Annotated in this window: 51 protein-coding genes, 1 tRNA gene, 1 pseudogene and 1 riboswitch (2 of these 54 running past the window's edge); of the genes and pseudogenes, 27 read left to right on the plus strand and 26 right to left on the minus strand. The window is 65.7% G+C overall.

The window, feature by feature from the left end:
• From E1N52_RS10985 to glyA, 3 genes are all read right to left on the minus strand, one after another.
• On the minus strand, positions 1–174 hold the beginning of the coding sequence (locus E1N52_RS10985; RefSeq protein ID WP_133182721.1) for a GspH/FimT family pseudopilin. The gene continues 357 nt to the left of window position 1, outside the view; the window shows 174 of its 531 coding nt (coding positions 1–174); the start codon lies at positions 172–174; its stop codon lies beyond the left edge, outside the window.
• Between the two features lie 157 nt (positions 175–331).
• Positions 332–811: a transcriptional regulator NrdR gene (gene nrdR / locus E1N52_RS10990; RefSeq protein ID WP_133182723.1), complete on the minus strand. Its 480-nt coding sequence runs from the start codon at positions 809–811 to the stop codon at positions 332–334.
• A gap of 15 nt (positions 812–826) precedes the next feature.
• Entirely contained in the window at positions 827–2,074 is a 1,248-nt protein-coding gene (glyA, locus tag E1N52_RS10995) for a serine hydroxymethyltransferase (protein ID WP_069262807.1), read from the minus strand.
• Positions 2,075–2,234: 160 nt separating this feature from the next.
• A riboswitch (ZMP/ZTP riboswitch) is annotated at positions 2,235–2,372 on the minus strand.
• Positions 2,373–2,569: 197 nt separating this feature from the next.
• Between glyA and ydfG the strand changes: the two genes are divergently transcribed.
• From ydfG to E1N52_RS11050, 10 genes are all read left to right on the plus strand, one after another.
• On the plus strand, positions 2,570–3,316 hold the full coding sequence (ydfG, locus tag E1N52_RS11005) for a bifunctional NADP-dependent 3-hydroxy acid dehydrogenase/3-hydroxypropionate dehydrogenase YdfG (RefSeq protein WP_133183011.1): 747 nt from the start codon (positions 2,570–2,572) through the stop codon (positions 3,314–3,316).
• A 68-nt stretch (positions 3,317–3,384) separates the two neighbouring features.
• Positions 3,385–3,879, plus strand: a complete 495-nt coding sequence (gene ybgC / locus E1N52_RS11010) for a tol-pal system-associated acyl-CoA thioesterase (RefSeq protein WP_133182725.1) — start codon at positions 3,385–3,387, stop codon at positions 3,877–3,879.
• A gap of 154 nt (positions 3,880–4,033) precedes the next feature.
• Entirely contained in the window at positions 4,034–4,711 is a 678-nt protein-coding gene (gene tolQ / locus E1N52_RS11015) for a protein TolQ (RefSeq protein ID WP_028205324.1), read from the plus strand.
• A 24-nt stretch (positions 4,712–4,735) separates the two neighbouring features.
• Positions 4,736–5,182, plus strand: a complete 447-nt coding sequence (tolR, locus tag E1N52_RS11020) for a protein TolR (protein WP_035513412.1) — start codon at positions 4,736–4,738, stop codon at positions 5,180–5,182.
• Entirely contained in the window at positions 5,179–6,186 is a 1,008-nt protein-coding gene (gene tolA, locus E1N52_RS11025; protein ID WP_133182727.1) for a cell envelope integrity protein TolA, read from the plus strand. The genes tolR and tolA overlap by 4 nt, the downstream gene beginning before the upstream one ends.
• Positions 6,187–6,323: 137 nt before the next feature.
• Positions 6,324–7,616: a Tol-Pal system beta propeller repeat protein TolB gene (gene tolB / locus E1N52_RS11030; protein ID WP_110384286.1), complete on the plus strand. Its 1,293-nt coding sequence runs from the start codon at positions 6,324–6,326 to the stop codon at positions 7,614–7,616.
• An 18-nt stretch (positions 7,617–7,634) separates the two neighbouring features.
• On the plus strand, positions 7,635–8,141 hold the full coding sequence (pal, locus tag E1N52_RS11035) for a peptidoglycan-associated lipoprotein Pal (protein WP_042266217.1): 507 nt from the start codon (positions 7,635–7,637) through the stop codon (positions 8,139–8,141).
• 23 nt (positions 8,142–8,164) lie between these two features.
• Entirely contained in the window at positions 8,165–8,914 is a 750-nt protein-coding gene (gene ybgF, locus E1N52_RS11040) for a tol-pal system protein YbgF (RefSeq protein WP_069262812.1), read from the plus strand.
• A gap of 176 nt (positions 8,915–9,090) precedes the next feature.
• Positions 9,091–9,166: transfer RNA gene (locus E1N52_RS11045), tRNA-Lys, on the plus strand.
• Positions 9,167–9,327: 161 nt separating this feature from the next.
• The gene (locus E1N52_RS11050; protein ID WP_133182729.1) at positions 9,328–9,774 is read left to right on the plus strand and encodes a BspC domain-containing protein; all 447 of its coding nucleotides are present in this window, start codon (positions 9,328–9,330) and stop codon (positions 9,772–9,774) included.
• A 104-nt stretch (positions 9,775–9,878) separates the two neighbouring features.
• Here the strand turns inward: E1N52_RS11050 and E1N52_RS11055 are convergent, their stop codons facing one another.
• The 3 genes from E1N52_RS11055 to E1N52_RS11065 form a co-directional block, all read right to left on the minus strand.
• Positions 9,879–10,469: a YceI family protein gene (locus E1N52_RS11055; RefSeq protein WP_133182731.1), complete on the minus strand. Its 591-nt coding sequence runs from the start codon at positions 10,467–10,469 to the stop codon at positions 9,879–9,881.
• 54 nt (positions 10,470–10,523) lie between these two features.
• Positions 10,524–11,111, minus strand: a complete 588-nt coding sequence (locus E1N52_RS11060) for a YceI family protein (RefSeq protein ID WP_133183012.1) — start codon at positions 11,109–11,111, stop codon at positions 10,524–10,526.
• 61 nt (positions 11,112–11,172) lie between these two features.
• Positions 11,173–11,736 (minus strand): cytochrome b, encoded by a 564-nt coding sequence (locus tag E1N52_RS11065; protein WP_069262959.1) that lies wholly within the window; start codon positions 11,734–11,736, stop codon positions 11,173–11,175.
• A 118-nt stretch (positions 11,737–11,854) separates the two neighbouring features.
• Here E1N52_RS11065 and E1N52_RS11070 point away from each other — a divergent pair, with 118 nt between their 5' ends.
• Entirely contained in the window at positions 11,855–12,784 is a 930-nt protein-coding gene (locus tag E1N52_RS11070) for a LysR family transcriptional regulator (RefSeq protein WP_133182734.1), read from the plus strand.
• A 224-nt stretch (positions 12,785–13,008) separates the two neighbouring features.
• Here the strand turns inward: E1N52_RS11070 and E1N52_RS11075 are convergent.
• Positions 13,009–13,629: pseudogene (locus tag E1N52_RS11075) on the minus strand (ParB-like protein); the annotation flags it as partial.
• 297 nt (positions 13,630–13,926) lie between these two features.
• On the opposite strand from E1N52_RS11075, the gene E1N52_RS11080 reads away from it, so the two are divergent.
• The gene (locus E1N52_RS11080) at positions 13,927–14,742 is read left to right on the plus strand and encodes a mechanosensitive ion channel family protein (RefSeq protein ID WP_133182738.1); all 816 of its coding nucleotides are present in this window, start codon (positions 13,927–13,929) and stop codon (positions 14,740–14,742) included.
• Between the two features lie 95 nt (positions 14,743–14,837).
• On the opposite strand, the gene E1N52_RS11085 is transcribed toward E1N52_RS11080, so the two are convergent.
• Positions 14,838–15,524, minus strand: coding sequence for a DedA family protein (locus E1N52_RS11085; RefSeq protein WP_133182740.1), 687 nt, complete (start codon positions 15,522–15,524; stop codon positions 14,838–14,840).
• A 223-nt stretch (positions 15,525–15,747) separates the two neighbouring features.
• Between E1N52_RS11085 and mutL the strand changes: the two genes are divergently transcribed.
• The 5 genes from mutL (at position 15,748) to E1N52_RS11110 (ending at position 23,113) form a co-directional block, all read left to right on the plus strand.
• Positions 15,748–17,898: a DNA mismatch repair endonuclease MutL gene (mutL, locus tag E1N52_RS11090; RefSeq protein ID WP_133182742.1), complete on the plus strand. Its 2,151-nt coding sequence runs from the start codon at positions 15,748–15,750 to the stop codon at positions 17,896–17,898.
• Entirely contained in the window at positions 17,895–18,875 is a 981-nt protein-coding gene (gene miaA / locus E1N52_RS11095; RefSeq protein WP_133182744.1) for a tRNA (adenosine(37)-N6)-dimethylallyltransferase MiaA, read from the plus strand. The genes mutL and miaA overlap by 4 nt, the downstream gene beginning before the upstream one ends.
• Positions 18,876–19,111: 236 nt before the next feature.
• Positions 19,112–20,518 carry a D-arabinitol 4-dehydrogenase gene (gene dalD, locus E1N52_RS11100; protein ID WP_133182746.1) on the plus strand — a complete coding sequence of 469 codons (1,407 nt, stop codon included), beginning with the start codon at positions 19,112–19,114 and terminating at the stop codon, positions 20,516–20,518.
• Between the two features lie 122 nt (positions 20,519–20,640).
• The gene (gene xylB, locus E1N52_RS11105; RefSeq protein WP_133182748.1) at positions 20,641–22,122 is read left to right on the plus strand and encodes a xylulokinase; all 1,482 of its coding nucleotides are present in this window, start codon (positions 20,641–20,643) and stop codon (positions 22,120–22,122) included.
• A 43-nt stretch (positions 22,123–22,165) separates the two neighbouring features.
• Positions 22,166–23,113: a sugar-binding transcriptional regulator gene (locus tag E1N52_RS11110; protein WP_133182750.1), complete on the plus strand. Its 948-nt coding sequence runs from the start codon at positions 22,166–22,168 to the stop codon at positions 23,111–23,113.
• A gap of 113 nt (positions 23,114–23,226) precedes the next feature.
• Here E1N52_RS11110 and E1N52_RS11115 read toward each other — a convergent pair whose 3' ends face one another.
• The 6 genes from E1N52_RS11115 to E1N52_RS11140 all read right to left on the minus strand — a co-directional run bounded on the left by E1N52_RS11115 (position 23,227) and on the right by E1N52_RS11140 (position 29,252).
• Complete coding sequence (locus E1N52_RS11115; RefSeq protein WP_133182752.1) at positions 23,227–24,336, minus strand: ABC transporter ATP-binding protein; 1,110 nt, start codon at positions 24,334–24,336, stop codon at positions 23,227–23,229.
• A gap of 49 nt (positions 24,337–24,385) precedes the next feature.
• Positions 24,386–25,072, minus strand: a complete 687-nt coding sequence (locus E1N52_RS11120; protein ID WP_246089027.1) for an HAD family hydrolase — start codon at positions 25,070–25,072, stop codon at positions 24,386–24,388.
• A gap of 11 nt (positions 25,073–25,083) precedes the next feature.
• A complete protein-coding gene (locus E1N52_RS11125) occupies positions 25,084–25,893 on the minus strand; it encodes a carbohydrate ABC transporter permease (RefSeq protein WP_425468043.1) in 810 nt (269 codons plus the stop codon).
• 56 nt (positions 25,894–25,949) lie between these two features.
• Entirely contained in the window at positions 25,950–26,894 is a 945-nt protein-coding gene (locus E1N52_RS11130; protein WP_205965601.1) for a carbohydrate ABC transporter permease, read from the minus strand.
• Between the two features lie 146 nt (positions 26,895–27,040).
• Complete coding sequence (locus E1N52_RS11135; RefSeq protein ID WP_133182760.1) at positions 27,041–28,375, minus strand: ABC transporter substrate-binding protein; 1,335 nt, start codon at positions 28,373–28,375, stop codon at positions 27,041–27,043.
• A gap of 73 nt (positions 28,376–28,448) precedes the next feature.
• The gene (locus E1N52_RS11140; protein WP_133182761.1) at positions 28,449–29,252 is read right to left on the minus strand and encodes an L-iditol 2-dehydrogenase; all 804 of its coding nucleotides are present in this window, start codon (positions 29,250–29,252) and stop codon (positions 28,449–28,451) included.
• A 328-nt stretch (positions 29,253–29,580) separates the two neighbouring features.
• On the opposite strand from E1N52_RS11140, the gene E1N52_RS11145 reads away from it, so the two are divergent.
• From E1N52_RS11145 to E1N52_RS11155, 3 genes are read left to right on the plus strand one after another with little or no spacing between them, the layout of a single operon-like run.
• Complete coding sequence (locus tag E1N52_RS11145; protein ID WP_133182763.1) at positions 29,581–30,564, plus strand: metal ABC transporter solute-binding protein; 984 nt, start codon at positions 29,581–29,583, stop codon at positions 30,562–30,564.
• Positions 30,565–30,588: 24 nt separating this feature from the next.
• Positions 30,589–31,560, plus strand: coding sequence for an ABC transporter ATP-binding protein (locus E1N52_RS11150; RefSeq protein WP_133182765.1), 972 nt, complete (start codon positions 30,589–30,591; stop codon positions 31,558–31,560).
• Entirely contained in the window at positions 31,553–32,335 is a 783-nt protein-coding gene (locus E1N52_RS11155) for a metal ABC transporter permease (RefSeq protein ID WP_133182767.1), read from the plus strand. Before E1N52_RS11150 ends, E1N52_RS11155 begins: the two co-directional genes overlap by 8 nt.
• Positions 32,336–32,338: 3 nt before the next feature.
• On the opposite strand, the gene E1N52_RS11160 is transcribed toward E1N52_RS11155, so the two are convergent.
• Positions 32,339–33,817: a xylulokinase gene (locus E1N52_RS11160; RefSeq protein ID WP_133182769.1), complete on the minus strand. Its 1,479-nt coding sequence runs from the start codon at positions 33,815–33,817 to the stop codon at positions 32,339–32,341.
• A gap of 586 nt (positions 33,818–34,403) precedes the next feature.
• Between E1N52_RS11160 and E1N52_RS11165 the strand changes: the two genes are divergently transcribed.
• Complete coding sequence (locus tag E1N52_RS11165) at positions 34,404–35,858, plus strand: nucleobase:cation symporter-2 family protein (RefSeq protein WP_133182771.1); 1,455 nt, start codon at positions 34,404–34,406, stop codon at positions 35,856–35,858.
• Positions 35,859–36,165: 307 nt separating this feature from the next.
• Entirely contained in the window at positions 36,166–36,624 is a 459-nt protein-coding gene (yiaA, locus tag E1N52_RS11170; protein ID WP_133182773.1) for an inner membrane protein YiaA, read from the plus strand.
• 72 nt (positions 36,625–36,696) lie between these two features.
• Here the strand turns inward: yiaA and E1N52_RS11175 are convergent, their stop codons facing one another.
• Genes E1N52_RS11175 through E1N52_RS11185 form a run of 3 tightly spaced genes read right to left on the minus strand, consistent with a single transcriptional unit; the run spans position 36,697 to position 42,775 of the window.
• Positions 36,697–38,232 carry an efflux transporter outer membrane subunit gene (locus E1N52_RS11175; RefSeq protein WP_133182775.1) on the minus strand — a complete coding sequence of 512 codons (1,536 nt, stop codon included), beginning with the start codon at positions 38,230–38,232 and terminating at the stop codon, positions 36,697–36,699.
• 1 nt (position 38,233) lies between these two features.
• A complete protein-coding gene (locus E1N52_RS11180; protein ID WP_133182777.1) occupies positions 38,234–41,497 on the minus strand; it encodes an efflux RND transporter permease subunit in 3,264 nt (1,087 codons plus the stop codon).
• Positions 41,498–41,512: 15 nt separating this feature from the next.
• A complete protein-coding gene (locus E1N52_RS11185) occupies positions 41,513–42,775 on the minus strand; it encodes an efflux RND transporter periplasmic adaptor subunit (protein ID WP_133182778.1) in 1,263 nt (420 codons plus the stop codon).
• Positions 42,776–43,210: 435 nt separating this feature from the next.
• Between E1N52_RS11185 and E1N52_RS11190 the strand changes: the two genes are divergently transcribed.
• Positions 43,211–43,864, plus strand: coding sequence for a TetR family transcriptional regulator (locus E1N52_RS11190; protein ID WP_133182780.1), 654 nt, complete (start codon positions 43,211–43,213; stop codon positions 43,862–43,864).
• A 68-nt stretch (positions 43,865–43,932) separates the two neighbouring features.
• On the opposite strand, the gene E1N52_RS11195 is transcribed toward E1N52_RS11190, so the two are convergent.
• A complete protein-coding gene (locus tag E1N52_RS11195; RefSeq protein WP_425468041.1) occupies positions 43,933–44,568 on the minus strand; it encodes a cysteine hydrolase family protein in 636 nt (211 codons plus the stop codon).
• Between the two features lie 145 nt (positions 44,569–44,713).
• Between E1N52_RS11195 and E1N52_RS11200 the strand changes: the two genes are divergently transcribed.
• Positions 44,714–45,700 carry a helix-turn-helix domain-containing protein gene (locus E1N52_RS11200; RefSeq protein WP_133182783.1) on the plus strand — a complete coding sequence of 329 codons (987 nt, stop codon included), beginning with the start codon at positions 44,714–44,716 and terminating at the stop codon, positions 45,698–45,700.
• Between the two features lie 58 nt (positions 45,701–45,758).
• Here the strand turns inward: E1N52_RS11200 and E1N52_RS11205 are convergent, their stop codons facing one another.
• The 6 genes from E1N52_RS11205 to E1N52_RS11230 form a co-directional block, all read right to left on the minus strand.
• Positions 45,759–46,508: an SRPBCC family protein gene (locus E1N52_RS11205; RefSeq protein WP_133182785.1), complete on the minus strand. Its 750-nt coding sequence runs from the start codon at positions 46,506–46,508 to the stop codon at positions 45,759–45,761.
• A 32-nt stretch (positions 46,509–46,540) separates the two neighbouring features.
• Complete coding sequence (locus E1N52_RS11210; RefSeq protein WP_133182787.1) at positions 46,541–46,906, minus strand: DUF427 domain-containing protein; 366 nt, start codon at positions 46,904–46,906, stop codon at positions 46,541–46,543.
• A gap of 261 nt (positions 46,907–47,167) precedes the next feature.
• Positions 47,168–47,674, minus strand: a complete 507-nt coding sequence (locus E1N52_RS11215; protein WP_133182789.1) for a carboxypeptidase regulatory-like domain-containing protein — start codon at positions 47,672–47,674, stop codon at positions 47,168–47,170.
• Positions 47,675–47,872: 198 nt separating this feature from the next.
• A complete protein-coding gene (locus E1N52_RS11220; protein WP_133182791.1) occupies positions 47,873–49,378 on the minus strand; it encodes a DegQ family serine endoprotease in 1,506 nt (501 codons plus the stop codon).
• A gap of 136 nt (positions 49,379–49,514) precedes the next feature.
• Positions 49,515–50,816 carry an ATP-binding protein gene (locus E1N52_RS11225; RefSeq protein WP_133182793.1) on the minus strand — a complete coding sequence of 434 codons (1,302 nt, stop codon included), beginning with the start codon at positions 50,814–50,816 and terminating at the stop codon, positions 49,515–49,517.
• Positions 50,817–50,883: 67 nt separating this feature from the next.
• Positions 50,884–51,546 carry a response regulator gene (locus tag E1N52_RS11230; RefSeq protein WP_028205939.1) on the minus strand — a complete coding sequence of 221 codons (663 nt, stop codon included), beginning with the start codon at positions 51,544–51,546 and terminating at the stop codon, positions 50,884–50,886.
• A gap of 419 nt (positions 51,547–51,965) precedes the next feature.
• On the opposite strand from E1N52_RS11230, the gene dacB reads away from it, so the two are divergent.
• From dacB to E1N52_RS11245, 3 genes are all read left to right on the plus strand, one after another.
• On the plus strand, positions 51,966–53,648 hold the full coding sequence (dacB, locus tag E1N52_RS11235) for a D-alanyl-D-alanine carboxypeptidase/D-alanyl-D-alanine endopeptidase (protein WP_133182795.1): 1,683 nt from the start codon (positions 51,966–51,968) through the stop codon (positions 53,646–53,648).
• Positions 53,649–53,977: 329 nt separating this feature from the next.
• Positions 53,978–54,952, plus strand: a complete 975-nt coding sequence (locus tag E1N52_RS11240) for a sterol desaturase family protein (protein WP_133182797.1) — start codon at positions 53,978–53,980, stop codon at positions 54,950–54,952.
• A 182-nt stretch (positions 54,953–55,134) separates the two neighbouring features.
• Positions 55,135–56,379, plus strand: coding sequence for an SGNH/GDSL hydrolase family protein (locus tag E1N52_RS11245; RefSeq protein WP_133182799.1), 1,245 nt, complete (start codon positions 55,135–55,137; stop codon positions 56,377–56,379).
• 94 nt (positions 56,380–56,473) lie between these two features.
• Here the strand turns inward: E1N52_RS11245 and E1N52_RS11250 are convergent, their stop codons facing one another.
• Positions 56,474–56,619: the end of an L-threonylcarbamoyladenylate synthase gene (locus tag E1N52_RS11250; protein WP_133182801.1), read on the minus strand. The gene runs 901 nt beyond the window's last position; the window shows 146 of its 1,047 coding nt (coding positions 902–1,047); the start codon falls outside the window, past its right edge; it ends in the stop codon at positions 56,474–56,476.

Here is a 56,619-nt window from a genome sequence, read left to right on the forward strand (position 1 = left end):
CCGTATTGCCTCGTTGCGTGCGTAGGCGAGCGTGCCGAGCATGGCGTTGGCGCGCGCGTCGACCTGGTCGCGCACGCGCCAGGCGGTGAAAACGGGCGTGGAAACCGTTGCGCAGATCGCCAACAGGACGATGACGACCATCGTCTCAATGAGCGTGAATCCTCCGTGCTTCATCAGCAATCCTTAGTGTGAGCGGATTGCCATCAATCTACGGACGAAAGCGAAACGGAACAATTAGCCGAACGGCTAGCTGGTGCGCGCAGCGTCGGCTCGCGAGAATGCGAGCGTTACGACAGCGGCCTGGCAGGAGGGAAGAGAAATGCGAATGCGCTCAGCGCTTTTTCGCGGGGTTGTTGGCGCCCGCGCGGCGGAATTCCTCGATCACATCTTCGAATTCGGAAACGTCCTCGAAGCGTCGGTACACCGAAGCAAACCGTACGAACGCGACCTTGTCGAGTTCGCGCAATTCGCCCATGACGAGCTCGCCAAGGCGCTCGCTGCGCACTTCGCGCTCGCCGCTGCCAAGCAGTTGATACTCGATACGGGCAACCGCCGCGTCGATCGCATCGGCCGCAACCGGGCGCTTGCGCAGCGCCAGTTGCATGCTCGCCATGATCTTGCGGCGGTCGAATTCCGTGCGGCTGCCATCCTTCTTGACGATCGAAGGCATCGCCAGCTCGACCCGCTCGTACGTCGTGAAACGCTTGTCGCAGGCCGGGCAGCGGCGGCGGCGCCGGATCGCGGCGCCGTCTTCGGACACGCGCGAGTCGACGACCTGCGTGTCTTCGTGCCGGCAAAAGGGGCAGCGCATGGGTTATCGCGTGGCTTAGCGGTAAACCGGGAAACGCTTCGTCAGCTCGGCGACCTGCGCCTTCACGCGCTCGATCGTCGCAGCGTCTTCCGGATTGTCGAGCACGTCGGCAATCAGGTTGCCCACCTGCTCGGCTTCCTTCACACCAAAGCCGCGCGTCGTCATGGCCGGCGAACCGAGACGGATGCCGCTCGTCACAAACGGCTTTTCCGGGTCGTTCGGGATCGCGTTCTTGTTGACCGTGATGTGCGCGGTGCCCAGCACGGCTTCCGCCGCCTTGCCGGTGATGTTCTTCGCGCGCAGGTCCACCAGCATCACGTGGCTTTCCGTGCGGCCCGAAACGATGCGCAGACCGCGCTTGACCAGCGTTTCCGCCAGCACGCGTGCGTTGTCGACCACTTGCTGTTGATAGGTCTTGAATTCCGGCGAGAGCGCTTCCTTGAACGCCACGGCCTTGCCGGCAATGACGTGCATGAGCGGACCGCCCTGGATGCCCGGGAAGATGGCCGAGTTGATCTGCTTCTCGAACTCCGCCTTCATCAGGATTACGCCGCCGCGCGGGCCGCGCAGGCTCTTGTGCGTGGTCGTGGTCACGAAGTCGGCGTGCGGCACCGGGTTCGGGTAGACGCCCGCGGCGATGAGGCCGGCGTAGTGCGCCATGTCGACCATGAAGTACGCGCCCACCGCCTTGGCAACCTTGGCGATGCGCTCGAAATCGATACGCAGCGCGAATGCCGACGCACCGGCGATGATCAGCTTCGGCCTGGTTTCGTGCGCACGCTTTTCGAGCGCGTCGTAATCGATGTCTTCCTTGGCGTCGAGGCCGTAGCTCACGACGTTGAACCACTTGCCGCTCATGTTCAGCGCCATGCCGTGCGTGAGGTGACCGCCTTCGGCGAGGCTCATGCCCATGATGGTGTCGCCCGGCTTGAGCACGGCGAAGAACACGCCCTGGTTCGCCTGCGAACCCGAGTTCGGCTGAACGTTCGCGGCTTCGGCGCCGAACAGCTGCTTCACGCGGTCGATCGCGAGCTGCTCGACGATATCCACGTTTTCGCAGCCGCCGTAATAGCGCTTACCGGGGTAGCCTTCGGCGTACTTGTTGGTGAGCTGCGAACCCTGCGCGGCCATGACCGCGGGCGAGGTGTAGTTTTCCGACGCGATGAGCTCGATGTGCTCTTCCTGGCGGCGGTTCTCGAGTTCGATCGCCTTGAAGAGTTCGGGATCGACGTTGGCGATGGTGCTTTCGGCTCTGTCAAACATACGGATTCCGTTAAGTGTGTTCAGGTTGACCGGGTCTCGCGCGGAACGCGTAGCGGGTACGCGGCGCTGCTGGCGAAGAGGCCAGCCTTGACGTGGCGGAAGGAGGTGCCGCACACGCGAGGCAGGACAGCCCCCGCAGCGCAAACGAAAGCGCGCGAAATCAGGCTGCCCAGGCGAACGGCAAAACGGCACCCTGCGCTTCACGGTGGGTCGTTCCACCTTGGGTCCCCAATAACGAGCGCATTGCTACCGCCAATGCCGCCATTTCGGAACCCTATCGCCAGTCACGCAGGGATTGAGCGCGTTAGTTTATTGGAACGGCAGGGAATAGGCAACCGCCCGCCCCCAGTGCGCTCGGGCGTCCCGCCGCCTGCGGCGCGCCGGGCGGCGGCGCCGGCCATGCGGCCCGCGCGCGTACTGACCCTTTCTTGCCGCAATGCGGCATTGCAAGTAGGCTCTCCCCTTTTCTCGCCTTCTACCGACCAGAGAGCCACCATGATCGTTTTCGTCACCGGCGCGTCCGCAGGATTCGGCGCCGCCATCGCTCGCGCCTTCGTGAAGGGCGGACATCGCGTCGTCGCCACGGCTCGCCGCAAGGACCGCCTCGACGCCCTCGCCGCCGAACTCGGCGACGCCCTCCTGCCCATCGAGCTCGACGTGCGCGACCGCGCGGCGGTCGAAGCCGCGCCCGGCGCGCTGCCGCCCGGGTTCGCCGGCGTCGACGTGCTGGTCAACAACGCCGGCCTCGCGCTCGGTGTAGAGCCGGCACAGAGGGCCGACCTCGACGAGTGGGAAACCATGATCGACACCAACTGCACGGGCCTCGTGCAGGTGACTCACGCGTTTTTGCCCGGCATGGTCGAGCGCAACCGCGGCCACATTTTCAATATCGGTTCGGTAGCGGGCCGCTGGCCGTATGCGGGCGGCAACGTCTATGGCGCAACCAAGGCGTTCGTGCGTCAGTTCAGCCTGAACCTGCGCGCCGACCTCGCGGGCACGGCACTGCGCGTGACCGACATCGAGCCGGGCCTGTGCGGCGGCACCGAGTTCTCGAACGTGCGCTTTCGCGGCGACGACACCAGGGCTGCCAACGTCTACAAGGACGTTCAGCCGCTCACGGCCGAGGACATCGCCGAGTCGATCTACTGGATCGCGACGCGCCCCGCGCACGTCAACGTCAACACGATCGAACTGATGCCTGTCGCCCAGACTTTCGCCGGTACCAGCATCCACCGCGGCTAAAAATACCTTACAAATTTAATACTTACGTCAGTCGTACGAAAGACGTAGGGGCCTCGCGTTCCGGTAGAATGCGCGGCATGGAAAATTCCACCAGCAAGCCAGACGCGGCGTCGTCACCGGCCGGGCGCGGTTTCACGTGGCCGGTGCGCGTCTACTACGAGGACACCGACGCCGGTGGCATCGTGTTTTACGCGAATTACCTGAAGTTCTTCGAACGCGCGCGCACCGAATGGCTGCGCGCGTGCGGCGTCGATCAGCGTCGGCTCGCCGAGGAAACGGGCGTGCTCTTCGTCGTGCGCAGCACTGCGCTCGACTATCGCTCGCCCGCGCGCCTCGACGACGTCGTCACCACGGTGAGCCGCGTCGAGAAGCTTGGCCGCGCGTCAGTCGACTTCATGCAGGAAGCGTGGCGCGAGAACACGCTGCTCGCCACGGGCAGCATTCGTGTCGCCTGCGTCGACAGCACGGCCATGCGGCCCGCACCCATTCCGGCCCCCGTTCATGAAGCATTGCAACGTGGACCCCAGAAAGACCTGTACGCCGTGTCAACGGCAGTGCAGTAATTACCGTTGATACGACGCCAGTGAACTCGCGCCGGTCAATGCAGGACCAAGCAGGGTTCGGCCGCGACGGCGCGAAAGCTTCCCAACCGCCTACAGGAAGCCTTGCGTTGTCTTGCAGCCGCTCGCCCCTTTCGGGACGTCACAACGAACCTATATGAACACTACACAAGATCTGTCGATCATTTCTCTCGTTCTTAATGCGAGCATACTGGCACAGGCGGTGATGGGGCTTCTTCTGCTCATGTCGCTGATTTCCTGGACTTTCATCTTCCGCAAGTGGTTTGCCATCCGCCGGGCGCGGTCCCAGACAGAGCGCTTCGAGCGCGACTTCTGGTCAGGCGGCGACCTGCAGGCGCTCTACCAGAGCGCAGCCAACAACCGTCACACGATCGGCGCGCTCGAGCGTATCTTTGAGTCGGGCATGCGCGAATTTCTGAAGGCGAAAGAGAAGCGCCTGAACGATCCGAGCCTCGTGCTCGACGGCGCCCGCCGCGCGATGCGCGCCGCCTTCCAGCGCGAAATGGACGCGCTCGAGGCGAACCTCTCGTTCCTCGCTTCGGTCGGCTCGGTCAGCCCGTACATCGGTCTTTTCGGCACGGTCTGGGGGATCATGAACGCGTTCCGCGGTCTCGCGAACGTGCAACAGGCCACGCTCGCGAACGTCGCGCCCGGCATCGCCGAAGCGCTGACGGCGACCGCGATCGGTCTGTTCGCCGCCATCCCGGCGGTGGTCGCGTACAACAGTTACGCGCACGACATCGACCGTCTGGCGATCCGCTTCGAAACCTTCATCGAAGAGTTTTCGAACATCCTGCAGCGTCAGGCCCACTAATCTTCACGAAGCAAGGAGTCGAAGATGGGAGGCTCAGTCCGTTCGAGCATGCGAGGCAGCCGCTCGCGCCGTGCGATGGCCGACATCAATGTCGTGCCGTACATCGACGTGATGCTGGTGTTGCTCGTGATCTTCATGGTGACCGCGCCGCTCGTGGCGCCGTCCATTGTCAATCTGCCGACCGTCGGCGGCGCGTCGCAGCAGCAGCAGGTGCCGCCCGTCGTGGTCAATATTCGCCCCGACGGCAATCTGAGCGTACGCTATAAGGATGACTCCGGCGCCACGCAGCAGCAGACCATGACGCGCGCCGATCTCAACGGCTTCGTCGCCGATCGCGAGCAAAGCCATCCCGACCAGCCCGTCGTGATCGCCGCCGACAAGTCCGTCAAATACGAGACGGTGATGAACGTGATGTCCGACCTGAAGTCGCATGGCGTCAAACGTGTCGGACTGCTCGTCAAATCGCAATGACCCGGAAGAACGATTCGTATCCGCTGCAGCCTCCGCGAGAGCGTGGCACGGGACGTGCTATTGCCCTCGCGGTGATCATGCACGTGCTGCTCGGTCTGTTCCTCTATCACGGCATCCACTGGCAGAACAGCACGCCGGCGGGTGAAGAGGCGGAACTGTGGACCGAGGTGCCGGACCTGTCGACACCGAAGCCGTTGCCGCCGCCCGCGCCGGTCGCCCCTGCCCCGCCGCCGCCGCAAACCGAGGAAGCCGACATCGCGCTGCAACAGCAAAAGCGTAAGCAGCAGGAAGCGCAGCGCGAGGCGCAACTGGCCGAGCAGCAGCGTCTGAAAGCCCAGCAGGAAGCCGACGCGAAACGTCAGCAGCAGCTCGCGGCGCAGCAGGCTGCGCAGCTTGCCGCTCAGCAGAAGGCGGAAAAGCTCAAGCAGCAGCAGGAACAGCAGCAAGCCGCGGCAGAGAAGCAAAAGCAGCAGCAGCAGCAACAGCAGCAGGACGCGCTCAAGAAGCAGCAGCAGGAAGAAGAGCAGCAGAAGCAGGCGAAGCTCGACGCGCAGAAGAAGGCCGACGCCGAGAAGGCCGCCAAGGCTAAGGCTCAAGCCGACGCCCAGGCGAAGAAGCTCGACGCGGAACGCCGCGCTCGCATCGCGCAGATGCAAGGCTCGATGGGTGGCGGCGAAGGCACGAGCGGCAACGGTCTTGCGAAGAGCGGCACGGGCAGCGGCTCGGGCGGCAACGCGACGTCGCCGGGCTACGCGGAGAAGGTGCAGCGACGCGTCCGTCCGAACATCGTCTGGTCCGGCGAGACATCAGGGCTGACGACGGTCGTATCGGTGCGCTGCTCGCCGACGGGCACCCTGCTTTCGGCACAGATTCAGAGCAGCAGTGGCAACTCTGCGTGGGACGACGCTGCCTTGCGTGCTGTCCAGCGCTCGGATCCGATGCCACTCGATACGAATGGCAAGGCACCGCCAAGCTTCTTGATCACCTTGCGCCCTGCGGGCTAATAGCGGCCGCAAGGCACAGAAAGGTTGAGGAAAGCCGGCGCGCAACAGTGGCTAAAAAAGGAACGATTCGAACGATTTCTGGTCAGTCTGCTGTTGCGCGTTATGACAAAATTGCTTTTTTCAGGAAATATCACAGCATGACATTGATGACGAAGCTTGGCCTGCGAACCCTCGTCGCGTCCTGCCTGATCACGGCGGGCGGCGCGGCGAACGCACAACTCAACGTCCTCGTCACCGGCGTGGGCTCCACCCAGTTCCCCATCGCCACGGCTAACTTTGCCGGTGAAGCGAATTCGCCCGAGCAGGTCGCGGCTATCGTCCGCGCCGACCTGCAACGCAGCGGGAAATTCACCAATATCGACGCCGGCAGCGCACCGATCTCGGAAAACGATTCCGTCGACCTCGGCAGCTGGAAGGCCAAGGGCGCCAATGCGTTCGTTGCGGGCAGCGTGAACAAGCTCGCCAACGGCCAGTACGAAGTGCGCTTCAAGCTTTACGACACCGTGAAGGGCGAAAGCCTCGGCGGCCTCGTGCTCACGAGCCCGGCAAGCGGTCTGCGCATGAGCGCGCACAAGGTTGCGGACTACATCTATCAGAAGCTGCTCGGCGATCGCGGCGTGTTCGCCACGCGTCTTTCGTACGTGATCAAAACGGGCGGCCGCTTCCAGTTGCAGGTTTCGGACTCCGATGGACAAGACGCGCACATCGCGCTCTCGAGTCCCGAGCCGATCATCTCGCCGGCCTGGTCGCCCGACGGCACCAAGGTCGCTTACGTATCTTTCGAAAAGAAGAAGCCGATCGTCTACGTGCACGACCTGCCTACGGGTCGACGCGTGATCATTTCGGACCAGAAGGGCAACAATTCGGCGCCGGCCTGGTCTCCTGACGGCCGCACGCTCGCGGTAGCACTGTCGCGCACGGGCAACACGCAGATCTTCGCCGTCAATGCTGACGGCTCCGGCCTGCACCGCCTCACGCAAGGCACGACGATCGACACAGAACCCAACTACTCTCCTGACGGACGCTGGATTTATTTCACGAGCGACCGCGGTGGCCAGCCGCAGATTTACAAGATGCCGGCCCAGGGCGAAAGCGCCGGAGCGGCACAGCGTGTGACGTTTACCGGCAACTACAATACGAGCCCGAAGGTCAGCCCGGACGGCAAGCAACTGGCGTACATCTCACGCACGGGCGGCGGATTTAAGCTGTACATTCAAGATCTGCAGTCCGGTGTCGCCACGGCGCTCACTGACACGACACATGACGAATCGCCCAGCTTCGCGGCGAACGGTCAGTACATTCTTTACGCCACACAGGTGAACGGCCGTGGCGTGCTGGCTGCTGTATCGACCGACGGTCGTACGCGGCAAATCCTGTCCGTTCAGGGCGGCAGCGTACGCGAGCCGTCCTGGGGTCCTTTCATGCAATAACACTTCAGGAGAGTAAAAATGATGTCGAAGAAAGTACGCCTGGCCTTGGCCGTTTTGATGATCGGTGCACTGGCAGCATGTAAGTCGGGCGTCAAGGAAACGAACCCGAACGCAGGCGCGATGAACACCCAGCCGAACCCGAACGCGGTCGCTCAGGTGAACGTCGATGAGCTGAACAACCCGAACAGCCCGCTCGCCAAGCGCAGCGTGTACTTCGATTTCGACAGCTACGCCGTCAAGGACGACTACCAGTCGCTGCTGCAAGCTCACGCACAGTACCTCAAGACGCACCCGGAACGTCACGTCCTGATCCAGGGCAACACCGACGAGCGCGGCACGAGCGAATACAACCTGGCGCTGGGTCAGAAGCGTGCTGAAGCAGTCCGTCGCGCGCTCTCGCTGATGGGCGTGCCGGATTCGCAAATGGAAGCCGTCAGCCTCGGTAAGGAAAAGCCGGTCGCAACGGGCCACGACGAAGCATCGTGGGCGCAGAACCGCCGTGCTGACCTCGTGTATCAACAGTAATTGAGCATTGGATGAAGGGGCGTATGTCGCACCGTTTCTCCCCGCTGCGCGTAGCCGCAGCCGCTTGCGTGGCTGGCGTCGCCTTTGCGGCGCTGCCGGCCCACGCGGGTATCTTCGATGACGATCAGGCGCGCCAGGCGATTCTCGACCTGCGCGCGAAAACGGACAGCCTGTCGAGCCAGCTGTCCGCCGCTCAACGCACGATCCTCGACCAGTCCAACCACCTCGACCAGCTCAACCAGCAGGTCGCCACGTTGCGCGGACAGAACGAGGACATGGCGAACCAGCTGGCAACCCTGCAGAAGCAACAGAAGGACTACTACACGGATCTCGACACGCGACTCAAGAAGTTCGAGCCGCAGCAGGAGACCGTGGACGGCATGCAAGGCACGGTTCAGCCGGGTGAGATGGACGCGTTCAACGCCGCTTCGCAGCAGTTCCGCAACGGCGACTTCAAGAACGCGGCTGCATCGTTCCGTAGCTTCATCGCGAAGTTCCCGCAGAGTCCTTACCAGCCGACCGCGCAGTACTGGCTCGGCAACGCGCTCTATGCGCTGAAGGACTACAAGGGGTCGACCGCGACGTGGCAGAACGTCGTCAACAAATACCCGCAACATCCGCGCGCGCCCGAGGCGCTGCTGGCCATCGCGAACAATCAGATCGAGCAGGGGCAAAAGGCTGCGGCCAAGCGCACGCTCGAGCAGGTCGTTTCGCAATACGGCAACTCGGATGTCGCCCAGACGGCGCAGAGCAAGCTTTCACAGCTCAAATAAGCGCTGCTGGATGGTTTTGGCGTGACGTGGCGCTGGCGCAATGCCAATGCCGCGAAATGCGCCTCTCGCATACAGGGAAGGCCCGGGGCACAGCGTGCTCCGGGCGTTTCCATCGGTTTTATGACGGCCATGGTTGACGTGTTAGCCATGCACCGCTATAATCCCGCTTCTCTTTTGGGTCGTTAGCTCAGCTGGTAGAGCAGCGGACTTTTAATCCGTTGGTCACAGGTTCGAATCCCGTACGGCCTACCAAAGCATCAAACGAAAAGCCCAGTCTTCGGACTGGGCTTTTTGCTTTGCAGCACACGGCTTGGGCTCAAGCGGATTGAGAGGCTCGGCACGCGAGCATGCGCCCGGCATGTATACTCCCCCCTCCCCGCTTGTTTCATCCCCGCTGCACAGGCCACGTCATCATGAAGTTCACGACCCTTGCCTGCGCCTTGCTCGCGCTTTTCTGGCTCAGTCTGCGCGTTCAGGCGCAAATCCAACCGCAACCCGAAGACTACGCATACCTGCGCCGCATTCGCGTGCCAGACGCCGTCGTCAATTGCGTTGCCGCGCTCGATCAGTGGGTGCACAAGGCGCAGCGCTACGATTCGCTGCTCGTGCCCGATCGGCGCGCGCTCTCGGCGAAGATCGAGCAGCCCGTGCCCGTCAATGCGACGCCCCTGCCCGCCGCAAGCGATGCGCTCACGCCTGTCCCGTCGATCGACACGTTGATCCACCTGCACGCCTTTGCCAAAGTCCGCGGCAAGTACGCGTGGGTTCCCGTGAAGGCTACCTGCGGTATCTGGCATTCGCACGTCGTCGATGTCGCGCTGTCGCCGCGCGGCACGCACGCAACGTCGCCAATCCACTGACGACACTTCGTCATCCTTATCGTCGCCGGCAATAAAAAAACCCGCGCGCCAAACGGCGCACGGGCTTCGCATCGAGCGACGCGCGGTCCATGCCGCGCGCAAACTCAGTCCGCCTTGACGCCTTCCACCTGGATCTGCAGCGTCGTCGCCGTCTTGAAGCCATACGACTGGCCCCAGTTCACGCCGTAGTCCGCGCGGTCGAATTGTGCCGATGCGTCCGCGCCGCACACTTCACGCTTGAGCATCGGGTTCTGGAAGCACTTGAACGAGTCGATCTTCAGGTTCAGCGGCTTGGTCACGCCATGCAGCGTGAACGAGCCGATCACTTCCACGGGCTTGTCGCCTTCAAAGCGGATCGACGTGCCCTTGTAGGTGGCCGTCGGGTACTTCGCGGTGTCGAGGAATTCGGCCGAGCTCACGTGCTTGTCGAGCTTCGCGTTGCCGGTATCGATCGACGCTGCGTCGATCGTCACGTCCACCGTGCCCGTCTTCGCCTCGCGATCGAGCGTGACCGTGCCCGAGCTCTTCGTGAACTTGCCGCGCCACACCGAGACGCCGCCGAAGTGATCGGCTTCGAAGCTCGGATACGTGTGCATCGGGTCGAGGTTGTAGGTCGTGGCGGCTGCGAGCGCCGGCGTGGCGACGAAGGCTGCGAGCGAGGCGGCAACGGCCGCGGCGAAAATCGTGGTCTTCATGAATCGATTCCTGGTGCGAGAGAAACGGGATAAAAAAGCGATGCCGTACGCGCGTCAGTGCGCGGCGGACACGATGTGAAACTTGATCTGCACGTCGTCGGCGACGATCGAGGTGTCTTTCCATTCGCCCGAGCCGATGCCGTACGCGAGGCGCTTGATCGGCAGCGTGCCGTCGAACACCTGGTTGGCGCCGTCCTTGCGGTACTGCACCGGCACGACGACGTCGGTCGTCTTGCCCTTGATGGTCAGCTTGCCGGTTACCGTGAACGCGCCGTTCGCGGCGGGCTTGATCTGCGTGGAGACGAAGGTCGCGTGCGGGAAATGCGAGGCGTCGAACCACTCGTCGCCGGCGACTTCCTTGTTGTATTCCGGCGCGCCGAGGTCGAAGCTCGCCACCTCGACGTCGAGCTTCGCGCTCGACGCCGCGACGTTCGCCGGATCAAAGCGCACGTCGGCGGTGAAGTGGTTGAAGCGGCCTTCGACCGGCACGTTCATCTGCTTGAACACGGCGCTCACGGAGTTCTTCGCGGCTTCGGCAGCGGCGTTGGCGTTCGTGGCGAAGGTCGTGGCAAATGCCGCACCGGCGGCGAGCGCCGCGCCGAGCGCGACGACGGAAGCAGTATGGGCAAGACGCTGGATCATGGGCAGTCGGTCCAAGGTGGAAGGTATCGGGAAATGGAGATGGCGCATGCGCGCCACGAACTCAGTCGCGCGGCGTGCCGAACGGCAGCATGCGAGAGAGGATGTTCTGGCGGTCGATCAACTGGTGCTTGATGACGGCGAGCACGTGCAGCACGACCACGGTGAGCAAGGTGTAGTTCAGCGAGATATGCACGACGCGCAGCACGCCCTTGAGCGCGGTGTCGGGGCCGATCAGCACGGGCATCGGCCAGATGCCGAGGTACACGACCTGAATGCCGGCCGCCGAGCTATAGAGATAGCCCGTCACCGGAATCGCGACCATCAGCACGTACAGCGCGGTATGGCCCAGGTGCGCGGCGAGCCGTTCCCAGCCATGCATGGAGCCGGGCAGCGCGGGCGCGGTGTGCGTGACGCGCCAGAGAATGCGCACGAGCACGAGCGCGAGCACGGTCACGCCAATCCACTTGTGCCACGAGAAGTAGCGCAATTTGGTGGGCGTGATGCCCGGAATGTCGGTCATGACCCAGCCGAGCGCAAAGCCCCAGACGATCAGCGCGGCGATCAGCCAGTGCAGCAGCATGGCAACGCCGTTATAGCGGCCGGCGGGCTTGACGGTAGGGTTCATAGGCATACGGCTCCAATATTCGAGGTGTGCACTTTACCCGGCGAAATCTATTCAAACAATCGTCTAAAATGGATGGTTACCATCCACTTTTTCGATAGTTCAAAAAGGACCGCACCTCGTGGACCGCACCTCGGACCGCTCCCCTAGCCTCGAGCAGCTGCGCGCGCTGATCGCCGTCGCCGAAACCGGCAGCTTCTCGGCGGCGGCGCGCCAGCTCGACCGCGCGCAGTCGGTGGTCAGCTATACGATCGCCAATCTCGAGGCGCTGCTGGGCGTCGCGCTCTTCGCGCGCGGCAAACGCAAGCCGGAACTCACGGCCGCGGGCCGCGCGATCCTCGCCGACGCGCGCCGCCTCGATCTGCTCATGGGTCAGCTTAACGCCAAGGCGGCCGGCCTGCAGAGGGGGCTCGAGGGCGAAGTTTCGCTGGCCGTGGACGTGATGTTTCCGTCGCAGCGGCTCGTCGAAGCCCTGCAGGCGTTCGCGTTCACGTTTCCCACCGTCGCCCTGAATCTCACCATGGAAGCGCTCGGCGGCGTGCTCAAGCTCGTGCTCGACGGCGACTGCGCGGTGGGGATCAGCGGGCCGAACCACAACTGGCCGCACGTGATCGAGGCGCAGTCCATCGGCACCGTGGAACTCGTGCTCGTGGCCGCCCCCTGCCATCCGCTCGCCAAGGCGGAGCACCCGGTGCGCATTTCGGATGCGCGCGAGCACACGCAGCTGGTGCTCACCGACCGCAGCCGCCTGACCGAAGGCCAGAACTTCGGCGTGTACAGCAATCGCGCGTGGAAGCTCGGCGACTTGGGCGCCAAGCACCGGCTGCTGCTCGCGGGCCTCGGCTGGGGATCGATGCCGAAGCACATCGTGGAAGCCGACCTCGAAGCCGGACGGCTCGTGCGCGTCGCGCTCGCGGACCGGCGCTCGGTGAACTACAACATCTCGCTGATCCATCGCACCGACGCGGCACGCGGCCCCGCCAGCGAGTGGCTCTGCCACTACCTGACGCAAGGCACGCCGCCGCAAGCGCCGTTGCCCGACGCGCGCTGAATTCTGAACTGGCGCGAGAGCGATGCGCGTGCGGGTTGTACGAACGAAGGCAACCCCGCGCGCGCCTGGACCTCGCCCTGGCGAGGTGGGGTGCGCCGCCCGCTTCAGCCCTTGCTGGCCTTGGCAGACTTGTCCGCCTTCGCGCCCTTGTCGGTTTTGGTCGGTTTAGCTGCCTTGGCCGGCGCCACCGCCACCGCTGGTGCCGGCGCCGGCGCTGGCGCCGCGGCAGGCACCACGCCCGACCAGCCCGGCAGATAACGCGCGTCGGGATCGTGTGCGTGCGATAGCGCGTCGGCGAGCGCCGCGTCGAATTCCTTGCGCACGCGCGTTTCGGATACCTTACGGCGCAGATAGTCGGCCCACAGGAATTCGCTGAACGGCGTCGTGTCCTTCGCGTAGCCGCCCGACGTGCGCAACTCGCCTGCGAGGCTGCGATACGGATCGTCGGCAAGACCGAGGAGCTGCTTCGGCAACTGGTCGAATTCGCAGCGCTCGCCTGCGGCATCGAACGGATGCACCCACTGGTTGTGCTCCATCATGCGCCAGAAGATGGTGGGCTCGAGCCACGAGAGATCCTTGAGGACGGTCACCCGCACGCTCTCCACCGATTCTTCGAGCCACGCGCGGCCAAGGTGATGATGATCGACCACGTAGTAGCGCGACTTCGGCCCGAGCACGGCCGGAAACCAGTGCGAGTCAATGGCCGCCGCGCGGCCTTTCTTGTCGAGCGTTTGCCAGTGCGCGCGCTTGGCGTTCACCTCCCGAAAGCCCACCGTGATCTGCGTGGGACGCAGCTCGTCGAGCTTCACGGTGATGAGATGGAGATCGGTGTTCGGAAGGTTCATGGGGGCCTCCTTTTTTCGTGTCGGTCAGTGTCAGTTGGTGTCGGTGTCGACCGCGCAACGATACAGCCGAATGGCGATGCATGCCGCATCAATCGAACGGGCACCGCGCGCCCCGTGCGCAGGGTCAACCCTGAGGGCGCTGGGCACGTTGGATGCGCGCTTTTTTCACTTCGCCTATAAATGCTCCGAGGGACAGACGACGCCGGCCACGACGCGCGTCGCGCTCCCACGCCACTGTCGGTTGCACGTCTTTTCCGGCTCGATCAACGGCAATTCCACGGCACAAGCGAGGGCATTTTGGATCTCGAAACCATCCGCGTATTCATCATGACCCGGGGCATCGACTTCGGGACCAAGGTCCTGGCGGCGATCGTCCTGTGGGTCATCGGACGCTGGGCCATCAACCTCGTCGCCGGTGTGCTGCGCAAGGTGCTCGCGCGCAACGAGCGCGTCGATCCCACGCTCGCGCACTACCTCAGTTCGATCCTAGCCGCCGTCTTGAACCTGCTGCTGGTCCTCGCGATCCTCCAGGTGTTCGGCGTGCAGACCACCTCGTTCGCGGCGCTCCTCGCCGGTCTCGGCCTCGCCATCGGTACGGCGTGGGGCGGGCTGCTCGCGCATTTCGCGGCGGGCGTGTTCATGCAGGTGCTGCGCCCGTTCAAGGTGGGTGACTTCGTGACTGCCGGGGGCGTGACGGGCACCGTGAAGGAACTCGGCATCTTCGGCACGACCATCATCTCGCCGGACAACGTGGTCAATATCGTCGGCAATAACAAGATCTTCTCGGACACCATCTCGAACTACAGCGCGACGCCCGTGCGACGCGTGGAGCTGACCGCGAAGATCGCCAACGGCGTCGATCCTGTCGATGCCGCCAACCGCCTGCGCGCGGCCATCGCGAAAATTCCGAACGTCGCGCAGGAGCCGGCGCCCGACGTCGAGATTCTCTCGTTCACGCCCGAAGGCCCGCTGCTGGCCGTGCGTCCCTACACCAGCAACGACTCCTACTGGCAGGTGTATTTCGACACCAACCGCACGATTGTCGAGACTTTCAAGGACGCGGGCTATCCGACGCCCGAAACGCCCTCGATCATTCGCCGCGTGGGCACCTAGCGCGCCGCGTTCGACACGAGCGCCAAAACAAAACGGCATCGCCTTCGCAGGCGATGCCGTTTTTCATTGCGTTGCGGCCTGGAGGCGCCAGTGGCTCAACCGCCGTTGGGCTTGCGCACAGCGCCGCCGCGCGAGTCCTTGCGCAGCATCTTCCACACGCCGCCGATCAGGATCGGCACGATCGCCGCGCCGATGCCGACGAGCACGATCACGTTGAGGTACTGGCGAATGAACGGAATGTTGCCGAAGAAGTAGCCGAGCAGCACGAGCAGCAACACCCAGAACAGCGCGCCCGTGACCGTGAAAAACTGAAAGCGTCGCATTGGCATTTGCGAGACGCCCGCCACGAACGGCGCGAACGTGCGCACGACAGGGATGAAGCGCGCGAGCACGATGGTCTTGCCGCCATGGCGCTCGTAGAACTCGTGCGTTTTCTGCAGCGCGGCGCGGTCGAGGAAGCGTTCGAGCACAGGAATGTGCGTATTGAACACCTTCGGCCCGATGGCGCGCCCAATCAGAAAGTTCACCGTATTGCCGAGAACCGCCGCGACGAGCAGCAGCACGATCAGCACGCCGAGATTCATTTCATGCGTCGCGGCAAACGCGCCGCCGATGAAGAGCAGCGAGTCGCCGGGCAGGAACGGCAGCACCACGAGGCCGGTTTCGCAGAACACGATCAGGAACAGCACCGCGTAGACCCAGCCGCCGTATTGCTGGATGAAAACACCGAGAAACTTGTCGATGTGCAAGACAAGGTTGACGAACTGCAGAAGCGTATCCAAAAGTGTCCCTTTTTGATCGTGGGCCGTGCGCCTGAAAAAGCGCGTTCGCCCGGCGTTGCGCGAGAAGCCAAATTGACCGCGCCATGATACCGAAAGTGCCCGGGCGTCACGAAAGAATCCCGCTAATTTCGGTGAATTCGCGCACAAAGCGCGGCTAGATGCGGGTTTCGCGAGCGCCAAAGCGCGTCGGGTCCGCAAGCGCCAACTCGCTATAATTGCGCCCATGTCTTCGAATTCCGAACCCACCGGCGCCGTGCCGGATTCCGCCAGCGCCATCGACACGGCAAGCGCGGCCAGCGCCGCCGTCGCATCGCGCGCCGCGCAGCCCGCGCGCGCGATCCAGGCGCTGCCTGATCAGCTCATCAGCCAGATCGCTGCCGGTGAAGTGGTCGAGCGGCCCGCCTCCGTCGTCAAGGAACTGCTCGAAAACGCACTCGACGCGGGTGCGAGCACGCTGCGCATCCTGCTCGACGAGGGCGGCGTGAAGCGCATTTCCATCGCCGACGACGGCTGCGGCATTCCCGAAGCCGAACTCCCGCTCGCGCTCATGCGCCACGCCACGAGCAAGATCCGCTCGCTTGCCGAACTGGAGAGCGTCGCGACGCTCGGGTTCCGGGGCGAAGCGCTGGCGTCGATCGCCTCGGTCGCCGAGATGTCAATTACGAGCCGCAGCGCCGACGCGCCGCACGCCGTGAAGATCGAGGGGCACACCGGCGCGATCTCGCCGGCTGCGGGCGGCCAGGGCACGACCATCGAAGTGCGCGAGCTGTACTTCAACACGCCCGCGCGCCGCAAGTTCCTGAAGAGCGAGCAGACCGAACTGGGCCATTGCCTCGAGATGATCCGCCGCAGCGCGCTCGCGCGCCCGGACGTCGCGATCTCGGTGCTGCACAACGGCCGCGCGGTCGAGCACTGGAACGCGAGCGATCCGGCCACCCGCGTCTCGAAGATCCTCGGCGAAGTGTTCGCCACGGCGCATCTGCCGCTCGACGAGCGCGCCGGGCCGCTCGCCGTCTACGGTTGCGCGGGCCTGCCTACGGCGAGCCGTAACCGCGCCGACCAGCAATACTTCTTCGTGAACGGCCGCTTCGTGCGCGACAAGCTGCTCACGCACGCGGTGCGCTCGGCTTATGAGGACGTGCTGCACGGCGACCGCTACCCGTCGTACGTGCTGTTCCTCGACCTGCCACCCGAAGCCGTCGACGTGAACGTGCATCCCTCGAAGATCGAAGTACGCTTCCGCGATTCGCGCTCGATTCACCAGTTCGTGTTTCATGCCGTGCAGCGCGCGCTCGCGCGCCACGCGGGCGCCTCTCCCGAGACGACCTCGGGCGGCCATGCCGCCGCGCTCATCGAACCGCGGGCGTTGCCGGGCGCCGGGGTGCTGGGCGGCTCGGTCGGCCTGGCTTCGGGCGCGACCGACTCCCCGCGCGCAGGTGCAGCGCCCAGTGCAGCGGGCGGCTTCGGCGCCGACGGCAAGTTTGGCACCGCGAGCGTGGCAAGCAGCTTCGGCGGCGGCGCGGGTGGCTTGCCTTCGCGCGCATCGGGCTTCGGCCAGGCAAGCGGCGGCGGTGCAGGTGCGGGCAGCGGCAATACCTGGCTGCGCCAGTCGCGCATGACGCAAGGCAGTCTGCCTGTCGCGCAGCCGCTCGCCCTGTATGACGCGTTGTTCGGCCGCAAGGATGTCGGCGCCGGCACGGCGCAAGGTTCGACCGTGCTGCAGGCGCAAGACGGCGCAGCCGACGCGTTCACCGCCAGCGCGCCGCATGCCGCCTTCGAAGCCGGCGAGGACCACCCGCTCGGCTTCGCGCTCGGCCAGGTCCACGGCATCTACGTGCTCGCGCAGAACGCACGCGGCCTCGTGATCGTCGACATGCACGCCGCCCACGAGCGCATCCTCTACGAGCAGTTCAAGCAGGCGCTCGCCGAACGCTCGCTCGCCGTGCAGCCCCTGCTGATCCCGATCTCGATGACGGCCGATCCCGTCGAAACCGGCACCGTCGAAGAAGAAAAGGCCACGCTCGAAGCGCTGGGCTTCGATCTCGCCGTCCTCTCGCCGACCTCGATTGCGATCCGCGCGGTGCCCGCGCTCCTCAAGGACGCCGATCTCCAGGCGCTCGCGCGCGCCGTGCTCGCCGATCTGCACGAGTACGGCGGCTCGCGCGTGCTCACCGAGCGCCAGCACGAGATGCTCGGCACGCTCGCCTGCCATCACGCGGTGCGCGCGAACCGGCGTCTTACGCTCGACGAAATGAACGCGCTCCTGCGCCGGATGGAAGCCACCGAGCGCGCCGATCAGTGCAACCACGGCCGGCCGACCTGGTACCAGCTCACGCTCGCCGATCTCGATCGGCTCTTCATGCGCGGTCAATGACGCAGTCCACGAAACAAGCCGACGCAGCGCTGCCCGTCGCGTGCCTGCTCGGCCCAACGGCCTCGGGCAAGACGGCGGCCGCGCTTGCGTATGCCGCGCAGTCGGCGGCGCGCGGGCGCACGGTCGAGATCGTGAGCGTGGATTCGGCGCTCGTGTATCGCGAGATGGACATCGGCACGGCGAAGCCGAGCGCAGCGGAGCTTGCAGCCGCCCCGCATCATCTGATCGATATCGTCGATCCTCTGGATGCCTATTCCGCCGCCGACTTTCGCGCCGACGCACTGCGCGTGACGGGCGAGATCGTCGCGCGCGGGAACGTGCCGCTGCTCGTGGGCGGGACGATGCTCTACTACAAGGCGCTCACGCAAGGCCTGAACGACCTGCCATCGGCCGATCCGGCCGTGCGCGCGCAACTCGACGCCGAAGCCGCACGCGACGGCTGGCCCGCCATGCACGCCCGCCTCGCGCAGGTCGATCCGGCCACGGCTGCACGCCTCGCCCCGAACGACTCGCAGCGCATCCAGCGTGCGCTCGAAATCTTCATGCTGAGCGGGCAGCCGATGTCGGTGCTGCTCGCCACGCCGTCCACGCGCGAGGATGAAGCCACGCGCTACCGCTTCGTGCCCGTCGCGCTCGAGCCGTCCGATCGCAGCGTGCTGCACGCGCGCATCGAAGCGCGTTTCGACGCGATGCTCGCGGGCGGTCTCATCGACGAGGTGAAGGCGCTGCGTGCGCGCGGCGACCTGAACCCCAACCTGCCATCCATGCGCTGCGTGGGCTATCGCCAGGTTTGGGAATACCTCGACGGTGAGGTCGATTACGACACCATGCGCGACAAGGGCGTGTTCGCCACGCGCCAGCTCTGCAAGCGCCAGCTCACGTGGCTGCGCGCCATGCCGGAGCGCATCGTCGTGGATTGCTGCGCGCAGGATGCGAGCGCACAGGCCGTCGCGGCAGTCGCGCAGATCGCCGGCTGAGGCCCCCGACTCTCCCCTTTCTGCTCCCGGGCGCTTTGTGCGCCACAACATCCCCGCTTTGCCCGCAGGCGGCGCACGCCCGTGCGCTGCACGCGCGCCCTCGCCCGCCGCAGCGCGCCACCGAAAACCGCCCTCGCCCGCTTGACTTTCGATCGACCGGATACGATCATTCGTTCATCACTAGAGCAATTGCTCAGGCTTGAGCCGACCGGCCGCTTTGAGTAAGGAGACACCGAATGAACACCGAACGCAGCAATGCGAACGTGATCCTGCACATCGGCGCCGGGTCGTTTCACCGGGCGCATCAGGCGTGGTACCTGCATCGCGTGAACCTCGCGCGCAAGCCCGACGAAGCCGCATGGTCGCTCACCGTCGGCAACATCCGCTCCGACATGAACGCCGTGATGGACGCGCTGGCCGCGCAGAATGGCGTCTACACGCTCGAAACAGTCACGCCGCAGGGCGAGCGCGCTTACGAGACGATCCGCTCGATTACGCGCGTGCTGCCGTGGTCCGCCGATCTCGCGAGCCTGATCGATGCAGGCGCCGACGCGAACTGCAAGATCATCGCGTTCACGGTGACCGAAGGCGGCTACTACCTCGACGAGCACGACCGCCTCGACACCGCGAACCCCGACCTCGCCGCCGACCTCAAGGGCGGCCGCACGACGATTTACGGCGCACTCGCCGCGATCCTGGAAGCACGCATGGCACGTGACGGCGGCCCCGTCACCCTGCAGACCTGCGACAACCTGCGCAGCAACGGCAAGCGCTTTCACGCGGGCATGCGCGAGTTCCTCGCGCTGCGCGGCGCAACGGATCTGCGCGACTGGTTCGACGCCAACACGGCGTGCCCCGACTCCATGGTCGACCGCATCACGCCGCGTCCGACGCCCGACGTGCGCGAGCGCGTGAAAGCGGCAACTGGTATGGACGACGCCTGTCCGGTAATGGGCGAGGCGTTCATCCAGTGGGTGATCGAGGATCACTTCTGCGCGGGGCGGCCCGCCTGGGAGCGCGCAGGTGCGGAAATGGTCGAATCGGTGATGCCCTACGAGGAAGCGAAGATCCGCATCCTCAATGCCACCCACAGCTGCATTGCGTGGGCGGGCACGCTCGTCGCCCTCGACTTCATCCACGAAGGCACCAACGACGCCGACATTCGCACCTTCGCGCGCGAGTACGTGAGCGAGGACGTGATTCCCTGCCTCACGCCCAGCCCGCTCGATCTCGCGAAGTATCGCGACGTCGTGCTCGAACGCTTCAGCAATCCGTACATCCAGGACACGAACCAGCGCGTGGCCGCCGACGGCTACTCGAAGATCCCCGGCTTCATCGCGCCCACGCTCGCGCAACGCATCGCCGCAGGCGCGACGCCCGCCGCCACGGCCATGCTGCCCGCGCTCTTCCTGCGCTTTCTGGAACGCTGGCACAAGGGCACGCTGCCCTACCGCTACCAGGACGGCGTGATGGACGAAGCGGCTGTGCACCGCATGTTCGAAAGCGGCGACCCGGTCTCGACGTTCCTCGGCGACAAGCTGCTGTGGGGCGGCCTCGCCGGCAACCCGACCTTGGGCGGCGCGGTGCGCGGCGCGCTCACGCGCGTGGATCAGTGGCTCGCCTCACGCGGCTGCAGCGTTTGAAAAAAGACCGCAACGCAATCCGCAATACCCGCGCCACGCGCGCCCTCCGGGTCGGCGCGCATGGCGTCGCGCCCGGCGCGCGGCTAAAGTAGCGCAACTCTCTTCACGACTTCAGCGCGCCTATGTATCTCGGCATCGACCTCGGCACCTCCGAAGTGAAAGTCCTGCTGCTCGCGCCCGACGGCCGCGTGGTCGGCACTGCCGGCACGCCCTTCGTCGTCTCGCGCCCCCACCCGCGCTGGTCCGAGCAGAATCCCGCCGACTGGTGGGACGGCACGCGCCGCGCGCTCGCCGCGCTGCGCGAGGCGCATCCGCATGAATTCGCGCAGGTGCGCGGCATCGGCCTCTCCGGGCAGATGCACGGCGCCGTGCTGCTCGACGCGCACGACAACGTATTGCGCCCCGCGATCCTCTGGAACGACATGCGCGCGGTGGACGAATGCGCCGAACTGACCGCACGTGCGCCGCAGCTGCATCGCATTGCGGGCAATCTCGCCATGCCGGGCTTCACTGCACCCAAGCTGCTGTGGGTCGCGCGCCACGAGCCGCAGATCTTTCGCGAAACGGCCTGTGTGCTGCTGCCGAAGGACTATTTGCGCCTGCAACTCACCGGCGGCAAGGTCTCCGATCCGTCGGATGCCGCGGGCACGCTCTGGCTCGACGTGGCCAAACGCGACTGGTCCGACGCGCTGCTCGACGCCTGCAACATGACGCGCGCGCAAATGCCCGCGCTCGCCGAAGGCAGCGCACCCTCCGGCACGCTCCTGCCCGCGCTCGCGCGCGAATTCGGCTTGCGCGAGGACGTGGTCGTCGCAGCGGGCGGCGGCGACAATGCGACGAGCGCCATCGGCATCGGCGCCACGCAGCCCGGCGACGGCTTCGTCTCGCTCGGCACCTCGGGTGTGCTCTGCGTGGTGGGCGACCGTTTCCGGCCGAACCCCGCTTCCGCCGTGCATGCGTTCTGTCACGCGATTCCGGACCGCTGGCATCAGATGAGCGTCGTGCTTTCGGCGGCGAGCTGCCTGCGCTGGGTCTGCAAGCTCACGGGCACGAACGAGCCCACGCTGCTCGCCGAAGTCGAGCAGCTCAATGCGCAAACCCTCGCCGAAGCCCCGCTCTTCCTGCCGTATCTCTCGGGCGAGCGCACGCCGCACAACGACCCGTATGCGCAGGGCGTGTTCTTCGGCATGACGCACGCGACCGACCGCGCGCTGCTCGGCTACGCCGTGCTCGAAGGCGTGACGCTCGCGCTCACCGACGGACTCGACGCGCTCGCCGCGGCCGGCACCGAAGTGGGCGCGCTGTCGATGCTGGGTGGCGGCGCGCGCAGCGGCTACTGGGCGCAACTCGTTGCGGACGCATTCAACACGCCGACGCGCCAGCACGGCGGCGGCGAGACGGGCGCGGCGCTCGGCGCGGCACGCCTTGGCTGGCTCGCGGCGGGCGGCAACGCGCGCGACGTGCTGACCAAGCCGCCCGTGGTGGCCGAATACGCGCCCAACGCCGCGCGCCACGCGGCGCTGCGCGAGCGCCTCACTGCCTACCGCGCGCTGTACCGCCATGTCCGCCCGCTCTTCGAGCCCTCGCGCGAACGCCTCGCGTAACGCGTGCAGTACACTTCGGCCCCGCATCCCCCCGACCACCACCGTGCCCAAGTCCACCGAAAAACTCGATCTCGCGACCCGCGCCGCCTGGCTCTACTATGTGGCCGGCAACACCCAGAACGAAATCGCCGAGAAGCTGCAGGTGTCGCGCCCGGTCGCGCAGCGCCTCGTCGCGTTCGCGGTCGAGAAGAACCTCATTCGCGTGCGCGTCGATCATCGGCTCGCCGACTGCCTCGCGCTCGCCGATGCGCTTTCGAAGCGCTACGGCCTCTCGGTCTGCGAAGTGGTGCCCGTGGACAACGACACGCCCGAGGAAATCGACCGCAAGCTCGCGGTCGCCGGCGCGCAGGTCATGGAGCGCTACCTCACCGAAGAGCGGCCGATGGTAGTGGCCGTGAGCAGCGGACGTACGCTCAAGGCCGCCGTCGATCAGATCGCGCAACTGGAGCGGCCGCAGCATCGGCTGGTTTCGATGGTGGGCGCGATCGCCCAGGACGGTTCGTCGAACCGCTACGACGTCGCGCTGCATATCTCCGAGAAGACGGGCGGCAAGCACTTTCTGCTGCCCGCGCCGCTCATCGCGGATAACGAGGCCGAGCGCGCGCAATGGTGCAATCACCGGCTCTATCGCATCGTCGAATCGCTGTCGAGCGAGGCCGATGTCGCGTTCGTCGGTATCGGCAACATCGGCGAGCATTGCCCGCTGCATGAGGACGGCTTCATCACCTCCGACGAAGTGCGCGAACTGATGGACCAGGGCGCCATCGCCGAAATGCTCGGCCTGCCGATCGACGCCGCCGGCAAGCGCGTCGACTCACCGACGGGCCGCCGCGTGACGAGCGTGTACCTCGATTCGCCGCCACGCCGCCCGACCATCGGCTTCGCCGGTGGCGCGCGCAAGCGCGAAGCGGTGATCGCGGCGCTCAACGGCGGCTGGCTCTCCGGGCTCGTCACCGACGAGCTGTGTGCGCGCGCCGCGATCGAACGCTGACTCCAAAAAAAAGCCCGCTCGAAGCGGGCTAACAAAGGCAACCTCAGGTACCTCGCCACACAAGACACCGCCTCACCCTCCTCCGAGGCGGTGCGTCCGGCAAGCCAGTGAATTCACGCAGCGAGTTGCTGCGCGAAACGACGCTCGAACGCCAGGCCGTTCGCGTCGAAGAGATGGCAATGGTCGGGGGTCGATCCCACCTTGAACGCCTCGCCGCGTTCGTGCCGCTCCAGCGGCGGAATGCGCGCGATCAGGCCATCGGGCGCGACCGGGCATTCGGCATAAAGATAGGCGGCGTCGCCGAGCGACTCGACCGTCATCGCCTTCGCGCTCACGCCTTCCGCGTCCGTCATGATGTGCAGGTGCTCGGGGCGGATGCCCACGGTCACCTTGTCGCCCTCGCGCGCCTTGCCCGGCTCGACGCCCACCTTCTGCGTATCGCCCGTTTCGTAGCGCACGACGATGCCGTCGCTGCCGATCTGCTGCACCGTGCCGTCGAGGAAGTTCATCTTCGGCGAGCCGATGAAGCCCGCGACGAAGCGATTCGCCGGCGCGTGATACAGACGGTTCGGACTACCGACCTGTTCGACATTGCCCGCCGAGAGCACGACGATCTTGTCGGCAAGCGTCATCGCTTCGACCTGATCGTGCGTCACGTAGATCATCGTCGTCTTGAGTTCGTCGTGCAGGCGCGCAAATTCGAGGCGCATCTTCACGCGCAGCGCGGCGTCGAGGTTCGAGAGCGGTTCGTCGAACAGGAACACCTTCGGCTTGCGCGTGATCGCACGCCCGATCGCCACCCGCTGGCGCTGGCCGCCCGAGAGCTGCTTGGGCTTGCGGTCAAGCAGATGGTCGATGTGCAGGATCTTCGCGGCGTTCTTCACGGCAGCGTCGATTTCGGGCTTCTTCGCGCCCGCGAGCTTGAGGCCAAACGCCATGTTGTCGTAGAGCGTCATGTGCGGATACAGCGCGTACGACTGGAACACCATCGCAATGCCGCGCTTGGCCGGCGGCACGTCGTTCATGCGCGTGCCGTCGATCATCAGGTCGCCGCCGCTGATGTCCTCCAGCCCCGCGATCATCCGCATGAGCGTGGTCTTGCCGCAGCCGCTCGGGCCCACGAACACGACGAACTCGCCGTCGCCGATGTCGAGGTTCACGTCGCGCAGCACTTCGTTGTCGTCGTAGCGCTTCAGTACGTCTCTGAGGATCACGCTTGCCATGATGTGTCTCCGTTTCTGCTTAAGTCTGCTCAATTCTGCCTAAGCCGGTTCAGTACGAACGCGTTTGCGCCTGGTTCATCCATTGCGCCACCCGCGCGGGCAGCGTCGTCATGTCGTCGAAGATTTCGATTGCGCCCGCTTCGCGCAACTCGTGCGCGTGCGCGTCGCCACCTACGTGCGTGCCGCCCACGAAGCCGAGCACCGTCATGCCGGCCGCGCGCGCCGCGCTTACGCCCGTCACGCTGTCCTCGACCACGAGGCACGCGGCGGGCGGAACGTCCATGCCCTGCGCCGCCGCGAGATAGACGTCGGGCGCCGGCTTGGGCCGGGCGACGATATCGGCGCAGTACACGCGCGCGCCGAAGAAGCGATCGAGTCCATTGCGCGCCAGCACCTCGCGCACCACCGCCGTGTAGCTGTTGCTTGCGCACGCCTTGGTGAGCGCTACGGCTTCCAGTGCCGCCACGACGCCCGGAAATAGCGGCGCCTCGCGCGCTTCGGCCTCGGCCACGGTGCGAATCGCATCGACGTCCGCGGCGGTGAGGCTGCGCCCGAGTGCATCGCCCGCGCCGCCCAGCACGCGCTCGATACGCTGGCCGAGGAGCGGCATGACGACAGGCGCCGCGTCCACGCCGGGCCAGCGCGCTTCGAGTTCGCGCACCAGCACGCGGGCCGCCACGGCTTCGCTGTCGATCAGCACGCCGTCGCAATCGCAGATCAGGGCTTGAATGGGCATCGCATTCGCCATTACTTGACCGCGCCGAAGGTAAGGCCACGCACCAGTTGCTTCTGCGACAGCCAGCCGACGATCAGCACCGGCGCGACCGCAAGCAAAGATGCCGCGGAAAGCTTCGCCCAGAAGAGCCCCTCAGGACTCGAATACGAGGCGATGAACACAGTAAGCGGCGCCGCGTTCGAGCTGGACAGGTTGATGCTCCAGAACGCTTCGTTCCACGAAAGAATGATCAACAGCAGCGCGGTGGATGCGAGCCCCGGCACCGCCATCGGCATGAGCAGATAGACGATTTCCTGCCAGGTGGCGGCGCCGTCCATGCGCCCGGCTTCGAGAATGTCTTTCGGAATCTCGTTGAAGTACGTGTACGCCATCCAAACTGCGATCGGCAGATTGATGAGCGTGTAGACGATCACCAGTCCGCTTACCGTGTCGAGCAGCCCCGAGTTCTTCCACAGCAGGTAGATCGGCACGAGCACGCCCACCGAAGGCATCATCTTGGTGGAGAGCATCCACAGCAGAATCCCCTGCGTGCGCTTGTTCGGGAAGAACGCCATCGCGTAGGCCGCGGGCACGGCGAAGATCAGGCAGACGATCGTCACGCCGGCCGAGATCAGCACCGAATTCCACGCGAACGCGAAGTAGTTGCTGCGCGCGAACACCTCTCTGAAGCTGTCGAGCGTGGGCACGAAGAAGATCGTCGGGATATAGGCCTGCTGCTCGGTCTTGAACGCCGTGATCGTCATCCAGAAGATCGGAAAGAACAGCGCGATCGCGATCAGCCAGGCAAGCAGCCCCGGCAGCACGCGCCCGATGAACTGCATCGGCGACGAATGGTTGACCGCATCGGGCGATTGCGCGGATGTAGCGGTAATCTGGCTCATTTTTCGTACTCCCCTTTGAGGTTGCGCGCGAGCATGCGCACGAGGAAGAACGACACGATGTTCGCCAGCACGACGGCGAGAATGCCGCCAGCCGAAGCGATGCCCACGTCGAACTGCTGCAGGCCCATCGAGTAGATCAGGTAAGTGAGGTTGGTGGTCGCGTTGCCGGGACCGCCGCCCGTGGTCGTGTAGATCTCGGCGAAGATCGACAGCAGGAAGATGGTTTCCATCATCACGACGACGGCAATCGCGCGCCGCAGGTGCGGCAGCGTGATGTAGAAGAACAACGAGATCGGGCCCGCACCGTCGATCTTCGCGGCTTCCTTCTGCTCCTGGTCGAGCGACTGGATCGCCGTGAAGAGAATGAGGAACGCGAACGGCAGCCACTGCCACGCCACGATCATGATGACCGCGGTGAGCGGATAAACGGCGAACCAGTCGATCGGCGTCATGCCCACCGAGCGCATCGCGATGGCCACGAGGCCGTACACCGGATGCAGGATCATGTTCTTCCAGATCAGCGCGCTCACCGTAGGCATCACGAAGAACGGCGCGATCGCGAACAGGCGCGCCACGCCCTGACCGATGAACTTGCGGTCGAACAGCACCGCCATCAGCACGCCGCCGACCACGGTGATCACGAGCACTGCCACGATCAGCTCGATGGTGTGCACGATCGACGGCACGAACGAGGGATCGGTGGCGAGGAACTTGTAGTTGTCGAAGCCCGCGAATCCCTTGAGATCGGGGTTCAGCAGGTTGTATCGCGTGAACGAATACCAGATCGTCATCGCGAGCGGGATCGTCATCCACAGCAGCAGCACCGCCACGGAAGGCGTCACGAGCCAGCGTGAGGCCGAGCGGCGTGTTTCGACCTGCTGCGGTTTCTGTGGCGTGCGCGCTCGATTGAATATAGGCATGGGGAGATGGAGATGACGCATGAGGACCACCCTTCTCGGTTGCGCGCCTCTATGAAACACGGCGCGGCATCGGCTGTCGCGAGTGCGCGCGCCGCGCCGGGTCGCCCGGCGCGCGCACTCGCGCTACTACGCTGGCTGCCTGAACGGCGCAGCCTGACTTCTCGCAGTTACTTCTGATACCCGGCTTGCGCCACGGCGCGGTTGGCAGCGGCGTTACCGGCGGTCAGCGCCTGATCGACGCTCATCTGCCCTGCCACGGCGCCCGCAATGCTCTGGCCCACGACCGTACCGAACGACTGGAATTCAGGAATCCCGACGAACTGGATACCCGTGTACGGCACCGGCTTCGCGGTCGGATGTGTCGGATCGGCGGTCTGGATCGCCTTGAGCACGAAGTCCGAGAACGGCGCGGCCTTCTTGTATTCGGGGTTCTGATAGGTCGAAATCCGCGTACCCGACGGCACCGAAGCCCAGCCCTCGTCCTGCGCGACCATCTGGACGTATTCCTTCGACGTGGCCCATTCGATGAACTTCTTCGCGGCGTCCTGCGACTTCGACGACTTCGGCACCGCGAGCGCCCACGACCACAGCCAGTGCGCGCCGTTAGGCGTGACTTCGGTCGGCGCGGCCGCGAAGCCGATCTTGTCGGCCACCTGCGACTGCTGCTTGTTGTAGAGAATGCCGGCCGCGACCGTCGCGTCGATCCACATCGCGCACTTGCCCGACGACATCAGCGTGAGGTTTTCGTTGAAGCCGTTCGAGCTGGCTCCCGGAGGGCCGTCCTTCTTCAGCATATCCACATAGAAGTTCACGGCCTTCTTCCACTCGGGCGAGGTGAGCTGCGCCTGCCACTTTTCGTCGAACCAGCGGCCGCCGAAGGTGTTGGCGACCGTCGTCACGTACGCCATGTTCTCGCCCCAGCCGGCCTTGCCGCGCAGACAGATGCCATAGGTGCCGGCGGACTTGTCGGTGAGCTTGTCGGCGAAGTCCCTGATCTGGTCATAGGTCGGCTGCTCGGGCATCTTGAGGCCCTTCTTGTCGAACAGGTCCTTGCGGTAGTAGGTCATCGAGCTTTCGACGTAGAACGGCAGCGCGTAGAGCGTGCCGTTGTACGAGAGGCCATCGCGCGCGGTCTTCACCACGTCGTCGAGGTCGTAGCTCGCGGGGAGGTTCGTCATCGGCACGATCCAGCCGCGCTTGCCCCATTGCGGCGCCTCGTAGGTGCCGATCATCATCACGTCGAACTGGCCGCTGTTGGTCGTGATGTCGGTGGTGGCACGCTGGCGCAGCACGTTTTCCTCGAGAATCACCCAGTTCAGCTTGATGCCCGGATTGGCCTTTTCGAAGGCCGGCGAGAGCTTCTTCAGCTCGATCATGTCCGGGTTGTTCAACATGGCGATCGTGACGGTCTGCGCGTGCGCGGCGCTTGCCGCGGCGACAAGTGCACCCACACTCACCGCTCGACTTATGCACTTTGCGGCGGTCTTCATTGCTGGCTTCATGACGTTGTCTCCTTGTTCGTTGCGTTATGTCTTGCTGCTGTCGTGATGCGTTGTGCAAGGGTTGCGGGAAAGGTCAACTCATCCAGTTTCCGCCGTCGACGTTCAGGGTCTGCGCGGTGATGTAATCGGCGTCGGCGGAAGCGAGAAAGAGCGCGGCGCCCGTGAGATCCTCGGGCAGGCCCATGCGCCCGAGCGGTACCGCCTCGCCCACGAGGCGCTTCTTCTCGCCGAGCGGACGATGCTCGTAGCGTGCGAAGAGCGCGTCGACCTGCTCCCACATGGGCGTGTCGACCACGCCCGGCGCAATGCCGTTCACGTTGATGCGATGGGGCGCGAGCGCCAGCGCCGCCGACTGCGTGTAGCTCAGCACAGCGGCCTTGGTTGCGCAGTAGTGGGATACGAGCGCTTCGCCGCGGCGGCCCGCCTGCGACGACATGTTGATGATCTTGCCGCCCTGACCCTGCTCGACCATGCGGCGCGCCACGGCCTGCATGAGAAAGAACATGCCCTTCACGTTCACCGCGAAGAGGCGGTCGTACACGTCCCAGGATTCGTCGAGGAGCGGGCGCATGTCGAAGAGCGCCGCGTTGTTGAAGAGGATGTCGATGCGGCCGAAGCGTTCGACCGCGCTCTCCACGATGCGATCGATGTCCTCACGGCGGGTGACGTCTGCGGAGATCGCGAGCACACGCTCGGGGTGCGCGGCGGCCAGCGTTGGAGCAACGGACCCGGCGGGCTTCACGTCGACGAGCACGCAGCGCGCGCCTTCGTCCAGATAGCGCTGCGCGACCGCCTCGCCAATGCCGCTCGCCGCGCCTGTCAGCACGGCTACCTTGTCCTGCAAACGTCCGGCCGCTGGGGTCGCGGTGTGTGCCACAGGTTGTCTCCAATTTCGTTCGTGCGGGGCGCGCCCGGCAGGCACTCCAGGGGAGCAGCTGAGCGATCGCCCGACATGTGAGCATTTGCTCTGTCGTTGATCGAATGATCGGATACGAGTAGGAGACTGTCAAGGCGAACAAACGCGATTGGACGAGATTTCGATGGTGCGACGCGCAAGCCTTGACTGGCTGCGGCCCACGGGTCCGGCCCCCTGACCGGATGACGCGCCGACTCGCCAATCGAAGTGATACGTTATATCATCTCGCCTTCGCGACGCCGACGCGCCCGCGCCCGCTTTCAGGCTCCCTATAGACAAGGATAGAACCATGATTACGTTCAGCCGCGCCAACTGCACGCCCCGGGCTGCCACAACAGGCGTGCGTCGTCGCGTCACGCTCGCGCGCCTCGCGGGCGGGCTCGCTCTCGCGCTGGTCGGCGCGTTCGGCGGCGCGAGCGCGGCCCTGGCGGCGCAGGCCGGCAGCGCCACGATTCCTGTTGTTGCGGCGGAGAACTTCTACGGCGACGTCGTCAAGCAGATCGGCGGCAACTACGTGGACGTGACGAGCATCCTGAGCAACCCCGACCAGGACCCGCACCTCTTCGAGGCCAGCCCGAAGACGGCCCGCGCACTCCAGCATGCGCGCGTGGTGGTGTACAACGGCGCCGATTACGACCCGTGGATGACCAAGCTGCTCGGCGCCACGGGCGCCGGCAAGAACGGCGCCAACCGCACGACGATCGTCGCAGCGGACCTCGTCGGCAAGAAAGCGGGCGACAATCCGCACCTCTGGTACGACCCGAAGACGATGCCCGCCGTGGCGCGCGCGGTGAGCGCCGCGCTCGGCGCAGCGGACCCCGCGCACAAGAGCGTGTACGATGCCAACCTGGCAACGTTCCTCGCCTCGCTGCAGCCGGTCGACGCCAAGGTCGCGGCGCTGCGCGCGCACTACCAGGGGCAGCCCGTCACGGCCACGGAGCCGGTGTTCGGCTATATGTCGGATGCGATCGGCCTCGACATGCGCAACCTGCGTTTCCAGCTCGCGACGATGAACGACACCGAGGCGAGCGCCTCGGACATCGCCGCGTTCGAGCGCGACCTGCGCGAGCGCCGCGTGCGCGTGCTGATCTATAACAGCCAGGCGACCGAGGCGCTCACGCGGCGCATGCTGGCGCTGGCGAAGCAGTCGAAGGTGCCATCCGTGAGCGTGACCGAGACCGAGCCGGCAGGCGTGAACTTCCAGCAATGGATGCTCGCGCAGCTCGACTCGCTCGACAAGGCGCTGGCAGCGGGAACAGCAGGGCAACACTAACCGTATTCAGCAAGGACAGACGTCATGACCGGGGCCGGCTCTTCGCCCACCGATATCGCTTCATCGCACAACGCACAGCACAACGGCGCGCACCGCGCGCCCACGCCTGTGCTCACGCTGGCGGGCGTGACGCTGACGCTCGGCGAACGCACGATCCTGCGCGACGCGAACTTCGCGGTGAACCAGGGCGAATTCATCGGCGTGCTCGGGCCGAACGGCGCGGGCAAGACCACGCTCATGCGTGCGATTCTCGGCCTCGTGCCGGCCTCGCACGGCGCGATCCGCGTGCTGGGCGAGCCGGTCGCGCGCGGCAACGCGAAAATCGGCTACATGCCGCAAACGCGCACGGCGCTCGCGAGCCGCCGCGTGCGCGGCCGCGACTTCGTGGCGATGGCCGCCGACGGCCACCGCTGGGGCCTGCCGCGCGCCGACGCCGCCACGCGCGACGACGTTGCGCGCGTGCTCGATCTCGTGGGTGCGACGGCGCTTGCGGATCGCCCGCTTTCCGAGCTTTCGGGCGGCGAGCGCCAGCGCCTGCTGCTCGCACAATGCCTGCTCGGCGACCCGAAGCTGCTGCTGCTCGACGAGCCGCTCATCAGCCTCGACCCTAACCATCAGCGCGGCGTGGTCGAACTCGTGCGCCGTGTGCAGCGCGAGCTCGGCATCGCGGTGCTGTTCTCCGCGCACGAGCTGAACCCGCTCCTCAACGCGCTCGACCGCGTGCTCTATCTCGGCAACGGCGTGGCCGCGCTCGGCAGCGTGGATGAAGTCATCACCGCGCCCGTGCTCTCGCGCCTCTATGGCTCGCCGATCGAAGTGATGCGCATGAAGGGCCGCATCTTCGTGATGTCGGGCGACGTGGAAGTCGAAAAGCACGACCACGAGCATGAGCACGACCATGGCCATGACCATGGCGGCCACGGCCACGCGCACGGTCACGGACACGCCCACGGCGACAACAACGACAACACACACGGCCACACGCACGATGCTTGAATACGATTTCATGGTGAACGCCTTCGCGGCGTCGGGCATCGTCGCGGTGCTCGCGGGCGTGGTGGGCTATTTCCTCGTAATGCGCGGTCAGACCTTTGCGGGCCACGCGCTCTCGCACGTGGGGTTCACGGGCGCGACGGGCGCCGTGCTGCTAGGCGTTTCGCCGATGTGGGGCATGGTGGGCTTCACGCTCGCCGCCGGCGTTTCGATGGGTGCGCTCGGCGAAAAGCTCGCGGGCCGCGATGTCGCGATCGGTGTGATTCTTTCGCTCGCGCTCGGCTTCGGTCTGCTGTTTCTGCACTTCTTCACGTCGTATGCCACGCAGGTCACGGCGCTGCTGTTCGGCAACGTCCTCGGCGTGAACCGCGAGACGCTCGGCGTGCTGGCCGCCCTCGCCGTGGCGAGCCTGGCGGCGCTGGCCGCCATCATGCGGCCGCTGCTGTTCGCCTCGTTGCAGCCCGAACTCGCCGAAGCGAAGGGCGTGTCGCTGCGCGCGGTCTCGATGCTGTTCCTCGCCATCGCCGCGCTCGCGGTGGCTGCGTGCACGCAGATCGTCGGCGTGCTGCTCGTCTTTACGCTGATGGTCGGCCCGGCCGCCGCCGCGCAGAATCTCACCACGCGCCTGTCCACCGGCCTCGTGCTCGCCGCGCTGCTCGCGCTCGTACAGGCGTGGGTCGGCGTGACGCTCGCGTTCTACACCGACTGGCCCACGAGCTTCTGGATCACCGCGCTCGCCGCGCTCGTCTACGGCGCGAGCCTGATCGGGCGTCGCTAGTCATCACGATGCCGGTGCAAACCAGGTTCGAACGCGGCCGTACAGATCGATGAAGCGCGCATAGCGCTGCGCGAGCGCGGCGTCCTCGCGCGGCGAGGCCACCTGCGTCGCGGCCGGCGCAAGCGCCGCGAGGTCGCTCATGCGCCAGTGCCCGCAGGCGAGGCCGCCCAGCATCGCGGCGCCGCGCGCCGCAGCGTTCGGGCAGTCGATCGCGTAGAGGTCCGCGTCGAGCGTGTCGGCGAGCAACTGCCGCCAGCGCGCGTCCACCGAGCCGCCGCCCGCGAGCTTGAGCGTCGGCACACTGCGCGCATCTTGCGTGCCTCCATCGACGGCTTCACGGGTGCTGCGCACCGCGTCGAGGCCCGCGCGCAACGCGAACGCGACGCCCTCGAACGCCGCGCGCATGAGCGTGCCGCGCGAGTCGCCGAGCGAAGCGCCGAGCCAGCCGCCGCGCGCCGCCGGGTCGAGCCACGGCGAGCGCTCGCCGCTCAGGTAAGGCAGGAATGCGAGCGTCGCCGACGGCGGCACGGCGAACGCATCCGCGTAAGCCGAAGCCCAGTCGTAGGCCAACCAGCCGCGCGCCGCTTCCAGCGCCACGCCCACGTTCTGCATGGCGGCCATGGTGTACCAGCCGCCCGTCGCCGAGCGGTAGCGATGCAGCCCGTGCCGAGCGGGCGGCTCGCTGCGCGCGGTCACGACGATCTGGCCGCCTGTGCCCGTCGTGAGGAGCGCGTCGCCTTCGTCGGCAAGGCCGCTGCCGAACGCGGCGCAAGGCGTGTCGCCCGCGCCCGTCGCGAGCACGACGCCGGCGGGCAGCCCGAGCGCCTGTGCGGCTTGCGCGCTCAGCCCGCCACTCGCTTCATGCGACGCCGCCAGCGGCGCGAACCACCTGGCCGGCAATCCCAGGCGCTCGATCAGTGCGAAGTCCCACGCGCCATCGGGTGCGGCGAGCGCCGTCGCGCACGCGTCCGACGGATCCGCTTTAACTGCGCCACCGAGCGCCACGCGCAGCCAGTCTTTCGGCTGCAGCGCCCAGCGCCCGGCTTGCGCGACGTGCGGCTCGTGCTGCAAGACCCAGCGCAGCAAAGGCCCCGCCATGCCAGGGGCAACAGGATTGGGCTGCGGATGTGCGGGGTCGTCGGGCCACGCGTCGAGCAGCGCATGCGCGCGCGTGTCGGGCCAGAGCATCGCGGGGCGCAACGCGCGGCCCGCTTCGTCAGTGAGCACGACGCCGTGCATCTGTCCGGAAAAGCCGATTGCCCGCACCGCGGCGCGTTCGTTCTCCGGCAATCGCGCGCAGGCCACGACGAGCGCGTCCCACCAGCGATCCACGGCGATCTCCGCCCAGCCGGGCTGCGGAGTGTCGAGCGCGTAGGCCACGCTCGCTGCGGCGCGCTCGACGCCGTCGCCATCGATGATGCCGAGCTTGAGTGAACCGGTGCCGAGGTCGATACCGAGGAAACGCGTCTGCGATGGGCTCATGGGGAACGGTGTGCGAGGGGTGTGAGGACGGGAATGATCATCATAAGGGCGAGATGCACGGTGCCAAATGCGCGTTAAGCAGGCTTTTCACACCTGCCGCGAACCCGCGCGCAACACAGCCGATTTCGACGCGAAAAACGCCCATTCGCGGGTTAACCCGGTGGGTGCGCGCGCGATGCAAAATGGCTCACATTCCGCCGCCGGAATAGAGATCATAACGGCGCGACCATATGTGACATGACCCGCTGGGCATCGCTAGTCTGCACTCGACGCACCCGCGCTCGCTCCGGCATGGGGCAGTACCCTCGCGCCCGCGCTGGAGCGCGCACCGCGCGAAGGCGTTCAACCGCCGCAAACAGGGGGCTTGCCGCCTTGCGCCGCCGCGCGTGCGGTCCGAACCGGCGCCTCGCGACGCCGCCATGTCGCCGCCACGCGCGCCGATCCCACCCTTATGTCGCTTCGCCATTCGCAAGGGCGCATATCGTCGCCGGAAAGCACGGAATAGTCTCCAGCGGTCTTGTTGCATATTTTCTTACCGCATACCTTGGAGGCCATATCCTTAAACAAAGAGACGGAGACAGACGACATGCAAGCCAAGGGCATTGAGGACCAGGCCGCCCAGCGGTCTGGGCAGAAGCAGGTCCACCCCTGCGACGAGCGCCTGCCGTTCAGCCAGCTGCTGACACTCGGCATCCAGCACGTGCTCGTGATGTACGCAGGCGCGGTGGCTGTGCCGCTCATTGTCGGCGGCGCGATCGGGCTGCCGAAGGACCAGGTCGCCTTCCTCATCAGCGCCGACCTGTTCGCCTGCGGCATCGCCACGCTGATCCAGACGCTCGGCCTGTGGATCTTCGGCATCCGCCTGCCCGTGATCATGGGCTGCACGTTCGCCTCGGTGGGCCCGATGATCGCCATCGGCACCAATCCCTCGCTCGGCCTGCTCGACATCTTCGGCTCGACCATCGCGGCGGGCGCGATCGGCATCGTAATCGCGCCGATGATCGGCAAGTTGCTGCGCTTCTTCCCGCCTGTCGTGGTGGGCACCGTGATCGCGGTGATCGGCCTCTCGCTCATGGAAGTGGGCATCAACTGGGCCGCGGGCGGCGTGGGCAACCCCGACTACGGCAACCCCATCTACCTCGGCCTCTCGCTGCTCGTGCTGATGCTGATTCTGCTCATCAACAAGTTCGGGCGCGGCTTCATCGCCAATATCTCCGTGCTGCTCGGCATTGTTGCGGGCTTCGCCATCGCGCTTGCGCTCGGCCGTGTGAACCTCGAAGGCATGGCCAGCGCGCCGTGGGTCGGCATCGTCATGCCGTTCCACTTCGGCATGCCGAAGTTCCACATCCTGCCGATCGCGACGATGGTGATCGTGATGTTCGTGACCTTCATCGAATCGACGGGCATGTTCCTCGCCGTGGGCGACATGGTCGAGCGCCCCGTCGATCAGGCCACGCTCGTGCGCGGCCTGCGCGTGGACGGTCTCGGCACGATGATCGGCGGCATCTTCAACTCGTTCCCGCATACGTCGTTCTCGCAGAACGTGGGCTTGATCGGCGTGACGGGCGTGAAGAGCCGCTATGTGTGCGCGATGGGCGGCGTGATTCTCGTGCTGCTCGGCCTCTTCCCGAAGATGGCGCAGATGGTCGCCTCAGTGCCCGCCTTCGTGCTGGGCGGCGCAGGCATCGTGATGTTCGGCATGGTGGCGGCGAACGGCATCAAGGTGCTCTCGCGCGTGGACTTCGTGAAGAACCAGCACAACCTCTTCATCGTGGCCGTGAGCGTGGGTTTCGGCCTCGTGCCGGTGGTGTCGCCGCACTTCTTCTCCAAGCTGCCGCCCGCGTTTTCGCCGCTGCTCCATAGCGGCATCCTGCTCGCTTCGGTTTCGGCGGTGGTGCTGAACCTGATCTTCAACGGTGCGAAGAGCGAGAAAGCCGCCGAGCGCGCCATCCGCCGCGCCGGGCACGATCTCGAAGGCCGTCCGGATGCGGATCAGGCGCCGGATACCGGCCACGAAATGCCGCGCTCGGCCGCGCACTGAGTTGATCGAACAGAGTTTGAACGTATTGAGTTGACGCGAGAGGTGCCCCGCTCGCAGGTGCCCATCCATACACAGGCGGGCGGGGTCTTTTGCTGGTTCGGCGCCATGGGAAACCATGGCGCTTTTTTTTGCTCGACCTGCGTACCCAGCGCAACCGCTCGCGCATGAAACATAAAATTTCGACAATATTGACTGAGATCGTACGTTTTCAGCTCATATCTCAATAAGTTCGCAGATCGTGCTCCATAGTCGATATCCCGTCCGCCACTCCGGCGGGACGACACGAACTGGATAAGAGGAAAACTCGATGACCGACCGCAACGCTCACCAACCGACGTTCGCCTTTGTCGCGGCAGCATGGGCCGCATTGTTCGCAGGGTTCTGCGCCTATTTGATTGGCTTGTGGAACGCCGGCATGCAACTCAATGAAAAGGGCTATTACTTCACCGTGCTCGTTCTCGGCCTTTACGCGGCCATCTCGCTACAAAAGAGCGTGCGTGATCGCGCAGAAGGTATCCCCGTTACCGGCATCTACTATTTCCTCAGTTGGACCGCGCTAGTGCTTGCGGTCGCCCTGCTCGTTGTCGGCCTCTTCAACGCAACGCTCGCGTTGAGTGAGAAAGGCTTCTATTCGATGTCGTTCGTCCTTTCCCTATTCGGCGCCGTAACCGTGCAAAAAAATACGCGCGATATTCAGACTGTGGGTCAGACTGCCGTGGAGCCCAATTCGGCGTTGCGAGTGCAAGAAGCGGAAAGCCTTGAATAACGGAAGCAGCAAATAAAAAACGCCACGGTCCCCGTGGCGTTTTCATTGCCTGCGATCAAGCAGCGTAGCGCGTTACCCCGCCGTCGCAGCCGAAGCCGCCGCCGGCGCGCTGGCCGCGCCGTAATCGGCCGGCGCATCGGGCTCGCGCGGCGTCTCGCCCGAGTTCGCGATCCAGCCGCCGCCCAACGCGCGATACAGATCGACGAGGTTGGTCAGACGCGCAAGCCGTGCCGTGACAAGCGACGTTTGCGCCGTGTACAGACTGGTCTGCGCGGCCAGCACCGGCAGATAGCTGTCCACGCCGTTCTTGTAGCGCAGTTCCGACAGCGTGAGCGAGCGCTGATTCGCAAAGGTGCTGCGCTCGAGCGCGGCGATCTGCTCGTCGTAGGTGCCTCGCGCAGCCAGACCATCGGCCACTTCGCGGAACGCCGACTGGATCGACTTCTCGTAGTTGGCGATCTCGATGCGCTTCTCGACATTCGCGAGTTGCAAGTTCGCGATGTTCGAACCGCCTTCGAAGATCGGCAGCGTGATCTGCGGCACGAAACTCCAGGCCGCCGTGCCCGCCTTGAAGAGGCCGCCGAGCGACAGGCTTTCGGTGCCGAACGCCGCCGTGAGCGAGATCTTCGGGAAGAACGCCGCGCGCGCCGCGCCGATGTTGGCGTTGGCCGCGAGCAGCGTTTCTTCGGCCTGCATGATGTCCGGACGCCGCGTGAGCAGATCCGAAGGCAGTCCCGCCGGAATGTCGGCGACAAGCGCCTGGCCGTCGAGCGGCAGGCCTTGCGGCAGATCCGCCGGCAGCGGCTCGCCAATCAGCAGCACGAGCGCATTCTCGGCCTGGGCCCGCGCCCTGAGTTGCGCCTGCATGTTGGCCTGCGCGTTCTCGACCACCGTTTGCGCCTGGCGCAGATCGAGCTCGGTGCCGGTGCCCGTCTCGAACTGCGCCTTCGTGATGTTGTACGAATTCTGCGCCGTCGCGAGCGTTTCCTGCGTGACCTTCAGCAGGTCGTCGTCGGAGAGCATCGTCAGGTACTGGTCCGCGACTTCCGACACCAGCGTGATCTCGGCCGACTTGCGCGCATACGCCGTCGAGAGGTACTGCGCCAACGCCTGGTCCTTCAGGCTGCGGATGCGCCCCCAGAAGTCGATTTCCCACGACGCCTGCACGCCCACGTTGTAGACGCTGTACGGATTGTTCACCGTGGTCTGAAAGTTCCTCGGCACGCGCGTGCGCGTGTCCGAAGCCACACCGTTGATCGCCGGGAACAGCTCGGCGCGCGTGATCTGATACTGCGCGCGCGCCGCCTCGACGTTGAGCACCGAGACGCGCAGGTCGCGGTTGTTCTTCAGCGCGATGTCCACGAGCTGCTGCAGCCGCGGATCGACGAAGAACTCGCGCCAGCCGATGTCGGTCGCCGCGGCGCCATTGGCGCTCGGGGCAGCCTGGCCGTTCTGGCCGTTCGCGCCCACAGCAACGGGCTGCGTCGCGTACACGCCGCCTTGCGGGAAGCTCTGCGACACCGGCGCTTCGGGCCGGTGGTACCACGGCTCCATCGTGCAACCCGCGAGAAGCGCGGCGGCCACTGCAATTACGGATAGTTTATGCATCTCAATGTCCTTCCTTGCCCGGGCCGTCGCCGTTGCCACCGCGGTTGCCGCCTTCGCCACCCTGAGCGCCACCACCATTCGTACCGCTGTCCTGGTCCTGGTCATGGTCGTGCGCGTGGTGCTCTTCGTAGTGCTGGAGCGCGACGTCCGCGTCTTCCTTCTCGCCGGCGAACTTCGCGCGAATCACCACGAAGAACATCGGGATCATGAAGATCGCGAGGAACGTGGCCGTGATCATCCCGCCGATCACGCCCGTGCCGATCGCGTGCTGCGAAGCCGAACCCGCGCCGTTGCTGATCGCGAGCGGCAGCACGCCGAGAATGAACGCCATCGACGTCATCAGAATCGGCCGCAGGCGCAGTCGCGAAGCTTCGAGCGCCGCCTCGATCGGTCCCATCTTTCCATCGGCCTGAAGGTCGCGCGCGAACTCCACGATCAGAATCGCGTTCTTCGCCGACAGACCCACGGTGGTCAACAGACCCACCTGGAAGAACACGTCGTTCTCGAGGCCGCGCAAGGTCACCGCAAGCAGCGCGCCGAGCACGCCGAGCGGCACCACCATGATGACCGCGAACGGAATCGACCAGCTTTCATACAGCGCCGCAAGACACAGGAACACGACGAGGATCGAGATGCCGTACAGAATCGGCGCCTGCGAGCCCGACTGGCGTTCCTGGTACGACAGCCCCGTCCATTCGTAGCCGATACCCGCGGGCAGCTTCGCCGCGATCTGCTCCATGGCCGTCATGGCCTGGCCGGTTGACTTGCCCTGCCCCGCCTGACCCTGGATTTCCACCGCCGAGATGCCGTTGTAGCGCTCGAGCTTCGGCGAACCGAAGGTCCAGCGGCCCTTCGCGACCGAGCTGAACGGCGCCATCCCGCCCGCGCTGTTGCGCACGTACCAGAGGCCCATGTCTTCCGGCGTCATGCGGAACGGGGCATCGGACATCACGTACACCTTCTTGATACGGCCGTCCGTATCGAGGAAGTTGTTCACGTACGCCGACGCCCAGGCGATCGAGAACGTCTGGTCGACCGCGGCCGCCGTCACACCGAGTGCCTCTGCCTTTTCACGGTCGATATCCACCGTGAACTGCGGCGTGTCGTTCAGGCCGTTCGGGCGCACGACAGCGAGCGTCGGATCCTTCGCCGCCATGCCGAGCAGCATGTTGCGCGCTTCCATCAGCTTCTCGTGGCCGACGCCGCCGCGGTCCTGCAACTCAAAGTCGAAGCCCGACGCGGTGCCGAGTTCAGGAATCGACGGCGGATTCACCGGGAACACCATCGCGTCCTTGTAGCCCGCGTAGTGCATGAACATACGCCGCACCAGCGCCTGGACCTTCTGGTCCGCGTGCTGACGCTGCTTGTAGTCCTTCATCCGCACGAACACGAGACCCGAGTTCTGGCCGCGGCCCGCGAAACTGAAGCCGTTCACCGTGAACACCGACTCGACGATGCTGCCTTCGTCCTTGAGCAGCCAGTTCTGGATGTTGGCGAGCGTGCGTGCCGTCGTTTCCTGGGTCGAGCCCACGGGCGTCTGCACGATCACGAACATCGTGCCCTGGTCTTCATCGGGCAGGAACGACTTCGGCAAGCGCACGAACAGCATGCCCACCGCGACGATCACCGCGAGGTAGATGATGAGCCAGCGGCCCGAGCGCTTGATCACGTGGTACACGCCACTGTGGTACTTGTCGCGGCTACGCTCGAACGTGCGGTTGAACCAGCCGAAGAAGCCCTTCTTCTCTTCGTGATGGCCCTTCGGGATCGGCTTGAGGATGGTCGCGCACAACGCCGGCGTGAGAATCAACGCGACGAGCACGGACAGCACCATCGCCGCCACGATCGTGAGCGAGAACTGCCGGTAGATGGCGCCGACCGAGCCGCCCGAGAACGCCACCGGCACGAACACCGCGGAGAGCACGAGCGCCACGCCCACCAGTGCGCCGGTGATCTGGCCCATGGCCTTGCGGGTGGCTTCCTTCGGCCCCAGCCCCTCTTCCACCATCACCCGCTCGACGTTCTCCACGACCACGATTGCGTCGTCCACCAGCAGGCCGATCGCGAGCACGAGGCCGAACATCGACAGCGTGTTGATGGAGAAGCCCACCATCGCCATGATCGCGAACGTGCCCAGCAGCACCACCGGCACGGCGATCGTCGGAATCAACGTCGCGCGCAGGTTCTGCAGGAACAGATACATCACGAGGAACACCAGCACGATGCCTTCCAGCAGCGTCTTGATCACTTCCTCGATCGACAGGCGCACGAACGGCGTCGTGTCGTACGGGTACTTCACGACGAGACCGTGCGGGAAGTACTTCGAGAGGTCATCGATCTTCTGGCGAACGAGCTTCGCGGTCTGCAGCGCGTTGGCGCCCGTCGCGAGCTGAATCCCGAGACCGGCCGTCGGCGAGCCGTTGTACTTCGTGTCGAAGTTGTAGTTCTCGCCGCCCAGACCAATCCGCGCCACGTCCTTCAGGCGCACCTGCGAGCCGTCCTGGTTCACCTTCAGCAGGATGTTGCCGAACTGCTCAGGCGTTTGCAGCAGCGTCGATTCGGTGATGGTCGCCTGGAACGACTGCCCCGCCACCGCCGGCGTGCCGCCAAGCTGGCCGCCCGCGATCTGCACGTTCTGCGCGGTGATCGCCGCTGTGACGTCGGTTGGTGTTAGCTGGAAGTTCGTGAGCTTGTTTGGATCGAGCCACACGCGCATCGCGTACTGCGAGCCGAACAGCGTGACCGTACCCACGCCGTCGATACGGCTGATCGGGTCCTTCACGTTCGACGCCACGTAGTTCGCGAGGTCGTACTTGGTCATGCTGCCGTCTTCGGACACGAACGCAAGCACCAGCAGGAAGCTGCTGCTCGACTTCGTCACGCTGATACCGAGCTGCTGCACCACCTGCGGCAGAATCGGCGTGGCAAGCTGCAGCTTGTTCTGCACCTGCACCTGCGCGATGTCCGGGTTGGTGCCCGCGGCGAAGGTCAGCGTGATGGTTGCCGTGCCCGAGTCATCGGAAGTCGACGAGATGTACAGCAGGTGGTCGAGACCGCTCATCTGCTGCTCGATCACCTGGGTGACCGTGTTTTCCACCGTCTTGGCCGACGCGCCCGGATAGTTCGCGCTGATCTGGATGGAAGGCGGCGCGATGGTCGGATACTGCGCGACCGGCAGCGTGAACACCGAAGCCACGCCCGCCAGCATCAGAATGATGGCGATCACCCACGCAAAAATTGGGCGATCAATAAAGAACTTTGCCATGAAGCAGGCTCCCGGTTATTGCGCTGCAGAGGCGGCAGGCGCAGCCGAGGCACCCTTCGGCCCGGATGCGGCGCTGGCAGCGTTCGCATTGCCCGAAGCCGTTGCCATGTCGGCCGAAGGCGCGCCCGGCGGCGGCGGCGGCGGCAGTTGCGCCGCGACAGGCTTGACCTGCGCACCCGGCTTGACCTTGTCGGTGCCTTGCACGATCACGCGGTCGCCGGCCTGCAGGCCGCTCTCCACGACCCAGTCCTGGCCCTGCGCGCCCGACGTAACGATCGGCGTCGGCACGACCTTGTCGTCCTTGCCGACGACGTACACCGAAGCCTGGCCCTTCTGGTCGTGCAGCACGCCCACCTGCGGTACGAGGAACGCGTTGTTGTTGATGCCTTCTTCGATGCGAGCACGCACGAACATGCCCGGCAGCAGCACGCGGTCGGCGTTCGGGAAGAGCGCGCGAACCGTCACCGAGCCCGTGGTCTGGTCGACCGTGACGTCGCTGAACTGGAGCTTGCCCTTCTGCGCGTACACGCGGCCGTCTTCGAGCACGAGCGAAACCTTCGCGGCATTCGGGCCGCTAGTCGACAGGCGGCCCTCCTGAATCGCGCGGCGCAGCTTCAGGCCGTCGAGGCTCGACTGCGTGACGTCGACGTACATCGGGTCGAGCTGCTGAACCGTCGACATGAGCGTCGCGGCGCTCGCCTGCACATAGGCGCCCGGCGTGACCTGCGAGATGCCGACCTGGCCCGTGACCGGCGAAACGACGTCGGTGTAGCCGAGGTTGATCTGCGCCGTATCGACGGCGGCCTTGCCGGAGGCGACGTCCGCTGCCGCCTGGCCTTGCGCGGAAACGGCGTTGTCGTAGTCCTGCTTGCTCACGGCGTTGGCCTGCACCAGAACCTTGTAGCGCGAAACCAGCGCATTCTGCGTGACCAGGTTGGCCTGCGCCTTGGCGAGCGTGGCCTTGGCGGTGTTGAGCGCGGCGATATACGGCGCGGGGTCGATCTTGTAGAGCCGCTGACCGGCCTTCACGATCGCGCCTTCGGTGAATTCGCGGCGCAGCACGATGCCGTCCACCCGAGCGCGCACTTGCGCGACGAGGTAGGCACTGGTACGGCCGGGAAGCTCGGAGACGACCGGCACGGCGGTCGGCTGGACGGTAACGACACCCACTTCGGGGGTTTGCGGCGGCGGCGCCGACTGCTTTTGCCCGCAGGCTGCGAGCACGATGGCAGCCGTCGCGACACTGATTAGGCGGAATGGAACCCGTTCGACGCGCATGGAGCGACCTCTGTCTATAACTGACAATAAAAGCGTGCGGCGTCCTGCAACGAGGAGGACGACCACGCACGCCAGCATCTGGCAAATACCTGACGGATAAACCCGGTACTTCTTCTAGAAAGGCGCGTTCCGGTCTGCACATCCGTCCGGGCGATACTGCCGCGCGCCGCCGCGAGAGGCGTCGCGCATTGGGGTTTCTACGACCACTTGGCCAAGGACGGATATTAACCGGACATCACCACTTGAGGCACCCAGGTGGTGGGGTGCTATTATAGATACATTCGCGAACGAATGTAAAAGGACGTTACGTAACCGTTGAGTGGTACTTCAGGAGCGATCCGCGCATCATATCCATATTACAAATCAATACATTACGGTTCGCACCCTAAATACATTCATTCACCCCTAACCCGCAGTAACGCATTCATCTCAAAAATGGTCCGCCGAACGAAAGAGGAAGCGCTGGAGACGCGCAACCGGATCCTCGACGCCGCCGAACACGTCTTTTACGAAAAGGGCGTGTCGCGCACTTCGCTGGCCGACATCGCCCAGACCGCGGGCGTGACGCGTGGCGCGATTTATTGGCATTTCGAAAACAAGGGCGACCTGTTCACGGCCATGTTCGACCGCGTGGTGCTGCCGCTCGACGAGTTGAAGGTGGCATCGACGGATCCCGGCGAGCCCGACCCGCTCGGGCGCATGCGCGATCTTTGCATTCTGTGTCTGCGCAACACGGCAACCGACGTGCGCCGGCGCCGCGTGTTCGAAATCCTGTTCCTGAAGTGTGAGTTCGTCGAGGAGATGGGCCCCGTGATGGCGCGCCATCAGACCGATATGCGCGAGGGCCTCGCGAGCATCGAGCAGGGTTTGCGCAATGCGATGTCGAAGGGCCAGCTACCCGCCGACCTCGACCCCAAGCGCGCGTCGCGCGTGCTCCATTCGTTCATTGGCGGCGCGCTGCGCGATATGGCGATCCTGCCGGACGTGTTCGACGTGGCGAGCAACGCCGAACGGCACGTCGACGCGATGCTCGACGCGCTGCGCTTCAGCCCCTCGCTGCGCATTGGCGCCAGCGAGTCGGACGCCTGAGTCCCGCTGGCGCAGTTCCCGGATCTAACAAGGCGGCCCGCTGACGAGGCCGCCTTTTTCTTGATCGCTCAGGCCGGCACGCGGTTCGCGCGGGCCCGTTGATTCGACGCGTAGATGTTGTCACGCGCGAGCGGCACGCCTTTTTCGACGGCGGCAAGCCACGCGTCCGTGGTCACGACCGCAGCGAAGCGCGTGTGCATCACCGTGCTGAACACGCGATGGATCTCCTCGGCGCTCGCCGTTCCCGCCTCGTTTGCATACGGCACCGAACCCGTCGCATCGACCAGAAACTCGACGGCAAGACCCGCGTGGGTCGCCTCGAACACCGTCGAGGCGTCGCAGTTGTGCGTCATGTAGCCGGCCACCGTGAGCGTGTCGATGCCGTGATCGGCCAGCCAGGCCTTGAGATCGGTGCCCGCGAAAGCGCTCGGCAGCGCTTTTTCGACGTAGTGATCGCGCTCGCGCGAAGCCACGACCGGATGCAGTTCGGCGCCCACGCTGCCGCGCGCGAAAAGCGGCGAGTCCGCCGGGGCGAAGTTCTGCACCACCACGACCGGCACGCCGGCTGCCCGCGCGGCATCGATCGCGCGGCCAATATTGGCGAGTGACGTCTCGATAGGGGGATATTCGATCGGCAGATCGCCGCTGACATATTCGTTCTGCACGTCGATCACGACGAGCGCCCGGCGCGGATTCGCGGACATGGCCATGCCTCCTGGGGTTGAATGGAACCGACCGGTCCGAAGACGCGGAGTCGATGGCGGGATTGTGGCGCTGCGTGCGTCCACGCGACAGTGGCCCGGATGACAACTTTCGCTAGAATCGGGCCATTCCTCTTCGGGGCTCGCCATGGCCACTGCTACCCGTCAGGCTCCTTCACCGGCCACGTTGCGCGTCGCCGTGATCGCCTTCGACCGCATCAGTCCGTTCCATCTCTCCGTGCCTTGCGTCGTGTTCGGCGAAGACCGCAGCGAAGGCGGCGTGCCGACGTTCGAACTCGCCGTCTGCGCGGCGGAGCCCGGCACGCTGACGACCACGGCAGGCTTCACGATCGGCGCGCCGCAGGGCCTCGAGGGGCTGCGCGGCGCCGACGTGATCGTCGTGCCGAGCTGGCGCGACACCCACGAGGCGCCGCCCGCCGCGCTTTGCGACGCGCTTTGCGAAGCGCACGCGGACGGCGCAATCCTCGTCGGACTATGCCTCGGCGCCTATGTGCTTGCGCATGCGGGCCTGCTCGACGGCCGCCCGGCCACCACGCACTGGGCAGCCGCCGACGACTTCGCGCAGCGCTTTCCGGCGGTGCACTTCGATCCCGGCGTGCTCTACATCGACGACGGCGACCTGCTCACCTCGGCGGGCACGGCGGCGGGACTCGACTGCTGCCTGCATCTCATGCGGCGCCTGTGCGGCTCGAGCGCCGCGAACTACGTGGCGCGGCGGCTCGTCGTGCCGCCGCATCGCCAGGGCAACCAGGCGCAGTACGTTCAGCAGCCGCTCGCGGCAGCCGGGCGCGGCGACCGTCTGCCGGGTCTGCTCGACTGGATTCGCGCCCACCTCGACGCGCCCCACACGCTCGACTCGCTCGCGCAGCGCGCGCTGATGAGCCGGCGCACCTTCACGCGCCAGTTCCGATTGACGACGGGTTCGACGGTGAGCGCGTGGCTGCTCGGCGAGCGCCTCGCCCGCGCGCAGCAGTTGCTCGAAAGCACCGATCATCCGATCGACGCGATCGCCCAGCGCGCGGGCTTCGGCTCGGCCGCGTCGCTGCGTCAGCATTTCGTGGAGGCGTTCAGGATTTCGCCGTCGGCATGGCGGCGCGAGTTTCGGGGGGCGTAAGCGGTTCGATGAGCGGTGCGACGCTCGGCGCACCTGCGCGCGCCGAGCAGCGCCGAATTCAGGTCCCGGTGAACCAGCGCGCCGCATAAAGCAGCAACGCCACGAAAAAGATCATCGCGGCCCATGCCCAATAAGGCATGGCGTGCTGCGGCGGCTCGTGATTCAGCGTGCTTGCCGCGCGGCCCGAGAGCGTTCCTCCCGCATGGTGCTGCGGCAGGATATGCGCGCGCCGGGCGAGACCGGCGAGGTTGATCGGGCGCAGGAACACGTGCTGCCGGCGCGGCTGCTCGCCCGCCACACGGTTCGGCGCCTGGCCGTGCTTGACCGCAACCACGGCGCAGAACTCAGTGAAGAAGTCGTCGGCCAGTTCGTGCAGCGCGTTCTCGATCTGGCGCGGCGGCAGCTCGGAAAGCGGGCCCGTGAGCGTGGCCCACACCGAGTAGTCGATCCGCGTGTTCACATCCTTGCCCGTACCCGGCTCCCTCGCCGTGGGGCGCTCTTCAGGGCGCAACGCGACGTCGATCTGTCCGCGCAGCGAGCCGATGCCGTCCGCGCGGGCGCGAAAGCTCAGCACGCGCCGGGGCGTGAGCGGCACCTGCGCCGTATCACTGGCAATGTGGGCACGTACTTCGTAGCGTGCGCGCAGCGGCCCGAGCGGCACCGTGAGCGTGATCGCGTATTCGCCGGGGCCGAGGCGCCTGAACGACTCGCAATGCTCCATGCTCGCTCGCACGAGCGCCACGTCCTGCAACGCCGCCCAGACGGCGGCCGGTTCGAGCGGAATTCTCAACGCATCGTTCAGTTCCATGGCGACTCCCCTATGCAAGCTACCGGGCCATATCAGGAGGTCTGGTCGATCCGGTCCACGCGAGTCGCGTAGAAAGCCAGATACCCCTTGATGCCGCGTGCATCATCAAGCGGCGCTTCGTAGCTCCAGGCCGCGTCGTCGACGCGCCCGTCTTCGGTACGCAAATGGAAATACGTCGCCTCGCCCTTGAACGGGCAATGCGAAGTGTGTCCGGAGCGTTCGAGTCGCGCCATGTTCACATCGGCGCGCGGAAAGTAGAAGACGTCGGGGTAGCCGGTTTCGCAAAGGGTGACGGCGTGCAGCGTATCGGCAATCGTGATGCCGCCATGAATCACGCGCACGCGGTGACGGTTCGCGACGAGATCGATGCGATGGACCGCATCCGGTTCGACCGCCATGTTCGGCTCCCCTGTTGGTAGGCGGCGCCTGCGGCGCCCTGCCGTGCAATTCCACGGGATGGCCGCTCACCAGTCGCCTGTCACCGCGCCGATCACCGTATCAACGGCGACAGACGGCAACAAGCGAACACGCTCCTGTAACGCCTGAGCGGTCGCGGCCTCCCTTCGGCCTCATTATCGGCCAAACTCGCTCTGGCTGCGTGAATCTTATGCGCGACGCGCGTGCGCCAGCGCCCAAAGCGATCGGGCCCGGCTGCGCGGCTACCAGATGAACGCCGCCCGCGCGCTGCCGTTCGAGCCGACCGTCACGGCGCTCGTCTTGTCGACGCCCGCATGGCTCACATGCACGTTGTAGCGGCCCGGACGTACCCTGACGAGCATGTACGGCCCACGGGAAGTCGTATCGAGCACGCTCGCGCCGTGCGAGTCGGTGATCTGCACGCGCACGTCCGCCACGTACTCGCCGCTGCGCTGGGTAAAGCGCAACGCAAGCGGCCACTCGCGCTCCGCGCTGAGCAGCGCCTTGGATTCGTCGAGACCCACGCCGCCGGAGACGAACGACACGTCGCCCTGCTGCTGGACTTGTGGCATGCCGCCGCCGTTGATGTTGCCGGCGCTCGTGTTGTCGGTGGTCGTGCCGCCGACCGTGCCCGAGGCGTCGGCCTGCTGCGCCGCCGCGCCGCCCGCGTAGCCGAGCGCAAGCGTGGCCGCGAGAATCGTCGCGTAAGCGGTGGTATGGGTGGGGCGCGAGTTGCGGAAACGCTTCATCGATCGCTCCTTTCAGTTTGTCCGATGTAATGCTCCCGCAAGGGGCGTGCCCGAGCGGCTCGCGTAAAAGGTTTTGCGCGCCCCAAAAAACCACTGCCGCCGAGGCCAAAGGCCAACGGCGGCAGCACAGGTACAACGTAATGAAACCTGCTCTCGCCGCGAATCCGGCGCACGGAGCCGGATTCGCGACAGCAGGGATCAGCCGAGATCGACAGGCACGAAAATCTGTGCGTCGTCTCGCTGGATCAGGAGCGCAATGCTGTTGCCAGCCTTGGAAACCATTTGCTTGAGCTGATCGGCGCTCGTCACCGGGCGGCCATTCACGGCGAGAATCACATCGCCGGGCTGGACACCCGCATTTTCAGCTGCACCACCCGACTGCTCGACGAGCAGACCGTGATCGAGCGAGCCGTTGCTCTTCTCTTCCGGCGTGAGCGGGCGCACCGCGACGCCGAGGCGACCTTGCATCTGTGCCTGCGGAGCGTCGTTCGAAGCCACCTTCGCGTCGCCCAGCGTGCCGATGGTTGCGGTCAGGTCCTTCGTGCTCTTGTCACGCCACACCTGAACATCGGCCTTCGTGCCCGGCTTCATGCCTGCGATGAGCGAAGGCAGATCGGACGAATCGTCCACGGACTGGCCGTTCACGGACAGGATCACGTCGCCGGGCTTCAAGCCCGCCTTGGCGGCCGGACCGCTTGCGTCCACCGAACTCACCAGCGCGCCGCGCGGCTTGTCCATGCCGAACGAGTTGGCGAGCGTCTGGTTCATCGACTGCACCGCGACGCCGAGACGCCCACGGCTCACATGGCCGGTCTTGACGAGTTCGTCCTTGACCTTGATCGCCTCATTGATCGGGATTGCGAACGAAAGGCCCTGGAAGCCGCCCGTCTGCGAGTAGATCATCGAGTTGATGCCGATTACTTCGCCCTGCAGATTAAAGAGCGGGCCGCCCGAATTGCCGGGGTTGACCGGCACGTCGGTCTGGATGAACGGCGTGTAGTTTTCGTCCGGCAGCGAACGCGACTTCGCGCTGATGATGCCCGAGGTCACCGTGTTGTCGAAGCCGTACGGCGAGCCGATCGCCACCACCCACTGGCCGACCTTGCTCTGGCGCGGGTCGCCGATCTTCACGGTCGGCAGATCCTTCGCATCGATCTTGAGCACAGCGACGTCCGACTGCTTGTCGGCGCCCACGACCTTCGCCTTGTATTCGCGCTTGTCGGTGAGCTTCACCGTCACGACGTTGGCGCCGTCCACGACGTGTGCGTTCGTGAGAATGTAGCCGTCCGGGCTGATGATGAAGCCCGAGCCGAGGCTCGCGCTGGGCTGGTCGGCCTGCGGACCATTGTCGCCGCCGCCCATGCCGGGCGCGCCACCGTAGAAGTGCTTGAAGAACTGGTAGAACGGATCGCTCGGATCGATCGGCAGTTGTTGCGGGCCGCTGCCGCCGCTGCGCAGCGCCGTCTGCTTCACGACGTGCTTGGCGCTGATGTTGACCACTGCGGGCCCGTAGGTTTCCACGAGACCCGAGAAGTCGGGAATGCCAGTCTTGGCTGCGGCTTCGGCGGGCATCATCGCCGCGGCCTGGGCCTGCGAGATGACCTGCGGAGCAGGCAGATCACGGTGCCCTGCTACGTAGCCCGCCGACAATGCGACGACCACGGCGGCTGCCACGGCACTGCGGGAAAGAACTTTAGTATTCATTGCGGACTCCTTGCGCGGGGTACTCATCACGACGTACCGAAGAGTAAGCCGTGTCGCTTAAAGGAGTCTTAAGTAGGCAGAAATCGCAATAATCGCGCAAACGCCCGCGCGGCGGGCATTTGCGGACGATTCGGACTCAGAATCGCACGTCCACGAGCAGGCCGCCGGCGGGCGAATCGCCGAGTGTGATGGTCGCGTCGTGCTGATCCGCGATTCGTCGCACGATAGCGAGCCCGAGTCCCGTGCCGGCGATATCGGTGCGCGCGCGGTTTGCACCCGCGCCCACGCGATAAAAGCGATCGAACACGCGCGCGCGCTCCTCCTCCGGGATGCCCGGCCCGCTGTCCGCGATGCGCACGCGCGGATGCCCATCGACGACGGCGAGGCTCACGTCCACGCGGCCGCCCGCGGGCGTGTATTTGGTCGCGTTGTCGAGCAGGTTGTTGAGCATCACGCGCAACGCATCGGCGTCGCCATGCACGCTCGCCGCCGCGCTTTCCTCGATACCGAGATCGACGCCGCGCTGCTGAGCGAGCGGCGCATAGTTGAGCACGCAATCATCGAGCAGCGCATGCAGATCGACGTTCTGCGCGCGCGCATGACCGTCGGGCTCGGAACGCGCGAGGGCGAGCAGCTGCTCGGCAAGACGCGTGGCGCGCGTCACGCCGGCCTGCAGATCGCCGAGCGCTTCGCGGCGCGTTTCGTCATCCTTTGCGCGCGCAACGAGTTGCGCCTGGATCTGCACGGCCGCGAGCGGCGTGCGCAACTCATGCGCGGCATCGGCAACGAAGGCCTTTTGCGTGTCGATGGCCTGCGCGAGACGTTCGAGCAGCGCGTTCAATGCATGCACGAGCGGCGTGACTTCGCGCGGCAAACGCTCTTCGGGCAGCGGGTCGAGCGCTTCAGGATGACGCGTATCGAGCGCGCGCGCGACGCGCGAGAGCGGCCTGAGCCCGCGCCCCACCATGATCCAGACCGCGATGCCGAGAAACGGCAGCACCACGATGAGCGGCCAGAGCGTGCGCAACGCGACGTTCGCGGCGAGCCGGTTGCGCACCGAAACGGGCTGCGCGAGCTGCACGACATTGTCGCCAACGATCGCGCCATACACGCGCCAGTCGCCGCGATCGGTGCGCTCCGTCGAAAAGCCGAGTTCCGCCCGCGGCGCGAGCGGCGCGCGCGGATGCGAGTAGTACATGAGCACGCCGTTGCGATTCCAGATCTGCAGCACGATGCCTTCGTCGCCCGTGTCGCGCGAACTGAGGATCTCGTTGAACGGCTCGGAGGGCAGCGCCTCGGCGATTTCCTGCAGCTGGTAGTCGAACAGCTCGTTGGCTTCGGCGAGCGCCTGGCGGTAGATCAGCCAGCCCGCGAGCCCCACGCCCGCGACGACGATCGCGAGCAGCCAGAACAGCAGTTGTCGTCGGATGGAACTCATCGGCTAACGGGGTCTCCCTGTCGATCCGGAGTTAGCGCTTTGGCGCTTACGCACTTGATTTCCTGCTTCATGCGTCTTTGGCGATCATGTAGCCGAGCCCGCGCACGTTGCGGATCAGATCGGCCCCGAGCTTCTTGCGCAGCGCGTGAATATAGACCTCGACAGTATTGCTGCCGATCTCCTCGCCCCAGCCGTACATCTTTTCTTCGAGCTGGGTTTTCGAGAGCACCGCGCCCGGACGCGCGAGCAGAGCTTCGAGCAGCGCGAATTCGCGCGCCGATAGAGCAACGGGCGAACCGTCCTGGGTGACCTGGTGCGAAGCCGGATCGAGCGTGATCGAGCCGTGGCGGATGGTCGAATCGCTGCGGCCCGCCTGGCGGCGGATCAGCGCGCGCATGCGTGCGCCCAGTTCGTCGAGATCGAAGGGCTTGATGAGGTAGTCGTCCGCGCCGGCGTCGAGCCCCTTCACGCGGTCGGCCACGGCGTCGCGCGCGGTGAGGATCAGCACGGGCAGCGCCGCGCCGCGCGCGCGCAGGGTGCGCAGCACGTCGAGACCGTCGCGTCGCGGCAGTCCGAGATCGAGCAGCATGAGATCGTAAGAATCCGCGCTCGCGGCCGAGAGGGCGGCGTCGCCGTCTTCGACCCAGTCGACCGCAAAGCCTTCGCCGCGCAGCGCCTTGCGCACGCCTTCGGCGATCATGCGGTCATCTTCGACTAGCAGTATGCGCATCGTAATGTTGGCCAGGCGGCGACGCTGCGCCGCGCTGCTTGAATGGATGACGATGCGTGCATTCTAGCGCCTGAACAGGGGCGCCGCGCCGCTGCGGCGCGCAGCCTGTCGCGATGCAATGGCGCGCGTTACGCACAGTGTTTGAACCACGCCACGCAATGTGCAACGTTTTCTTGCAGCAATGCGCGCATGCAGCGCGAGGTCTTTACAATGTGCGCTTTTGCGGCGCAAGACTCGTGATTCGGCCGCGATGCGCGCGTGCAGGCTTGTACAGTACGTTCAAGCGAGCGCATCGCGCGCGCACCACGAATCACACGCTGCCCTAATTTTCGCGCCCGCGCGCAGCAACGGAGAGTCCCCGCTTTCCGTGCGCCGCGCCCGGCCCAAGCACCGCCCCTGCACTCGCCCGAACGCTTTTCATGCTCCCCGCTTCGCTGTCCCGCCTACGCTCTTTGTTCAGACTGCCTGCCTCGCACACTGACCGCACGCATCTCGCCGCCGCCACACTGCGCCTGCCCCAACCGCTCGCCCTCGCACTGGCCTGCGCCACGCTCGCCGCAAGCTTCGCAGCAGCGCCGGCCGCGTACGCGCAGCCAGAAGGCGCGCGCATTCCCACGGTCAACGTGACCACCGTGCTGCCGCCCACCGTGATGGCGGGCCTCGAGCGCGCGCACGTGCCGCTTTCGTCGGTCAGCGTGGTGATCGAAAAGGTCGGCGACCGCCAGCCCAGCGTCGCCGTGAACGCCGGCCAGCCGATGATGCCCGCCTCGACGATGAAACTCGTCACGACGTGGAGCGGCCTCGCGATGCTCGGTCCCGACTATCGCTGGAAAACGAGCGCCTATACCGATGGCGAAGTCGATGCGAGCGGCACGCTGCACGGCAATCTCTACATCAAGGGCACAGGCGACCCGAAGCTCGTGCCCGAAGAGCTGATCGACCTCGTGCAGAAGATTCGCGCGGCGGGCGTCGCGCGCATCGATGGCGCACTCGTGCTCGACAAGAGCGAATTCGATCCGTCCACGCGCGACCTGCCCTCGTTCGACGGCGACGACAGCGCCCCCTACAACGTCGGCCCCGATCCGCTGATGTACGCGTTCAAGTCGGTCTCGTTCACTTTCTCGCCCTCCCGCCAGGGTGTCTCGATCGATGTGGTGCCGCCCGTTGCGCAGTGGCAGATCGACAACCAGATCCGCGAGCGCGCCGGCGCATGCGGCGGCATGCTGCCGAGCCCGCAGGTTTCGCCGGGCGGCAACGGCGTCGTCACCGCGAGCTTCGCGGGCAGCTACGCCATGCGCTGCGGCGAGCGTACGCTCAACATGGCCGCGCCGGTGGACCACAGCACGTTCTTCGCGGACGGCTTCCTCGCCCTCTGGCAGCAAACGGGCAGCAGCCTCTTCGCCACGCCGGCCGGCGCGGTGCGCGAAGGCGTCGTGCCGCCGCGCGCGCGTCTGCTCGCCGTGCACCAGAGCCCGCCGCTATCGGACGTCGTGCACGACATCAACAAATTCAGCAACAACGTGATGGCGCGCAATCTGTTCCTCACGCTCGGTGCCGTCGAGGGCAAACCGCCTGCGACCACGGCCAAGGCCGCCTCGGCCGTCAATACGTTCTTGCGCCGCAGCGGCCTGAACATGCCCGAACTCGTGCTCGACAACGGCTGCGGCCTCTCGCGCGAAGAGCACATCAGCGCACTGTCGCTCGCGAACCTGCTGCAGAACGCGAACGCGAGCCCGGTCGCGCAGGTGTTCATCGACTCGCTGCCGATCGTCGGCGTGGACGGCACGATGCGCAACCGCCTCACCAACGCGGGCGTGGAAGGCAACGCGCATATCAAGACGGGCACGCTGCGCGACGTGCGCGCCATCGCCGGCTACGTGGCGGCCGAGAACGGCGAGAGCTGGATTGTCGTGAGCCTCATCAACGATCCACGCGCCGAGGCCGCACGCGCCGCGCACGACGCGCTGCTCGAGTGGGTCTACAAGGGCATGCCCGAAGAGAAGCCCGTGTACGTCGAGCCGCACCCGAAGCGCGCAGCGAAGGAGTCGAAGGTTGCGAAGGCAACGCACAAGGCTCCGGCCCGGCGACGCGGCGCGCATTGACCGCGCGCTGGGCGCGCGCTGTCTGCACACGGCTTGCACGCTGTGTGCACGCCGGGCGGGCGCCCCGGACCTGTCCCCGTGCGCCTCGCCCGAGGCCGCCGCAGCGCGCCGGGCTCGAAGTTTTCCTCTAGCAAAGCCCCGCCCGTCCTGGGCCTGTGGCGTGTACTCTGGCGGGCAAAGGTCGGTAACGCATTGAAAGTTTTATCGTGCGTGTCCGGCCAACGAGCCGCGCACCCTGCGAACGCACACTAACGCGGCCAATACGATACGAGACTAGAACCGCCGCGCTGCCCACCAGCGCCGCCCACGGGACAAGGAGGACGACGTTCGTGCAGTTCGATGCGCAATGGCTGCTGCTCGCCCTCGCCCCCGTGTTTCTCGCCTGCATCGGCTGGGAAGCGTGGCATCTCTCCCGCACGCGGCCGCGCACTGCATCGAACGCTACCCCCGACAGCGCCCGCTACGCCTGGCCCGATACGCTGTGCAACGCCGCGCTCGCGCTCATGCACCAGGGCGCCGACAAGCTTGCGTGGCTCGTCGCGGTGCCCGTCTACGCCTACGTCTACCGGCACTTCCGGCTCGTTTCGTGGCAGCCGGGGCTCGTCGCGTGGTTCGCACTCTTTATTGCGCAGGACCTGCTCTACTACGTGTTTCACCGCGCGAGCCATCGCGTGCGCTGGCTCTGGGCCGCGCACGTCGTCCACCATTCGTCGGAGCGCCTGAACCTTTCGACGGCGTTTCGCCAGAGCCTCATGTACCCCGTGGCGGGCATGTGGCTGTTCTGGATTCCGCTCGCCATGCTCGGCTTCACGCCGGAGCAGATCGTCGCGATCGTGCTCGTCAATCTCGCGTTCCAGTTCTTCGTGCACACCCAGGCGATCGGCAAGCTCGGCTGGCTCGAATACGTCTTCAACACGCCTTCGATGCATCGCGTCCATCACGCGCGCAACGCGCGCTATATCGATCGCAATTACGCGGGTGTGCTCGCGATCTGGGACCGCCTGTTCGGCAGCTATGTCGAGGAAGACGCGCACGACGCGCCCGATTACGGCATCGTCAAGCCGCTTGCGTCGTGCAATCCGCTCAAGGCGACGTTTCATGAATGGTTCGCGATGGCGCGGGACTTCGCTCGCATGCCCGACTGGCGGTCGCGTTTCGCCGCGCTTTTCGCGCCGCCCGATTGGTGCGAGCGCCACGACGCGCTGGGCCTCGCATCCGTGACGGCGCCGGCGACACCCGCGGGAACGCGCTACGGCGTGCCGGAAAACAACACCGAGGGTGAGTTCGGGTCGCGCAATAGCTGAGAGATTGCGTAGTCTGTCGGCCTTGGCCCTGACCCTGGGGCAGCAGCACGCAGGGGGTTGCATGCAAGGCCGGCGATCGAGAAAAACATCGACAACGGGGCAGCCGCTCGTGCCACGAGCACCCGTTGCATGAGTAGGCAAGCATGGCATCAAAGGCCACACACAGAGGAGATGAAGTGAATATGAAGCATCAAGGACCGAGACACCGTACGCTGTTGCGCGCCACCCAGATCGCTGCCGCGAGCGCCGCCTTTGCGCTGCTCGCCGCCTGCGGTGGTGGCAGCAGTGGGAACAACAACGCGAGCACGCCGCCGCCCGGAGGCGTGAATCTGCAGGTCGTATCGTTTGGCGACAGCCTTTCGGATGTCGGCACCTACGCGAAGAACATCCTGCCGGGATTCGGCGGCGGCCGGTTCACCACGAATCCTGGCGAAGTCTGGACGCAGAAGGTCGCCGAGTACTACGGCGGCACGCTCACGCCAGCCTATCAAGGCGGCTTCGGCGCCGCGCTCACGGCCACGGGCGGCATGGGCTACGCGCAAGGCGGCTCGAACGTGAGCGCATCGTATCCGGAAGGTGAAGGCTGGGCGCCCGGCAATGCGGCCGCGACCACGGTGCCGGTGGCGACTCAGGTGAGCAACTACCTGAGCGCTAACAAGAGCTTTAACGCGAACCAACTCGTGCTGATCGACGGTGGCGCAAACGACATCTTCGCGTTCGCGACCACCGCAAACTTGACCGCGCTCGGCGACGCGCTGACCGCGGCGGCGACGGCGGCGGCACAGGCGGGGACCCCGCTCACGCAGACGCAGCAGGTCGAGTTCATCGCCAACTACCTGCTGAACAACAGCGCGCAGATCGCGGCGTCAGCCAGCGCGCTCGCGACGCAGGTCGGGACCATCCTCGCCGCGGGCGGCAAGCACGTCGTACTTATGACGGTGCCCGACATCGGCCAGACGCCCCTCGGCGTTGCCGCGAACGCGACCTCGCCGGGTGCCGCATCGCTTCTGACCGGCATCAGCGCGGCCTACAACGCCATCGTCGCTGGGGCACTTGCGCAAGCGGGTATTGCGAACAACGTGATCGTCGCCGATGCGTTCACTTGGTTCGACCAGTTGCTGCCGGCCTATCAATCGAACGGCTTCACCGTCTCGAACACGGGCACGGCCTGCAACCTCGCACAGATGCAGGCGTCGGCCACAGCATACGCACAGCAGAACCCGTCGGTGCTCGTAAGCGGCATGACCGCGGCACAATACGGTGCGCAGTTCGCCTCGTCGTTGTTTTGCTCGCCGCAGACCTACACGGTCGCCAATGCCGATCAGACCTACATCTTCGCCGACTCGGTCCACCCGACCACGCATACGCACGCGCTGTTCGCGCAATACGTCGAAGGGTTGGTCGCGAAGTCAGGCGTGGGCAAGTAAGCGCACTTCGGAGCTTTCTTTAAGGCGCAAAAAACCCGGCTCGAGAGCCGGGTTTTTTGTGACGGCAAACGTAGCACGCGTCGCGACGAGCCCCCTACTGCTGCGCCTCGAACGCCGCCGCCGCCCGCCCCAGCCGGTCATTGACCGCGATCCACTCGATCGTCTCCGGCAGTTTCTCGATGAGAATGCGCGAGACATTCGCGCGATCGAGCGCGCGCAGCAAGCCATACAGCTCACGCG

Source organism: Paraburkholderia guartelaensis, from assembly GCF_004353905.1.
Taxonomy (GTDB): domain Bacteria; phylum Pseudomonadota; class Gammaproteobacteria; order Burkholderiales; family Burkholderiaceae; genus Paraburkholderia; species Paraburkholderia guartelaensis.

Coding starts and splice junctions, on each gene's coding strand:
- E1N52_RS11190 (WP_133182780.1), top strand. CDS start 43,211: ATGGTCCGCCGAACGAAAGAGGAAGCGCTGGAGACGCGCAACCGGATC.
- E1N52_RS11245 (WP_133182799.1), top strand. CDS start 55,135: ATGAAGCATCAAGGACCGAGACACCGTACGCTGTTGCGCGCCACCCAG.
- dalD (WP_133182746.1), top strand. CDS start 19,112: ATGAACACCGAACGCAGCAATGCGAACGTGATCCTGCACATCGGCGCC.
- E1N52_RS11225 (WP_133182793.1), bottom strand. CDS start 50,816: ATGAGTTCCATCCGACGACAACTGCTGTTCTGGCTGCTCGCGATCGTC.
- pal (WP_042266217.1), top strand. CDS start 7,635: ATGATGTCGAAGAAAGTACGCCTGGCCTTGGCCGTTTTGATGATCGGT.
- E1N52_RS11160 (WP_133182769.1), bottom strand. CDS start 33,817: ATGAGCCCATCGCAGACGCGTTTCCTCGGTATCGACCTCGGCACCGGT.
- E1N52_RS11165 (WP_133182771.1), top strand. CDS start 34,404: ATGCAAGCCAAGGGCATTGAGGACCAGGCCGCCCAGCGGTCTGGGCAG.
- E1N52_RS11145 (WP_133182763.1), top strand. CDS start 29,581: ATGATTACGTTCAGCCGCGCCAACTGCACGCCCCGGGCTGCCACAACA.
- nrdR (WP_133182723.1), bottom strand. CDS start 811: ATGCGCTGCCCCTTTTGCCGGCACGAAGACACGCAGGTCGTCGACTCG.
- E1N52_RS11180 (WP_133182777.1), bottom strand. CDS start 41,497: ATGGCAAAGTTCTTTATTGATCGCCCAATTTTTGCGTGGGTGATCGCC.
- E1N52_RS11130 (WP_205965601.1), bottom strand. CDS start 26,894: ATGCGTCATCTCCATCTCCCCATGCCTATATTCAATCGAGCGCGCACG.
- E1N52_RS11220 (WP_133182791.1), bottom strand. CDS start 49,378: ATGAATACTAAAGTTCTTTCCCGCAGTGCCGTGGCAGCCGCCGTGGTC.
- E1N52_RS11185 (WP_133182778.1), bottom strand. CDS start 42,775: ATGCGCGTCGAACGGGTTCCATTCCGCCTAATCAGTGTCGCGACGGCT.
- ybgF (WP_069262812.1), top strand. CDS start 8,165: ATGTCGCACCGTTTCTCCCCGCTGCGCGTAGCCGCAGCCGCTTGCGTG.
- ydfG (WP_133183011.1), top strand. CDS start 2,570: ATGATCGTTTTCGTCACCGGCGCGTCCGCAGGATTCGGCGCCGCCATC.
- E1N52_RS11175 (WP_133182775.1), bottom strand. CDS start 38,232: ATGCATAAACTATCCGTAATTGCAGTGGCCGCCGCGCTTCTCGCGGGT.
- ybgC (WP_133182725.1), top strand. CDS start 3,385: ATGCGCGGCATGGAAAATTCCACCAGCAAGCCAGACGCGGCGTCGTCA.
- E1N52_RS11230 (WP_028205939.1), bottom strand. CDS start 51,546: ATGCGCATACTGCTAGTCGAAGATGACCGCATGATCGCCGAAGGCGTG.
- E1N52_RS11050 (WP_133182729.1), top strand. CDS start 9,328: ATGAAGTTCACGACCCTTGCCTGCGCCTTGCTCGCGCTTTTCTGGCTC.
- yiaA (WP_133182773.1), top strand. CDS start 36,166: ATGACCGACCGCAACGCTCACCAACCGACGTTCGCCTTTGTCGCGGCA.
- E1N52_RS11135 (WP_133182760.1), bottom strand. CDS start 28,375: ATGAAGCCAGCAATGAAGACCGCCGCAAAGTGCATAAGTCGAGCGGTG.
- E1N52_RS11120 (WP_246089027.1), bottom strand. CDS start 25,072: ATGCCCATTCAAGCCCTGATCTGCGATTGCGACGGCGTGCTGATCGAC.
- E1N52_RS11115 (WP_133182752.1), bottom strand. CDS start 24,336: ATGGCAAGCGTGATCCTCAGAGACGTACTGAAGCGCTACGACGACAAC.
- E1N52_RS11205 (WP_133182785.1), bottom strand. CDS start 46,508: ATGGAACTGAACGATGCGTTGAGAATTCCGCTCGAACCGGCCGCCGTC.
- dacB (WP_133182795.1), top strand. CDS start 51,966: ATGCTCCCCGCTTCGCTGTCCCGCCTACGCTCTTTGTTCAGACTGCCT.
- tolA (WP_133182727.1), top strand. CDS start 5,179: ATGACCCGGAAGAACGATTCGTATCCGCTGCAGCCTCCGCGAGAGCGT.
- xylB (WP_133182748.1), top strand. CDS start 20,641: ATGTATCTCGGCATCGACCTCGGCACCTCCGAAGTGAAAGTCCTGCTG.
- tolB (WP_110384286.1), top strand. CDS start 6,324: ATGACATTGATGACGAAGCTTGGCCTGCGAACCCTCGTCGCGTCCTGC.
- miaA (WP_133182744.1), top strand. CDS start 17,895: ATGACGCAGTCCACGAAACAAGCCGACGCAGCGCTGCCCGTCGCGTGC.
- tolQ (WP_028205324.1), top strand. CDS start 4,034: ATGAACACTACACAAGATCTGTCGATCATTTCTCTCGTTCTTAATGCG.
- E1N52_RS11195 (WP_425468041.1), bottom strand. CDS start 44,568: ATGTCCGCGAATCCGCGCCGGGCGCTCGTCGTGATCGACGTGCAGAAC.
- E1N52_RS11215 (WP_133182789.1), bottom strand. CDS start 47,674: ATGAAGCGTTTCCGCAACTCGCGCCCCACCCATACCACCGCTTACGCG.
- mutL (WP_133182742.1), top strand. CDS start 15,748: ATGTCTTCGAATTCCGAACCCACCGGCGCCGTGCCGGATTCCGCCAGC.
- E1N52_RS11060 (WP_133183012.1), bottom strand. CDS start 11,111: ATGATCCAGCGTCTTGCCCATACTGCTTCCGTCGTCGCGCTCGGCGCG.
- E1N52_RS11055 (WP_133182731.1), bottom strand. CDS start 10,469: ATGAAGACCACGATTTTCGCCGCGGCCGTTGCCGCCTCGCTCGCAGCC.
- tolR (WP_035513412.1), top strand. CDS start 4,736: ATGGGAGGCTCAGTCCGTTCGAGCATGCGAGGCAGCCGCTCGCGCCGT.
- E1N52_RS11065 (WP_069262959.1), bottom strand. CDS start 11,736: ATGAACCCTACCGTCAAGCCCGCCGGCCGCTATAACGGCGTTGCCATG.
- glyA (WP_069262807.1), bottom strand. CDS start 2,074: ATGTTTGACAGAGCCGAAAGCACCATCGCCAACGTCGATCCCGAACTC.
- E1N52_RS11200 (WP_133182783.1), top strand. CDS start 44,714: ATGGCCACTGCTACCCGTCAGGCTCCTTCACCGGCCACGTTGCGCGTC.
- E1N52_RS11125 (WP_425468043.1), bottom strand. CDS start 25,893: ATGCAGTTCATCGGGCGCGTGCTGCCGGGGCTGCTTGCCTGGCTGATC.
- E1N52_RS11155 (WP_133182767.1), top strand. CDS start 31,553: ATGCTTGAATACGATTTCATGGTGAACGCCTTCGCGGCGTCGGGCATC.
- E1N52_RS11210 (WP_133182787.1), bottom strand. CDS start 46,906: ATGGCGGTCGAACCGGATGCGGTCCATCGCATCGATCTCGTCGCGAAC.
- E1N52_RS11150 (WP_133182765.1), top strand. CDS start 30,589: ATGACCGGGGCCGGCTCTTCGCCCACCGATATCGCTTCATCGCACAAC.